Here is a 57671-nt window from a genome sequence, read left to right on the forward strand (position 1 = left end):
GTTCTATTTCACTCCCCTTCCGGGGTTCTTTTCACCTTTCCCTCGCGGTACTTGTTCACTATCGGTCACACAGTAGTATTTAGCCTTACGAGATGGTCCTCGCTGATTCACATGGGATTCCTCGTGCCCCATGCTACTCGGGATTCAGCTACTATCCTTCAACTTTCGACTACAGGACTTTCACCTCCTCTGGTGCAGTATTTAGCTGCTTCGTCTAGTCTCCAAGATTCGTTATCGCTGTCCCACTACCCCAATCGGTAAACCAATTGGTTTAGGCTCTTCCCCTTTCGCTCACCACTACTTAGGGAATCTCTTTTGATTTCTCTTCCTCCAGCTACTAAGATGTTTCAGTTCGCTGGGTTGGCTCTTTCCTGTCTATATATTCAACAGGTAGTATTTAGGGTTGCCCCATTCGGACATCTCCGGCTCTTCGTTTGCTTCCAACTCCCCGGAGTATTTCGTCGGTAACCACGTCCTTCTTCGCCTCTGTGTGCCTAGGTATCCACCATGAGCCCTTATTAGCTTGACCACAAACAATTGGTTTTCATCCGGCAAACACTTTGCTTCCGGCTCTGATTTCTGATTTCTTCACACTGATTTTACTCAGCACTCATCTCTCAGCACTCATCACTTTCTCTCTTCGGTGTTTGCTAATTTCTCGCTTTATCTATGCAGTTTTCAAGGTTCTGGCTGGTTTTCACCCAGCAGTCTAACTCTTTATCGATACATACTTTTATATATCTTTACTGTTAGTTGCTGAATTTTCCGGTTTCTTTTTTTTCAGGTGGAGGTTAGCGGACTCGAACCGCTGACATCCTGCTTGCAAAGCAGGCGCTCTACCAACTGAGCTAAACCCCCAAATCATAATTCGTAATTCGCAATTCTTTATTCGTATTTAATTACGAATTACGAATTAGCAATTACTAATTACTTTCAGGTGGGCCATCCTGGACTCGAACCAGGGACCTCACCCTTATCAGGGGTGCGCTCTAACCACCTGAGCTAATAGCCCAAAAGAACCTAATTATTAGTTTGAAAGCCTTTTCAACTTCTGCGACCGACCTAGGTTAGACCTTCTCAGTCTCTATTCACAACTTTCGCTGTTTTCGTTACTTGAGTGGTTTAGGTCTCCCTATAAAGGAGGTGATCCAGCCACACCTTCCGGTACGGCTACCTTGTTACGACTTCACCCCAGTCACCAGTCCTACCTTAGGCATCCCCCTCTCCTAAAAGTTGAGGTAATGACTTCGGGCGTGACCAGCTTCCATGGTGTGACGGGCGGTGTGTACAAGGCCCGGGAACGAATTCACTGCAGTATGCTGACCTGCAATTACTAGCGATTCCTCCTTCACGAAGGCGAGTTGCAGCCTTCGATCTGAACTGAGCTACGATTTCTGAGATTTGCATCACATCGCTGTGTAGCTGCCCTTTGTTCGTAGCATTGTAGTACGTGTGTAGCCCAAGACGTAAGGGGCATGCTGACTTGACGTCATCCCCACCTTCCTCCGGTTTGTCACCGGCAGTCTCTCTAGAGTGCCCAACTTAATGCTGGCAACTAAAAACGAGGGTTGCGCTCGTTGCGGGACTTAACCCAACATCTCACGACACGAGCTGACGACAGCCATGCACCACCTGTGTTCGCGCTCCCTAAGGCACTCTCCCCTTTCAAGGAAATTCGCGACATGTCAAGTCTTGGTAAGGTTCTTCGCGTTGCATCGAATTAAACCACATACTCCACCGCTTGTGCGGGCCCCCGTCAATTCCTTTGAGTTTCACACTTGCGTGCGTACTCCCCAGGCGGGATACTTAACGCGTTAGCTCCGGCACGGCTCGGGTCGATACAAGCCACGCCTAGTATCCATCGTTTACGGCTAGGACTACTGGGGTATCTAATCCCATTCGCTCCCCTAGCTTTCGTCCCTCAGTGTCAGTACAGGCCTAGCAGAACGCTTTCGCCACCGGTGTTCTTCCTGATCTCTACGCATTTCACCGCTACACCAGGAATTCCTTCTGCCCCGAACGTACTCTAGCTCTGTAGTTTCCACTGCCTTTACAAGGTTGAGCCTTGCTCTTTGACAGCAGACTTACAGTGCCACCTGCGGACCCTTTACGCCCAATCATTCCGGATAACGCTTGCATCCTCCGTATTACCGCGGCTGCTGGCACGGAGTTAGCCGATGCTTATTCCTCAGGTACCGTCATTTTTTTCTTCCCTGAGAAAAGAGGTTTACAACCCAAGAGCCTTCCTCCCTCACGCGGTATTGCTCCGTCAGGCTTTCGCCCATTGCGGAAAATTCCCCACTGCTGCCTCCCGTAGGAGTCTGGGCCGTGTCTCAGTCCCAGTGTGGCTGATCATCCTCTCAGACCAGCTACTGATCGTCGCCTTGGTGGTCTCTTACACCCCCAACTAGCTAATCAGACGCGAGCTCTTTCTCAGGCGGCAAGCCTTTCACCTTCCGGCACATCCGGTATTAGCCACCGTTTCCAGTGGTTGTCCCCGACCTGAATGCAGATTCTCACGCGTTACTCACCCGTCCGCCACTAGAATCCTAAGATTCCCGTTCGACTTGCATGTGTTAAGCATACCGCCAGCGTTCATCCTGAGCCAGGATCAAACTCTCCATTTTGTTGAGTCTTTCTTTTAGCTCTTTTGGCTGCTCTTTTACCACCTCAGCCTGGTGTCTTTATTTTCTTGACGCAGGGTAGTTGCTTTTTTTAGGCTTTCAAACTATAATTTTTTCAAGGTTCGGTTGCCCCCCGGACTGCGCTTCGTCGCGCTCTTCCCTTCAGGCACTTATCCAATATATCTAACTTCTCTTTCAGTGTCAACTCTTTTTTTCTAATTTTTTTTTGCGTTCTTGTATTTCTCTTCAGAATCCTTGTTAGATAAGCATTCCAGCCTAGAATATTTCTGCTATTTTCTATAATCAACATAGTTGAGCAAATCATCTACATGATTTTTTGTTTTTTTTGAGTGCAGCATCACGAACTGCTTGATTTAGCAGGTATCCAAAACCAGCAGATTCTAGACGAGCAATGAAGTCCTCGGTAGTTTGTGAGAGTGCTTTGGCGGTTGCTTCGAGATTCCAGTTTTGTTCGGCTAATTTGCTCAATAGGTAGGCTCGGCGAATTTGTGCTTCTGATAGGCGGTAAGTTTTGAGATATTCTAGTTCTCCTGATTCACGGATGATTGCTTCACCAATATAGTTTTCGTGTTTGGGTTGTAAGTCGGTGATGAACCTTTGCAGCAGAAAAGAGCCAGATGTGTACACTATCTGAGAATTTAACTGACGTTGTAGTAATCCCTCTGCCATGAAGCCTTGGAAGGATGCCCAGTCCTCTCGCATTTTAGCGATCGCTTCTCCCAAATCTGCCAAACTATTAATCTTGGAGTCATCTATATTGGTCTCCATAGGCCAGGTTGTATCGTAAAGTAAGCTGTACTGGTAAATTAATTCACCATAAAAGTCTTCTAAAAGGCTGGTATGCAAGGCGCGATAGTCTTCTGGGGTGGGAACTAAAAAAGCTGATGCTAATGATTCAGCAACGAAGACTAACACCCCAACTTGTCTTTCATGAATTTCAAATACGCGTAAAGCATCTTCCAAGCCAGCAATGTAACGTCCACTCACGGAAGTTTCGTAACGCGAACCCAATCCATGAGAAAGTGCATATTTAGAATATTCACTCCAAGCAATTGTCAGCCCTGAGAAAAACAGCGATAAAAAACCTTCCATTGCTAGGTGCAAGGGCAAAAATCTCAGTTGGTTAGCTGACTCTCGTTTGGCCATGCGGTGCATTAAACGCACGCTTGCACAACCATATTCTTGGCGTTTACCATCGGACTTAAGTATTTGTCCGCCACAGACTGCTACAGGACTACCATCATCAGTCCACGACATGACTAAGCTGTGGGGAACATAAGAAAAATATTTGATCCCGGGTTCTGTGAGTCTTCCTTCCAGTCCGACAACTGTTATATCCTCTTGGTAGGAACGACGCATTAAGCGCAAATCATTACGTATATTCTGCCGAATTAGTGGGACAATACGGACTGCGCCTCTGATTTGTGAGGGGGCAATTTCTAATCCTTTCAGCGAGATATCTGTTAATAATCTTTTCTTCTGTGCCATGTTTAAGCCCTGGCGGAATTGTTCAACATTTGTTGCACTCTTGCGGCTAAATAAGCCTCTAGTTCTGATAAAGGTGCAGAACCATCAGCAAAACTGGCAAATCCGAGCATTGTTGGTAAATCTTCTGCATCTCTAAGTCCAACCGTGGGGATGCTAGGGCTGAGGTTATGTAATGAAAAGTCCTCAGCATTAAACACCGGGTTGCAGTGAATGATGGAAGTTTTTTTCTGGGGATCTAATTTGGTGCGATAAATTCGTAATACTTCTGCTGCACCGTTGGGTGGATCGTTTTCGCAACCATCAGAGACAATCACTACTAATTCTGCGTCGGATGCTAAGGCTGCTAGTAATGGTGTTGCTAAGTCAGTCTGTCCAGCAGGACGGGCTAGGAGTGGATCTGCTGTGGGTACTGTCCAAAAAGGGCGATATTCTTGTGATGCGGCTTTGAGTAGGTAGTGTGCAGCAACGGCTACACCCAAGGGACGGCGACGCTTTTCACTAGAACCGGAACTGGAATAGCTACAATCTAAGACGGCTGCAACTTTTCCTAATTTTAAAGGTGCTTTTTTTAACGTGTTTTGTGCCGATCGCTCCAAAGCTTGGGTTAAAATTTCTTGTTGCTGTTGTCGTGTTTCTAGGGGTAAGGAAAGGATATATAACGCCAGTTTGGTGAGGGGAAGACGACCCAAATCTACATCTATATATATATCGGCTTTTTCAATACGTGCTGCCGCATTTTGCCAACGCAACTTTTCCCCCAAAGTCATTTGGTCTTGAATTCGAGATAAGAAAACTTCGCGGGGGATTTTATGTTTTTTGGACAAGCCTTCGGCGACTGTAAAAGGTAGCGTGTAAACGGCTTCAGCACTGTAATGTGCTTGGCGAAAGTTTTCAAATAATTCGGTGGTATAAACTTTTTGTTGCCAGTTGCGAAACAGAAAATTACTTAATTCACCTGGTAATTTTAGGTGTGCATGGGTGGCGATCGCTCTGACTTTAGCACGATACTTCACAGCATCGAAATTTAGATCACGCCGCATACTTAAATAATCCCGTGCGATCGCTCTACTGCGACGATTATTAATTTTTCTTTGGCGTAGTTGTTGCAATACTCCCCAAGCTCTTTGGGGCGGTAAGGTGTTGAGTGCATGGGCAATCAGCGCGCCTTCTTCTTCTCGATGTTCTGGAAGTGTATTTTTTCCTGTGGCTAGTAGTTTCAGGATGATTTGGGCTTGATTGAAATGGTTGATACCTGCTGCTAAGGAACGGACATACAGTAGGCGGTAATTACCTAGAATATAATCATGTAAAAAATCAATTGATAGTCTTTGTCCGTAAGCATCATCATAAAATTCACGCTGTCCTGTGCAAGCTAGGCAAGCATTGATAAACATTACCAAATCTTCTTGTGCAACTTGGTCGGAACGGTTGGTAGTCATAAGCATAGAAATTGAAGAGGGTGCTGTTCGGGGAAAGGCGGCACAACTGGCTAGGACAGTTTTACAGACTGGGTTCGGAAGTTGTACCATAGTCCCGCGAACAGCAAGACTTTTTAAGCGAGTGATTGAGGCTTATAATTTTTTTAACGCAGAGTAACGCTAAGTCTACGCAGAGGAGCGCAGTGTGTTTACTCCGTTAATTCACTAAGGCTGTAGTTAATCGTTGCTGGGTTTTGGAGAGATGCTGGAGAAGTAATTCGGTAGATTGGCTCAAGGTTGTCAAAAAAATTCCTGTTTCGCTTTCTATATCGGATGTTAACCAAATGCCTTTGAGAATAACTTCGGCTGAGGACGTGTCACAAGGGCAAATTTCTATGGGATGTTCTTGAGATAGTTGTTCTAAGTCGGGTATGAGAGATGATTCCGTTGCAATTAGAAATGTCGCTGTGGTGGGTTCAATGTAAAGTTTTGTAGCAGAACGCAGAGCTAACATAACTCTTTTGCTTACCCAATCCGGCAAAGATTCGTTGAGATATTCTAGGTAAACGCTGTTTTCTGTGTAAGTTAGTTTTAACATAATCGTTTTTAGTAATATTTTTTTGTTTGTTGATTTATAGATTGAGGTTTCTATTTATATGCTTGAGTTGCCCTGTCTATAAATTCAGAATATGCGGAGGAGTTTCCCCTAAGCTAATCAGGGTGTTTATCGGCTCAAAAGCTTGTAAAGTCTGGTTGTTCAAGCTGGGGGAGATTGGTAAACTTAGGGGAATCCCCCAACTTTATTAATTTCGGCGACAATTGGGATGGCAAGACCGAGTTATGGAGCAGAAGCAAAAAGGCGATCGCGGCATTTATTAGGGTTGCTGTTGACTTATGCTAATGATGCAATGGACTGCGATGAATCAGCTTTAGATGCTTTGCGTCCTCAGATTCAAACTCGTTGGCAAAGTGATTATCGTCTAGTTGTCAGAACCAAGGTGCGATTTCTCCAGTCACTAACAGCTTTAATTCCTGGTGATGTGGAATTAAATGCAGCACAAATTAAGGAATCCTTGAAGCGGTTTGCTGATTTTTTGGAGATTTTAGAGGATAATCGTCCATCTCGTGGAGGTTCGGAAACCTGGCACTTTACCCTCAATTTGTGGCATAAACGCCAAGATATCACAGCTAACTTACAACAATTTGATCGGGAGTGGGAACGTCGTCGTCCAGAAAAGTCTCAGCAAGTAGCAGCAAGAAAAGAGATATGTATTGAAAACACTTCTTCTTTACTTCTAGATTGGCAACAAATTTGTCGTGCTGATTTAGAAGTCAATAATATTAAACGCCTCACAACTAATCCTCTCACGATCGCTGATGGTGTCAGTTTTGAATTGGATCAAGTTTATGTGTCTTTGGGATTGGTGGAACAAAAACAGCGATCGCATTATCATCATGATGTCACTCCACAAGAAGGTTCTCGTTTATACGAACCAGAAGATACGGAAGTTACTCAAACTTTTGACCATGAGGAATTTTTGCAACAGGTCATACAAGCAAAACAAAGCAAACGGATTGCCATTATTGGCGAACCAGGAGCAGGAAAAACTACTTTACTGCAAAAAATCGCTACTTGGGTAGTAGAAAATACCACAGACTTGCCGATTTGGATTTCTTTAGCAGACTTACAGGGTAAAAGTTTAGAACAGTATTTAATTCAAAATTGGCTACCTTCAGCTACTCGAAAGTTACGTGTTTCCGCAGAGATAGAAGAGGAATTTTGCCAACAGTTTAATCAGGGAAAGGTATGGTTATTATTGGATGCGGTAGATGAAATGGCGATCGCATCTACCTTGGCTTTAGCAAAAATCGCTAGTTATCTCAAAGGTTGGATCACAGATGCTACAGTGATTTTGACTTGTCGCCGGAATGTTTGGGATGCAGGGAAGAATGTTTTAGAAAGTTTTGACACCTATTGCAACTTACATTTTACTTACGGTGATAGTCATACACCAGACCGGGTAAGTCAATTTATTCGGCAATGGTTTCGTGCAGATTCAACTATAGGCGAAAAACTACGATTTGAGTTAGAGCAACCCAAAAGGCGACGAATTAGAGACGCAGTTAAAAATCCTTTACGGTTAGCTTTGCTGTGTCGTATTTGGGGATTAGGAAAAGGAAAATTCCCTACTACTAAAGCTATGTTATATGAGCAATTTGTTGAGGCAATTTATGAGTGGAAACAAGACCGCTTTCCGACAACTTTAGGTCAGAGACAACAATTAAATCAAGCATTGGGACAATTAGCACTATTGGCTATTACTCAAGAGAAAACTAAATTTCGCTTAAAACATAGCTTTTTATGTCAAGTGTTAGGTAATCCTGATGATGGATTATTTCAATTAGCTTTGAAATTGGGTTGGCTAAATCAAGTTGGGATTTCAGAAAATTTAACAGAAAAAGTTTATGCGTTTTATCATCCAACTTTTCAGGAATATTTTGCTGCCCAATTTGTAACAAATTGGCGGTTTTTTTTGAATTTGCAAATAGAGAGTAGTGAAGATTTTTCACTAGATATAGAAAACAATTATCGTATTTTTGAACCACAATGGCGGGAAGTAATTTTACTATGGCTAGGTAGAAACGATATACCACAAGCTGATAAAGCAGCATTTATTGCAGCTTTAATTAACTTTGAGGATCAATGTGGTGGATTTTATAGTTATCAAGCCTACTTTTTAGCAGCGCAAGGTATAGCAGAGTTTGGAGATTATCACAATGCTGATAATATTATTCAGCAATTAATTAAGTGGCGTTTTGGCTATTTTGATACTCAGAAACAAAAGTGGTGGAGATATCCGCCGCCAATTGTGGAAGGTGCGCGGGTAGCATTACTCAAAACTGATCGTGTAAAGGCGATCGCAGCCCTAGAGCAATTTATTCAATCATGTCAAAATGAGTTTGATAGCTGGAATGCTGCTTACAGTCTGGGTAGAACTTTTGACCCTGGAAATAAAATTGCGATCGCAACACTGGAAAATTTAGTTAAAACAGTCCGTCATGAATCTATCCGTTGGCAGGCTGCATATAGCTTGGGTAGAATAGACCCTAATAACTCTATTGCGATCGCTGCCTTAGTACAAGTAATTGACTCCACTAAAAATGAAGCCACACGCCGCAAAGCGGCTTATTCTTTAGGAAAATTCGATAGGGGTAGTGTGTTTGCTATTTCTACTTTAGAAACAATAGCTGCATTAAGTAAAGATAAGTCACAACAAAAACAAGCTGTAGAAAATTTAATGGTCTTACGGCGTAGTGAACTTACACCTAAAAAAGACAGTCAGCATCTACCAAAATATCAAGCTATATCTTCTCATTATTCTGCCAAAACAACAGCATTAATTAAAGGTATTACATCCTGTGATGATGAAAATATTCAAAGACGCAGAGCTTATAAATTAGCACAATTTGATCCAGGTAATGATCTAGCACTGACAACTTTATTAACACTGCTAAAATCAAGTAAAAGTAAGTCTTTAAGCAAACGAGCAGGAGATAATATCAAGGAAACTATTCTTTATAAACAGCTTCCAAAGGTAATTGGAGCTTTAAATGAATATTTTGTTGATGGGTCACAAGAACAAAATTTACAATTATATTGTGATGCCTATAAACTAATTTGGTACTGTGCAGAAAATATGAGTTATCAAGAGTTCTATCAAGCTTGGCATAGGAGTTACTAAATTTTAGTTTTTTAAGGCGGAGATTCGCATTCGCGCCGCATCTCGCAGAGTAACGCAGATATTTTATGACGTAAATGCCTGGAATTTTCAAGAATTGGGGATGCACTTGTCTTTGCTGTATTCTTCGTATAGCGATCGCTCCAAGAAGCTGTACAGGTAAGTTCTGATACATTAAAGCTACGCAGGAAGACGAAAAAATAAAGGTTTTGGATATTTAACAGTCTAGGGGTCGAGGGTTTCAACAATTCGGCTTTACTTTCCCCTAAACCAAAGAGTTTTTTTTAAATCTTTAAATAAGATTGGCATGAATGAAGGGATCACTGAGCAAATTTTGCTATGCTGTACTCTGTAATCTGGTTTTTGCCTGCTTAACAATAGGGCAATACTATTGAAGTTTAGCAAGCTAAAATTGCCACACAGTGAATTCACATACAGTGTAATTTTTTTCCCAACCAAAAGTTAATAATTTACTGTAGGTATTTAGACGATTGCTCTCAAAAGTTGATATTTTTTTATATAGAGGGGCAACAAGCTCTGTAAGCAATTGTCTAGCTCTGTTGTACTCACTTAAGCTCATTTTGCATTTTTTTATGAGTCATCATCTACCCGACACCAAGATACCTGCTCCGTGCATTGTTAACACGGGCATTATTGTCAATAAACTCGACATTAAGCGATTATTGGCTGATTTAGGTCGAGTCCGCTACATCTACACCCAAGAAGACAAGCTACTGAGCGAGGGTGAAGGGGATGTGATGGAAGTGTTTGCTAACCCGCAACGGTCTACCTTAGTCGCTAATAGTGCGCTTTACCTGAATGTTGAGAGTTTTGATTATTTGGAACTTAAGCAGTCTCTGCAACAAGAAACTTACTTTGATTTAATGCAAGAAGGTATGTGTTTGCGACTGATTCCCTTATCCACGCCTTTGCAAGAACGTCAACAGAGACAATGGAATGTCAGTGCGATCGAGGCGATGATGGATGAGGTCCTGGCTGCTAGATGGGATGCAGAAATTGATGACGACTGTTCTGATGCGTTTTAAATAAAAATCTAAATAACATATACTCAAAAAGTCACAAATTGGTAATAGATAAACGGTACAAGATGAAGTAACATCAATTGCTGTTTGTTTATTACCAATTATGGTAAAAATTTACACTATTCCTAAGTTCTGATTAAGTTTGTCCATATAGTTAAATCAACTTATTTTTACCTTGAGTGCCATATTTGATTTTCAGTCTCTGGCTCGTTGTAGCCAGACCAAAGCCAGAGCAGGTGTATTTTTTACCCCTCATGGTGTTGTAGAAACTCCCCGTTTTATGCCTGTGGGAACGCTGGCTAATGTGAAAACTGTTACCCCAGCCCAATTAAAAGAAACTGGGGCGCAGATGGTTTTATCTAATACCTATCATCTCCACCTCCAACCAGGGGAAGCAATTGTTGCTGGTGGAGGCGGTTTGCATAAGTTTATGGGCTGGGATGGCCCAATGCTGACTGATTCTGGTGGGTTTCAAGTATTCAGCTTAAGTGAAATGCGGAAAATTACAGAAGAGGGGGTAACTTTTCGCTCTCCTCATGATGGGCGAATTATTAAGTTAACGCCAGAACGCTCGATAGAAATCCAGAATATTCTGGGGGCTGATGTCATCATGGCCTTTGATGAATGTCCACCCTACCCAGCTACTCGCCAGGAAGTAGAAGCTGCGACTGAGCGTACTTACCGTTGGCTAGAACGTTGCACTGTCGCTCATCAGCGTAGTGATCAGGCATTGTTTGGTATTGTGCAAGGAGGTGTATATTTAGATTTACGTGCCAAAGCTGCTCATGCTTTAACTCAGCTAGATTTACCTGGGTACGCTATTGGCGGTGTGAGTGTGGGAGAACCACCAGAAATGATGGCGCAAATTGTCCAAGCTACCGCGCCCTTGTTACCACCAGAAAAGCCGCGTTATTTGATGGGTGTGGGGACGTATAGGGAAATGGTAATTGCGATCGCCTCTGGTATAGACTTATTTGATTGCGTGATTCCTACCCGTTGGGCTAGACACGGCACAGCAATGGTCAAAGGTGAACGTTGGAATTTAAAAAATGCAAAATTTCGTGACGATTTTACGCCACTAGATGAAACTTGCCCTTGTTATGCGTGTCAAAATTTCAGCCGTGCTTATATTTCCCATTTAGTGCGATCGCAGGAAATTTTAGCTTATACCTTATTGAGCATTCATAATATTACTGAACTGATTCGTTTTACCCAAAAAATTCGTGAAGCTATATTAAGCGATCGCTTCATGGCAGAATTTGGTCATTGGCTCAATTCATCAGACAATGGGGAATCGGCAATAGAGAATGAGGAATAGGATTTTTAGATGTCAGATGGAAATCCAATCCAAAATCTAAAATCCAAAATCCACTCATTAAATTGCCCAATTCCCAATGCCCAAACCGTGTTAAGATACATCTCAATTATGAAAGCTGTGTTGGATTAGGTGGATTTAAACAAACATGGAAGCAGCACTATTATTAGCAAAATTGCCTGAAGCTTACCAAATTTTTGATCCTTTGGTAGACGTTCTCCCAATTATTCCCGTTTTCTTTTTATTGCTTGCTTTCGTATGGCAAGCCGCAGTGGGATTTAGGTAAGTCAAGAAACTAACAATTGATGGGACAGGTAAAATACCTGTCCTATTTTTTTGTGCTTATTTTCTCTTGATAATTCTTAATTTTTTGTAATAAATTAGGGTAGACTCAGTAATATAAATGTATAGCCCGGCCAGCGTGCAGTTAAAGAGGAATTATTCAGTTATGGGCAATATTAAATTTGTCAAAGAAAACAAAGAAATTATAGCGGCGGATGGTGCTAATCTGCGGCTAAAAGCAATAGAAAATGGGATTGACATCTATAAGTTTATTGGCAAGATGACAAATTGCGGCGGCGGCGGTCAGTGTGGTACTTGTGTAATTGAGATAGTTGAAGGCATAGAAAATCTTTCTACTCCTACAGATGTGGAAAATCGGATGCTGAAGAAAAAGCCTGCCAATTACCGTCTCGCTTGTCAAACCTTAGTCAATGGCGCAGTCAGCGTAGTAACTAAACCTTAATCTTTTTAATTCTTCCCTGCATTAACCTTTGCAGGTAAGTAAAAAAAAAGAGCTAACACTGGCGTTGATGATGCTATTCTAAAATTGTTGACTGGAAATTAGAGAGAGGCTTCCTTGCCATGCAAGTTAATGAGCTAGGGTTCGTAGCGAGCATTCTGTTCGTGCTAGTTCCCTCCGTATTTTTGATAATTCTTTACATTCAAACTGCCAGCCGCGAAGGTAAAAAAGATAGTTGATCATTGTTTGTATAAAATAAAAAACCCCTATGCCATATGGTATAGGGGTTTTTATTGATCAACTGCTAGACTGACAAGGAAATTAAGCCGTTGTTCGTGCTAATAAAACAGGACAAGTTGCATTGACTCGCACATAGTCTGATAAAGAAGCACCGATGAGTCGGTCGATATCGACAAAATTTTTCGCAACCGATGGACGGCGATCGGGAGAACCGAGTAATAATAAGTCTACGTTCAGCTGTTCTGTCAAGCGACAAATTTCTTCTCCAGGTTTGCCGCTACTAGAATAGCAGCGAGTTGACACACCGTATTTTTGCGCTTCGGCTACTGCTGCGGCTAACACTGGGTTTTTGTCTGGGCTAATTTCAGCCACTTCTGAGGTTTTACCACGTAAATCAGTAGTGACGTTAGCCAAAATTAATTGACTACCCTGAATACCTTGCAGTAAGAACAAAGCTAAATTTAAGCAATGTTTCGCTGCATCAGAGTTATCCATCGCTACCATGATGCGCTTAATTTTTTTGACATAAATGTCATCCTTAACCAGCAACATGGGACGAGAAGACAATTGAAACACATACTGACTTACTGAGTTCGATAAAATTGATTGCAGACGCTTGAGTCCACGAGAACCCATAATAATTAAGTCAGCATCCATTTCATCTGCTACTTGACAGACAACATCTTTAGGATCGCCTTGGCGCAAAATCGAAGATACTTGAGAAGGGTCTAAATTCAATGATTGCATGGCATTCGCCAGAATTTTTCCCCCCTCCTCCCATTTATCTGTCATTGCCGCCGAAGTGCTTTGAGCAGGAACAACGTGCAGAACGGTTACTTTTGCATTGTGGATTGATGGCACTTCCTTCAAAGTTTTGAGCATTTCTTCGGCGTGTCCTAACCCAGAAACCGCTAGCAAAATCTTTTCTATCATTGTTACGTCTTGTTGTTAAGGTTGCTTGGTGTTTAATCTTTAGTAGTTAATGCCGATGAGATTGTCACCACTTTGCTCAACAACCTAGTAATTAAGCTAGCACAATTGGACTTTTAATCATTAGCCATTAACACTAAAAGTAGTAATTGTCTTAAATACTAATGATTTTTTAAGTTTTTTTGTGGCTTATTTACTTAACTTTTCAACTAGGTTTCAATAATTAAGCTTACTCTTAATATTGCCTGATAAAGTTCACAATTTATGATGTTAGTTATTTTTTTTAATCTATATTAAATATTTTTAATTAGAAAATAATTAAGTATTGCAAAATTGGTGAATATCTAGGGCGGGTAAATCCGCCTTTTTTTGACAGTACATTCGCATTAACTCACTGAAACTGAAGACGGTAATTTTAATAGCCTGGTGACTGTAGCAATTAATTTATTGGGGTCAACAGGTTTAGAGATATGTTGCTGAAACCCAGCTTTGAGAGCTTGTAGACTGTCATCCTCACTAGAAAATGCCGTTAGAGCGATCGCTGGAATATGGCCTCCCTGTTGTGCTTCAAGATTACGTAATTTCCGAATCAGAGTGTAGCCATCTTGTTCTGACATTCCAATATCACTAATCAAAATATCTGGTTTTGATTGTTCAATCATTGCTAAGGCTGTATCAGTTGATGCGGCAATATCCGCGATCGCGCCATACTCTGCCAACAAGAAAACCAAGAAATTCCGAGTATCGGTTTCATCATCAACAATTAATACCTTGATGCCCTTGAGAGGAGTGGAATTAAGGGCAAGAATATTTTCTCTTGGTTTACCAAAAGTCTCTTTGCTTGAGTAAATCAGTGGTAACTGCACAGTAAAAGTTGCACCTTGCCCTTCTCCTGGACTGTCCGCAGCAATTGTGCCTCCGTGCAACTCTACCAAATTTCTGACGATCGCCAGTCCCAAACCTAGTCCACTGTGCGATCGCGTGGTAGTGCTGTCTGCTTGTCGGAAACGCTCAAATACGTTGGGGAGAAAGTCCTGATCAATCCCAATTCCTGTATCTATAACTTTGATTTGAGCGCAAACAGCAGATTTACGAATACTCAAAGCAAGAGAATTAGAAGACTGCTGATTCTCTTTTCCAGTTAAGAGTTCCCCTTGAATTGGGCTTTTCGATTCTATACCTTCTAGGTGGACTTCTACTTGACCACCTTGGGGTGTGAATTTAATAGCATTGGTGAGGAGATTCCAGACAATTTGCTGCAACCGCGCTGGATCACCACAGACTGAACCCAAGGTAGCATCAAGAGCAGTATATAATTTAATCCCTTTTGTATCCGCTAAGGGTCGCACTACCTCTAAAGCGGCTTCGATCACAGTAATAGGATTAACAGCACAGAAATTGAGCCTCAGCTGACCCCGAATAATTCTTGATATATCTAAAATATCTTCAATTAGTTGCACCTGAGTATTAGCATTACGTTCAATTGCTTCTAAGGCGCGGGCTGTGGCTTTTTCGTCTAATTTTTTGACACGCAGGATTTTTGACCAGCCCAGCATTGCTGTCAGGGGTGTGCGGAGTTCATGGGATAGTACCGCCAAAAACTCGTCCTTCATGCGATTTGTGGCTTCTGCTTCTTGTCTGGCGGTTTGTTCCCGAATCACTTGCGCGCGGATTTCTTCGGCTTGTTTACGGGTAGTAATATCTTCTAAAGTCCCAACATAACCCAATAATTCGCCTTGATTGGAAAGCATAGGTGAGGAACGTACCTGTACCCACCGCACACTACCATCAGTTGTTTGAAACTGGAATTCTTCTGAATAATTGCCACCTTGTTGAATATATCTAGACCAACTAGCGATCGCTCTTTCTCTATGTTCTGGATAAACTGATTCTAGCCATGTTATTTGTAAACTCTCTACAGCACTCAATTCACAAATTGCCTGATAACGGGGATTAGTATATTTACATAACCCTTCTGTGTCTATTTCAAAAATCCCTACAGGCGAACAGGTACTCAAAGAACAAAATCTTTCTTTACTTTGCCGTAGTTCGGCATTAATGGCGGCGAGTTGATCTGCTTGACGTTGGACTGCTTCAGTTTTCTTAAATAGTTCTACAAACACCGTCACTTTAGACAGCAAAATATTCGAGTCTAGGGGTTTGAGGAGATAATCCACAGCCCCTAAAGCATAACCCTTAAATAGCATTTGATCGCTGGTACTAAATGCTGTCAAAAAGATAATCGGAGTTTGACGCGATCGCCCCCGGCTACGAATGAGGGTAGCAGTTTCAAAACCATCCATCCCTGGCATTTGCACATCCAACAAAATTACGGCGAAATCTTGATGCAGCAGACACCTTAAAGCTTCCTCGCCAGTAGTCGCTCTGACTAAATTCGCACCCAAACGCTCCAAAATAGCCTCTAGTGCCAGCAAATTTTCCAACTTATCATCCACCAGGAGGATGTTTACTTTGGGTTCGGGCTGCATGAGTTCAGTTCCCTGTAGAGTGACAAAGATTGACTAGTAAATGAGAAATATCTGGTAGCGGCAAAATCCAATCTACTGCCAGATCAGAAATAGCTGCGGCAGGCATAATTGGACTTTGGGCTGTGCTTGGCTCTTGTACGATGGTAATACCTCCCCGTGCTTTTACTTTTTTGAGACCTTGTTTACCATCTTGATTAGCCCCTGTCAATATCAGACCAATAACTCGTTCTGCATAGATATCAGCTGCCGATTCAAACAGCACATCTATAGATGGTCTAGCATAAGAAACAGGTTGATCAATAGAAAGAGCAAAATAACCAGGTTCGACTAATAAATGATAATCTGCCGGTGCTAAGTATACTCTACCTGGTATGATTTCATATTTATCTTCTACCTCCTGGATAGGCAATAATGTGTATTCTTGGAGTAATACCTTGAAAGTTTCGTCAGATTCTTTGTGACGATGTTGCACAATTACTATCGCTGCGGGAAAATCGCTAGGTAAATCACCTAAAATATTTTGTAACGCCGACAATCCTCCTAAAGAAGTTCCAATTACTACAATTTTAAAGCACACTAATTTAGCCTCCGGTAAAGCTTTTCACCTTTAGCTATTTCTTCATAATATTGCTCATATGGCGTAAATCTGAGTGATTCTTGCCTGCCTAAACCCAAAATTCCAAAATTACACAAACTGTTATAGAACAATGTATGTACTTGTTTTTGCAGTATCTGATTGAAGTATATTAAAACGTTGCGGCAAAATATGACATTAAATTCATTAAAAGAACTGTCAGTGGCGAGATTATGTTGGGCAAAGATCACATTGTCTCTTAATGAGGCGCGAAAAATGGCATGGTCATAAGCTGCGGTGTAGTATTGTGAAAAAGACTCCTTGCCACCTGCTTTTAAATAAAGCTGAGTATACTCTTGCATGAGTTTGAGAGGAAAAATACCAGTTTTGGCCGTTTGCAATACCTTTTCATTAGTATCGGTAGCATATATGCGACAACGATGATACAGGTTTTCTTCTTGTAGTAAAATTGCCATTGAGTAGACCTCTTCCCCAGTGGAACAGCCAGCGTGCCAGATGCGAATAAAGGGATACGTTCTCAGTAGTGGTACTACGTTATGTCTAAAGGACAGATAAAAACTGGGGTCACGGAACATTGATGTTACATTGACTGTAAGATCCACTAAAAAGCGATCCACACAGGTGCGATCGTGTAGTAGCTTTTCTTGTAATGCAGAAATATTCTTTAAACCCTGAGAGTGCATAAAGCTGTGAATTCGTCGTTTAAGAGAAGCTAGGGCATAATTACGGAAGTCATAACCGTAGTATTGGTATAAACCTTCCAATAACAACTGAATTTCAATGTCCTCTAAACTGGGTTTAGGCAAAATCATATTTATGATTGCAAAATATATAGCAATCCTAAGTCATTAGGGGAGAGCCAATAAAACCAATTCGCAATTCGCAATTCGCAATTCGCAATGGACTAACGTCCCGCTCCGCTCTAAGCGTTGGCGCAGCCTCTCTGACAGGAGAAGCTATGCCGCAGGCTTTACGCAACGATGCTCCCACTCCATTTCGATCTAAGCGCAGCTATGCCGCAGGCTTTACGCAATTAAGTATCATCAGATCAAAGTGAAGTTATGCAATGGAAAAAAATACTACTTGTACAACCAAACCCTGAGTAGTGACAGCAACTGTTCTGTATCTACGGGTTTAGTGATGTAATCAGAAGCACCGGCTTCGATACATTTTTCGCGATCGCCTGGCATGGCTTTGGCTGTGAGGGCAATAATTGGTAGGGTGCGAAACTGTGGTTGTTGGCGAATGTAATGGGTAGTCTCATAGCCATCCATTTCTGGCATCATTACATCCATTAAGATGCCATCAACATTAGGGTTGGCTTGTAGTCTCTCAATCCCGTCTCGCCCATTTTCAGCAAACAGAACTTCCATTTGATAACTTTCTAACAGGCTAGTCAAGGCAAAGATATTTCTGAGGTCATCATCGACAATCAAAATTTTGCGATGAGCTAGCACAGGGTCAGTTTGTTGCAATTGTTCGAGGATTTGGCGTTTGGCTGGGGGTAAGTTGGCTTGGACTCGATGCAAGAATAAAGCCGTTTCATCTAACAATCGTTCAGGCGATCGCACATTTTTAATAATAATTGTCTCTGCTAATCTTCTTAGTTGCGTTTCTTCGTGGCGGGTGAGTTCTTTACCAGTGTAAACAATGATTGGGAGTTTCAAGAGGTTCGGTTCTTGCTTGATGTATTCAATCAGTTCTAAGCCGGTCATGTCAGGCAAACCTAGATCCAAGACAATACAATCAAACTGCCGCGTTTTTAAAATTTCTAATGCGGCTGTTCCCGTATTTACAGATGTACTCTGCACATCTGTGTTACCGATGAGTTCGATAATACTTTGAGCTTGCACCGGATCATCTTCTATCACTAAGAGATGTTTGACTTTCCGCGCAATAAAGCTTTTCATCTCAGTGAACACCTGATTGAGTGCTTCTGTTGATACAGGTTTTTGTAAATAAGTGATTGCTCCTAACTGTAAACCCCGTTGTTGTCTATCATCTACAGACATGATATGGACTGGAATATGTCTAGTTTGGGGATCGTGTTTTAATCGATCTAACAGTGTCCATCCGTCTATGTCTGGCAGATTGATGTCTAAGGTAATCGCTTCTGGCTGATACTCTTGTGCTAATGCTAAAGCCTGTTTGCTTTGGAGCGCAACTATAACCTTAAAACCTTTTTGTTGTGCCATTTCTAGGAGGATGCGAGCAAATTTTTCATCATCCTCAACGATGAGCAACACATGATCACCTGGCTGAATTTTTTGGCGATCGTCTGGGATTTGACTGGGGGATGGTTCGATCGGCTTTTGGATGGGAGTTTCTCGCAAAGTAGGAGATGGAGGCAATGAGGTAAGAGGCTGAGTTTCTCCACTGCTAGGATAGGTTTGGGGTAGATAAAGTGTAAAGGTGCTTCCCTGGCCTAGTTGGCTAACAAGTTCTAAGCTACCGCCTAACATCTGCGTTAGTTCGCGGCTAATGGACAAGCCTAAGCCTGTTCCTCCGTACTTACGACTGGTTGTACCATCTACCTGCTGAAATGCTTCAAATACAACCTGTTGCTTTTCGGGTGGAATACCAATACCTGTATCACTAACAGCAAAGGCAATCATCTGATTGTCAGTATTGAGTGCAGCCATACTAATTGTTAAAGTTATGCCTCCCTTTTCAGTAAATTTAAAGGCATTAGATAAAAGATTCTTGAGTATTTGTTGCAAACGTTTGGCATCACTCACAATTGTTGGAGGCAATTGATCATCTAGTTGAATATCAAAACTCAATCCTTGATTGTAAGCAACTTGAGAGAAACCACGTTCCAGATAATTATATAAATCTACAAATTTAATTGCCTCTAAATCTAATGATAAAGTCCCAGATTCAATCTTTGCTAGGTCTAAAATGTCATTAATTAACTCTAATAAATCAGTGCCAGCAGAGTATATAGTTTGACTGTATTCTATTTGTTTACTAGTTAAATTACCTGCGGTATTATCTGCTAAAAGCTTGGATAAAATCAATAAACTATTTAGTGGTGTGCGTAATTCATGAGACATATTAGCCAGAAATTGAGATTTGTATTTAGAAGATAAGAACAATTGCTTGGCTTTTTCTTCTAAAGACTGTCGAGCTTTTTCAATTTCTTGATTCTTGCGGGCTACTTCTTGATTTTGTACTTCTAGTAATTCAGCTTTTTCTTCAAGTTCTTCATTAAGCTGCTGTAATTCTTCATTTGACTGTTGTAATTCTTCTTGTTGCTGTTTGAGCAGTAATTCTGACGTTTCTAATTCTTGTGTCTGCTGTTCTAAAAGTTGGTTATTCTGTTTTAGCTCATTAGCTAAATCTACAGATTCCTCTAGTAACTTTTGAGTTTGTAAGTTAGCAGCAATATTATTTATAAATACTCCAATGATTTGACAAAATTGGTCTAAAAATATCAATTGTAATTCCTTGAATTTCCCTAAAGAAGCAAGTTCGATTACCGCCGTTACTTTGTTCTCAAATACGACAGGTAATACAATAATATTCAGAGGTAAAGACGAACCCAAACCCGAACTAATACAAATGTAATCCTGAGATACTTCTGTTAATAAAATTCTTTGTTTTTCTAAGGCACATTGTCCTACTAGTCCCTCACCCAAACGAAACTGGTTAGCTAGCTGTTTACGCTCGTTATAAGCATAGCTACCTAACATTTTTAGTATAGGCTCTTGCTGCATTTCATCCATTATGTAAAATACACTTTGTTGTGCGCCAACCAGTGGTGTAAGTTTAGATAAAATCAACCTTGATACGCTTTCTAGTTGGCGTTGTCCTTGGAGCATTTGAGTAAATTCAGCCAAATTAGACTTGAGCCAATTTTGCTCTTCATTTTTTGTGGTGCTGATTTGCAGATTTGCCACCATTTGGTTAAAGGTACGCGTCAATACACCAATTTCATCTAGGCGATCGTTATTTGGTAAACTGACTGATAAATCTCCACTAGCCATTCTTTCTGATGCCTCAGAAATTCGCTTTAGTGGGGTAGAAATATGGCGAGTCAGCAAGAACCCAACTAAAGCCAATAAAAAAGATACTAAAGGAATACTATAAGTGATGCTAGTGAGTGTCCGATTAGCAGCAATCTGCGCTTGATTTGTTCGTAACTCTAATAGTCTCAATTCCTCTGCTTTCATTATTTGACTCAGGTTACTGATTTCTACCATCAGTTCTCTTCCCTCATCTGTAAGCATGGCTTGACGAGCCGCATCTAATCCTTTTTCTTCCCGTAGATCAATCACTTTTTTCATAATAGTGATTCTTTGATTGATTAGTGGCTGTAACCTATCAAAACGATGCTGTTGCTGGGGATTATCTAGAGTCAGATTTTCAAGTTCGGCAATTTTTTTATCCAGCACTTTTGTAGCTGCTATATAAGGTGCTAAATAACTCTGTTCTCCAGTAAGAATATAACCTCTTTGTCCAGTTTCAGCTTTATTTAATTGAGTGCTTAGTTCTTCTATTTTACTAAGTACATTATATGTATGTTTTTCTTTAAGTGAAGCTGCTATTAGTTCTTTGGTACTTTTGTAAGATATCAAACCTATTGTACTCAATATTAATAAACTCAAGGCAAAACCTGCTCCAATTTTAGAGCCAATTTTAAGGCGGTTTAACATTATTACTGGGGACGTTTTACTTACGATAATTTTGCTCAGATGTGAAAAATTATGATTGAATATAGCAATTTTATTTAACTCATCAAACTGCATTGCTCCGATTTTTTTGAGAAACTAAGGTCATTAGCTCTTGTCTAGCAATGCTAGTGGAAAGCTAATATTTTACTTTGCCAAGTACCATAGAAAACAAATACTTATATTTACCCTTTACATTTTATTGTAATTAAAGCTACGAAGTTTATTGTAATCATTAGGGGTTGTTGAGAAACAACCTTATGTTAACTAAAATTTCGTGCTGAAGTATAAAAAATTGAGGTGTTTCATATGTCAGGTAATTTTTACGTGTTTATGTCAAGAGTTTTAGTAACTTTTATAGCTAGTATATTAACACTATCTCATACCTCAACAGCACAATCTACTGTAGATTTAGTGCCAACAACGAGTCCAATACTATTAGCTAAGACTCGTTTTATTTCACCTTTGGAACAACAGGTAGTTAAAGAAATGAACAAAGTCAGAACAAACCCCAAGGCATATATTCCCATCATAGAAAATTATAGAAAACGCTTTCAAGGCAATCGCGTGAAACTTTCCAGTAATACCTATCTTGTCACACAAGAAGGAGTCAAGGCTGTTGATGAAGCGATCGCTTTTCTCAAGTCAGTCCTTCCTGTGGGAACATTAAGGATATCTAAGGGAATGTCTTTAGGTGCTAGAGATCACATTAAAGATCAGAGTGCAAAAGGCACAACTGGTCATAATGGTAGTGATGGTAGCACCCCTTCCACTCGCATTAATCGTTATGGTAGGTGGCAAACTACAGCAGCCGAAAATATTAGTTACGGCCCTAACACTGCCCAAGATATTGTGATGCAATTAATTATTGATGATGGCGTACCATCACGGGGTCATCGCACCAATATTTTTAATGGTAATTTTAAAGTGACTGGTGTTGCCTATGGCACTCACAAGGTTTATAGAACAATGTGTGTAATTACTTATGCTGGAGGCTACATAGAAAAATAGCTGTGGCATTGAGGATTGCACACAGATGATATACTTTTCAAGATATTCGCCATCCGCGTAGCTTCTCGTAGAGCAGGTGAAATCCTTCCCTGGAATGGGTCTAGGGTGTAGGGAAGAATTAAGTATATAGGAAGATAAATCATGTCAGGACTTCGTATCCTTCATTTAGTTGGGTCTGCATATAATGATTTTTATTGTGATTTGTCACGCCTTTATGCTCAAGACTGTCTGACAGCAACAGCAGAGCGATCGCGCTATGACTTTCAGATTGCATATGTTACACCTGATCGCCAGTGGCGATTTCCTATTTCTCTCAGCCCAGAAGATATCTCTGTTGCTAAACCGATGAATCTGTTTGATGCGATAGAGTTGATCACAGCGCAAAACATTGACCTTGTGTTACCGCAAATGTTTTGTATTCCGGGAATGACTCACTACCGGGCTTTATTCGACCTGCTGAAGATCCCTTATATCGGCAATACTCCAGATATTATGGCGATCGCCGCCCACAAAGCTAGAGCTAAAGCAATTGTTAACGCAGCAGGCGTAAAAGTGCCTCATGGAGAACTACTCCGCCAAGGAGACATTCCGACAATTACACCTCCAGCGATCATTAAACCTGCAAGTTCCGACAACTCTTTAGGGGTAGTCTTAGTTAAAGATGTTACCGAGTATGATGCTGCTTTGAAAACAGCATTTGCATATGCTTCAGAGGTCGTCGTAGAAAAATTCATCGAACTCGGTCGAGAAGTCAGATGTGGCATCATCGTTAAAGATGGGGAGTTAGTAGGTTTACCTCTAGAAGAGTATTTGGTAGACCCCGACGAAAAACCCATTCGTAGTTATGCTGATAAACTCCAACAAACAGATGATGGTAACTTGCTTTTCGCCGCTAAAGATAATCACAAATCCTGGATTGTAGACCCTAACGACCCAATCACCCAAAAGGTTCAGCAAGTAGCTAAGGAGTGTCACAGGGCTTTAGGTTGTCGCCACTACAGTTTATTTGATTTCCGCATCGACCCACAGGGAGAACCTTGGTTTTTAGAAGCTGGTTTGTATTGTTCTTTTGCCCCTAAAAGTGTGATTCCCTCTATGGCGAAGGCCGTAGGAATTTCTTTACATGAGTTATTAATGACGGCTATTAATGAAACTTTGGACAAGAATAAATTTAATTTGCAATGATGCTCCCACCCTGCTACGCTCTAAGCGCAGCTATGCCGCAGGCTTTACGCAATTAAACTTTGCCTTTTTTTAACCCTATCGGTGTACAGATATAGAGACGTACATTTTGTCCACCCTACGTCCGCAAACTGCTGTCCACACCGTGAAGCTAAGTATATCTTAATAATTAGCTCCCAGTTATGAAATTTCTGAAGCAGAAACTGCAATTGCGGCAACTTATACCCGGAATAGCACCAAAAATTTCGGAAACCTTGACACAAACATACAATATCTCCCCATTAGAACAACTAGTTGTAGAGGAAACGAACAAAGTACGCACCAATCCCCAAGGATATTTACTTGTATTGGAAAATTATCGTCGGCGGTTTCAGGGAAGTAAAGTTAAACTTGGCGATCATGTTTATTTACAAACTCAAGAAGGAGTGAAAGCAGTAGATGAGGCGATCGCTTTTCTTAAGTCTGCTCATCCAGTAAAATCATTGACTATATCTGAAGGTATGTCTTTGGCTGCTAGAGATCACGTCCAAGACCAAGGAGCAAAAGGTGCTGTAGGTCATGATGGTAGCGATGGTAGTAACCCCTTCACTCGCATGAGTCGCTACGGTAATTGGCAAGTGACAGCCGGGGAAAATATTAGTTATGGTTCTCACACTGCCCAAGATATTGTCATGCAATTAATTATTGATGATGGAGTGCGATCGCGCGGTCATCGCACCAATATTTTTAACCCCGCTTTTCAGGTGACAGGGGTAGCCTTTGGTATTCACTCCACATATAGGCAAATGTGTGTGATTACCTACGCCGGGGGATATACATCAAACTTACTTTGATGGAAAATTCGTATAATCGTTGTGTCTGTAGTCTGCTATCTATGAGAAATTCTCTATAGCAGCACCAATATTGCTCAAAATCTAACCACAATGCCTGATAGTTCTAAAAAAGCTGTAAACCTCAAAGTTGATATTCAAGGTGAAGGATTTCCGATTTTGTGTTTACACGGTCATCCTGGCTGTGGTCGTAGTCTTTCTGTATTTACCAATCATTTATCAAAACGCTACCAAACTTTTGCTCCAGATTTACGTGGATATGGCAAAAGTCGTTTTCAGGGCAATTTTGCTATGCAGGATCATTTAAGTGACTTAGAAGCCCTGATAGACAGTTTCCAGATGGAAAAATGTCTAGTGTTGGGATGGTCATTAGGTGGAATTTTGGCAATGGAGTTGGCTTTGCGCTTACCACAACGTGTTACAGGGTTAATTTTGATAGCCACAGCCGCCAGACCTCGTGGTAATCATCCGCCCATTACTTGGCAAGATAACCTTTACACAGGTGTTGCTGCCCTTTTGAACGCTGTTAAACCTGGCTGGCAATGGAATATTGAGACTTTTGGTAAGCGATCGCTGTTTCGTTATCTCATCCAACAACATACGCATACAGCATATAATTACATTGCCCAAGAGGCCGTACCAGCTTATTTGCAAACTTCAAAATCTGCCACTCACGCCCTTTATAGTGCCTTACGTTTGGGATATAACCGACTAGAAGACTTGGAGCAAATTGGTTGTCCTAGTCTGGTACTTGCTGCCTCTCAAGACCGTCACATTACAGCCGATTCCAGCTTAGAAACGGCTCAACACCTCAAAAATAGCCAGTGGCAATGCTACCCTAACACGGCTCATCTTTTTCCCTGGGAAATACCCCAGCAGTTACTCGGCGATATTGACAGATGGTTAGCAAATTATCCCCAAGTAATGAGTAATGAGTAATGAGTGCTGAGTTACGCAACTGGCATATTTTTTATGTAGGGGAGGCAAAAAGCGGTGTGGATTTTCCTCCCGCTTTATTGCCGTTGTGTGACGCTGCGAAAGTATTGGAACGTAGTTATCAGACTTATAGCGTCACGCACCAGCCATCGATTGTGACACTTGCGTAAGTCCTGTGAGTAGTGAGTAATGTTAGCGGTAGCGCGGCGTTGAACAGCGTGCTGAGTGTTGAAAGGTGACACTCACCAAACACCTCGCGCCGTGGAAGCCCCTGGCTTTAGACATGGGGGTAAGGCGCAGGCGAATTTATTCGCCGTTACATTATCGCCTTGGGGTTGCTTATTCGGTGTACCTTTGTTTTGTACTTTCAACGGGACAGTTACCGTTTCAAATTTGACAACCCTGTACGCATAATGTTTTGCTCCAAAGAGCCTCCCTTACGGGGTAATGTTAGCTTCGCCAAAGTTATCGGTCGGTAACTATCCAAATTGCACTTCCTTAACCCCTATTAAAGATGTTTAACAATTTGGTTTTAGAGCAGGGAACTAGCTACGCATCCCCTGGTAAGTTCTTGAACACTTGCCGATAACGGAGTTAGTTAAAACTTAGGCTGGTCAGATTAGGGCTTTTTCAAGCCCCCGCTTTTAGGCGTGGGGTTTCTGACTCATTAGTCAGCAATCTCTTATATATAAGTAAAACATATAAAATATATTGCACTTTATATGTCAACTCTTGTTGGACAATTAGTTACAAAATCGTTACAATAATTCATATAAAGCAATAACTTGATCTGACAAACTAAACACTCACTCAACTGGTGATCATTACCTAAAAGAGTGCGGTGGAGTCAACTGAGTAGAAAGGGTTATCAACTCAGTTGTCACCAAAATCAGAAATGTTTCTTGTGCAGTTAGTTCATAAAGGCTTAATTCGGTATTGGTTTCTTCCATTGACATTTGGACTTCTCCTAATCACCTCGGTTTAATTACCGAGGTTTTTTGTTGATTTAGCAGAAGATATATCTTAATAAGTTTTTACTTTTTTGGCAATATAAGTTAAATTATCTGCCTGCTATATAAAAATCAGAAGGATTTTACAAAATAAATCGAATATTTGTGATTAGTGTTTTTTAAACTCTAGATAAAGGAAATATTTCAAGACTTATATTTAATATTTTACAAAAGCGATCGCACCTCAATATGGAAATGATATTTCTTTCCTATGTAGTATTTTATTGATTCAATGTGAAGTAACAGGATCAATCAAATAATCATACTCTTTTAAAATTGGTAAATTTACCAGTTTTTGTCAGTATTTTTCACATATCCTTAGTTTATCCTGATCAGTTCCCAATATCAGTGAACCCATTATTTATAACTCTGTTGATGTGTAAATCTTAGAAATTTTAAATAAAAACCAGGAGTTTTACATATAAATATATGGAAACAGAGACAGTCGCACTGATTTTAATTGTGGATGATAATCTGGATAATTTGATAGTTTTGTCCACCTTATTAACAGACTCAGATTTTAGAGTTTTGACAGCCACCAGTGGACAAGATGCCTTTCAGAAACTAGATCATATTACTCCTGACTTAATTCTACTAGACGGAACTATGTCTGAAATCGATGGGTTTGAACTTTGTTATCGGATTAAAAATAGTCCGATATTGCAAGAAATTCCCATAATTTTAATGATCGCTAGTAATGAGATACAAGGTAGATTTACGGAATTGAATTTGGAATCACTTGATTATATAAATAAACCATTTCTGCCAACAGAGCTTTTAATACGTATACGGTTGAATTTGCAGCTACTAACCTTAACTCGCTCTCTTTATGAAAAAAATAATCAACTTAATCAAGAAATCGTAGCTCGTCAAATAGCAGAAGCCCAAACATACCAACTCAGCCAAAACTTAGAAGAAAGAGTAATTGAGGAGACTCAAGAACTGACCTTAAGAATAAATGAGCTACAAGCACGAGAGAAGAAACTAACCTATGCAGCTTTTCATGATTCGTTAACGGGATTATTTAATCGTGCTTGGTTAATGCAATATTTATCAGAAATCTTTGATCAGCAGCAACCACAACATGGATATGCAATTCTATTTTTGGATCTAGATCGTTTTAAGAGTGTTAATGATTATCTGGGACATCTTGTTGGTGACAAGTTACTGCAACAAGTTGCTCATCGTTTAAAAAATTGCATATCTCAGAGCGATAAAATCGTTCGTTTGAGCGGAGATGAATTTTTAATTTTCCTTGTCAATCAAGATGGGGTTCAATCAGTTGAGATAGTTGCAAACTTTATTCTGCAACAATTGCATATACCCTTTAATATTGACACATATCAAATTTCTATCGGCGTTAGTATTGGTATTTTGCCCTCTACTCTCAGCTATCAACAACCAACTGATATTCTCAGAGATGCTGATGCAGCAATGTACCAGGCTAAACGAGCCGGAAAAGGTTGCCATATAGTCTTTACCTCAGAAATGCAGCAGCAAACATTGCAGCGTATCCAGCTAGAAAGTGAACTACGTCAAAGCATAGAGAAAAATGAGTTTTGCCTTTACTATCAACCCATATTTTGTTTGACTTCTCAAAAGCTAGTAGGCTTAGAAGCTCTAATTCAGTGGCAACACCCACAAAAGGGAATAATTTCACCAGATAAATTTATCACAATTGCTGAAGAGATGGGTATAATTTCAACTTTAGACTTGCTATCATTACAGCTAGCTTGTCAGCAACTATATCGGTGGAAACAAGAATTTTCAATTGCTGATTCACTTGTAATACATATTAATATATCTACTGTACAACTGCAACAGTTAGATTTAGTAGAACAAATTAAACAAATTCTCAGTGAGAATCAGATATCACCCTCAGCGATGAGGTTAGAAGTTACAGAGAATGCTTTCATTAAAGCATCTAGCATTGTAAATCAAGTCTTAGAAAAAATTCATACTCTTGGTATAAAACTATGTATAGATGATTTTGGTACTGGATACTCTTGTTTTAGCCAATTGCATACATTTCCTGTTGACACACTCAAAATAGATCGTTCATTTACTAAGAATTTAGATGATGGGATTAAAAGCACAGCTATTGTGCAGAATATGATTTCCTTTGCTAATTCTCTAGGAATTTCTGTTGTAGCAGAAGGTATTGAAACTCAAAAGCAGTTAGAAAATTTAAAAAAATTGGGCTGTCAATTTGGACAAGGTTATTTATTCTCTCGGTCTTTACCTAGTGAACAAGTTACTAGTTTGTTAAAATCACAAAAATTTTGAATCCCCAAATAAATACCCCTGTCACCGTTCTCTTTCCCTACTGGACGCTCCGCGAACAGAGATGCTATCGCGTAGCTTGCTTCCCCGGAGGGGTAAGACTGACGCTCACGGAGTGTTCCGAAATCAACCCATAGCGTCCCGCAGGGAAGCCTGTCACCTATCCCCCGTGTTTCTTCAGACTTATAAAAATGTGATTATATCAAAAACTCATCTAATGGTAGATACGTAGAAAAATTTTATATGACATAATTGCAGCTAGATAATCAAAACAAGCAATCATAAATACGTAATATTATGGCTCGGTTAACTCAAGTTATTCAAAACACATTTATTCGTTTAATAGCTTTCTTCTCGGTTATTTTTAAAAAAATTTGGAATTTAATTAGCCGTTTATTTAATGCTTTTGCTAATTTATTTGGCTTGAATAAGACGAGTTATTTTTTAGAATCTGAAGCAGTACAAAGTACAAATAAATATTCAGATACACAGTCGATAAAAACGCAGGTAGATACTAAGTCAGAAATCTCTAATACTGGTCGTCGCCGTCCTAATGCCAAGATGGACTATTACATAAAAATGGCACGTGAAATTCAAAACAAATAGTTGAAGTTAAATATACCAATTAGACATTTCTAGAAATGAAATATGCGTTATCCAGAAATCTTGTAGAGACGTAGAAATGCTATGTCTCTACATTTTTTTCAGTAATTTTTATCGGAATTGGGGAGTAGTCAATGCTGATTAAAGCTATCTTTCCACACCCCTCCTCAACTGGCTCTAATTCCACGACATGGGAGATAAATGTAACTCGCTTGATTCCAATGTGGTGAGGTAGTATTTAAACCATTGACCTGCTAATCGCCCTACCTCTTCAATTGCACCAGGTTCTCCAAACTGGTGAGTTGCGCCAGGAATAAGGTGTAGTTGTTTGTGTTGTGCAGAAATTTGCGCGATCGCATCTTCATTCATGGCTATGATAGGGTAATCATTTTCACCCACAATTAACAAAGTCGGTGCTTGTACGCAGGGTAGGGCTGCACTTACTAAGTCAGTTTGTCCACTACGAGAAACAATTGCTTTTACAAGCATTGGACGTGCTGTAGCTGCTAATAATGCTGCTCCACTACCTCTATTTACGCCAAAGTAGCCGACTTTGAGATTCTGGGTAGCGGGGTTTTCAGATAGCCAATCTGTTACGTCTACTACCCGTGCTGCTAAAAAATCAATATCACAGCGAAAATGCTGGGTACGCTGGTCTATTGCTTCCTCTTCTTTAGTTAGTAGGTCAATCAAAAAAGTTGCTAGTCTTCCTTGTTGACGCAAGAGATGAGCAAGATAGTGGTTGAACGTGCTGTATCTACTGCTACCACTGCCTTGAGTAAATAGTATAATTCCCTCTGCATCTGTTGGTATAACTAGCTCTCCCTTAAGACGGATTGATCCTAGTTCCAGAATGACTATTTGTTCTTCAACGTTCAATAGTTGGATTTTATTCATTGCTATATCTTAAAAATGGGTTGAGTCAGGGTTTAGAGATAATTTCTGAGGAACTCCCACACCAGTTACAATAGTGATTAGATGAAATCTCTCTCATTTCATTAATTGATGAGTCAAAATGACTCAAGCAAAGTTCAATTCACACAATTATCAAGGTGCTACAGAATTGTGATTTTATTTTCAACTTATAACTAAAGTTTGAAGAGCTTGTGATTCCAGACTAAAGACTCTTGCTGACTTAACAAAAATCAAGAAAATACGTGTTAAATTTTTCAGTCTTTTATTTGCTCTAGACTTAATCTTTGTCTATATTAGCCTTGTATGATAAATTAATTCAACTATCAAATTTAAGAATAATCATTAGCAAATATCTAAAAATTCTTCGTTTATATCTCAATGAATGCAAAATGATACTAAAATATCATTTTTATTAGATAAATCTGGTGACACTTATCTACTCAAAAGCTTTTTAAGTAAAATAGGAGACTATTAACTATGTATCACCGAATTTTAGTTGCTATCGACCAATCGGAAATGGCTGAATACATTTTTGACCAAGCTGTATTTTTAGCTAAATCGACTGATGCAGAAATGATGTTGCTTCATGTTCTCTCTCCATTGGAAGACCCTTATCTCAGCCCTATATTTATGCAGCCTGATACTATATATCCAACTGTGCCACCCGAACGGATGGACAGCTATATTCAACAGTGGGAAAAACTCAAACAAGAAAGACTAGAATGGTTGCGATCGCTAACTAATAAAGCTATCAATGCAGGGGTAAAAACTGGGTTTACTCAAAATATGGGTGATGCCGGTCGGATTATTTGTGAAGTTGCTCGTAGTTGGCCGGCTGACTTAATTCTGCTTGGTCGTCGTGGTCGCGCTGGACTGAGTGAGTTTTTCTTAGGTAGTGTGAGTAATTATGTGATTCATCATGCTTCTTGCTCAGTTATGGTCATCCAAGGCAAAATGCCTAGTACAACTGAACTTCTTCAGTAAGAAGACATAATTAACGCTTAATTGAATCAAAGGGCAAGTTCTCCATATCAGAATTTGTCCTTTATTTATTTTAAGAGCCAATAAAAAAAATCTTCATAATACTTTACAAGAGGGTTACTTTATCAGTACAACTGGTAAAATGAGTTTTAAATTTTACAATAATCAAGCCACCTCTTAGTTACTTTATTACTATGGAAACACTAGCTTATTTGCATCTAGCCGAGAGTTATGAAGGATTCGCCAATTCAGAACAGCAAAGTCTCACTGATGCTGATTTGTGCTTTCTGGAACTAGCATGGATCAAGAACCACAGTGGAGTTTTAATACTAGCTCTTTCCTTGGCAATGGGTTCTTTAAGTGTATCGAACCCAGCGATGGCTCTCAAAAGAGGTCATAGAAGCCCTCAAGTGATATCTCTTCAGCAAAAACTGCAAGAGGCTGGGTACTTTCAATCCAAACCGACAGGATATTTTGGCTCTGTCACAGAAACCGCAGTAATCAAATTTCAGCAAGCTAATGGCTTAAAGGGTGATGGAATTGTTGGGTCTAAGACACTGGCGGCTTTAGAATCTAGTTCTGGTTTAGGTGTATCAGCCTCATCAAACACCGAACCTAGCACCCCTTCTTCTATTGTTAATGATCCTCAATCACAGGTAACATCAAAGCGATCGCTAAAAAGAGGCGACAACAGTTATCGTGTGATGTCCCTACAACGGAAATTGCAAGATGCTGGATACTTTAATGCACCCATCACAGGTTATTTTGATGAAGCTACCCAAGCAGCAGTTATCAAATTTCAACAAACTAAGAGACTAACTATTGACGGTATTGCCGGGAAACAAACATTATCAGCACTAGAATCTAATTCTGGAGAGTTCAACGCTGCGCCTTTTTTGGCAACTTCTCCCGAACCTAAAATAACAGATAACTCTCCACAGTTAAAGAATCAAGTCGAAATCGAACAGCCACCAGCGAAAGTTTCCCGTAGTCCGCAAAAAATGAAGCTGGTAAAAACCATCTCTTCTAGTAAAATTTCGCCAAAATCGGTGGTTTACTCAGGTAATGGCCTATTTTTTGCCCAGAACATGATGTATAACCACTCCATCACTGTCTATGACCGGAACTATAAATTAGTTAAAGTGATTCCCGATGAAGTAGATTTATCAAAATATGGTTATGCTAAAAAACCAGGTAAATTTAGAGGCGCACCCGTTGAGGCGAGTTTTTCCCACAATGGTAAATATGCTTGGGTGTCTAACTATCAAATGTATGGCCCTGGTTTTAACAACCCTGGTAGTGATAAATGTCATCCATCTCAAAAAACTGACAAGAGTTTTTTATATAGAATTAATACAGATACTCTAGATATTGATAGAGTTATTCAAGTTGGTTCAGTCCCTAAATATGTAGCCACTTCAGCTGATGAGCAACTGATATTAGTCAGCAATTGGTGTTCTTGGGATTTAAGTATTGTCGATGCCAATCAAAATCGGGAAATCAAACGAATTAAACTAGGCGCATACCCTCGCGGAATTGCCGTTGATGCCAAATCTGAAAAAGCCTATGTTGCTGTGATGGGTTCTCAGAATATTGCTGAAGTTGATCTAAAAGACTTTTCCGTCGGCTGGCTGAAAAATATAGGCAGTTCACCACGCCATTTAAACATAGATCCTACTGATAAATATCTCTATGCTTCTTTAAATGGTGAGGGAAAAATTGCCAAAATTAGTTTATCCCAAAGAAAAGTAATAGATAAAGTGATCACAGGGAAAACGCCGCGTAGTATGGTGTTATCTGATGATGGACAGCTACTTTATGTTGTTAACTACAAAGAACACACAGTTAGCAAAGTTCGGACTAGTGACATGAAAGTGTTACAAAAAGTAAATGTCGATGCTCATCCCATTGGAATTACTTACGATCCGCAAACTAGGGAAGTTTGGGTGGCTTGCTATTCTGGCAATATTATGATTTTTCAAGATTAGAGAATAGTCAATTTATTGGGCGACGAGAGGAAACCGATTTGATTTTTAAAATACACGTAGCCCACCCTACTTGACGAAAGAAAGGTAATACCGCAATACCTAATGCTCAATTCTTTACTGTCCCCTCCCTACGCGAGTAATTATCGCTATGACACGCTGCGCGAATAGAAGTCAAATCGGATTCCTAAATATTTTCGGATAAATCTCTTATTTTTCGTTTAAATCGAAGAATTAGCTCAATATATTCATAAAGCTAGAGACGGTAAACCTGAAGCTATAAACTTTATAAAAAGATGTAAATTTTGTAACTAAATTTTATTTTTTTAAATTCTTCTATAAAACTCATAAATATTTCTGCCCCATAGGGTTTTTATTGCCAATAAAAATCAGAATTTTCACGGATATAAATTAAATTAACAATCTCTAAAATAGTTACATTCAATAAAAGCTTCTTAATGTTGGAGTATATACTGAAGTGTAGCAATTGAAGTTGAGTCATGAAAAAATCATCCGTAATTTACACTAGCTTGAGAAAAATTTTATTTTACATACTCAGTTAGTGTAGTTTTACAGTGTTTTCAATTAACTTATTTTTTCATTCTCAAAGTATTTTTGTTACATTACAAAACATAAAAATTTAAAAACCTACTATTAAAAACAGTAGCCTCAATAAATTTATCAACATTAAGAAGATTTATCAGGGTATCTGAGTAGATTAGCTATTTAAAAAGCTGGCTTGTGAATTAAAAACACAAAGTGTGAACACCTGAAACTGATGATATCAAATAACATTTTAGATGAATTTAAAAGCTGCACTCAACTGCAATATAATGGGCAGTTGATTCTAAGTAGTCCAAAAAAACATCAATGGACTTTCTACTATCGATTAGGACGGATAGTTTGGGCAACAGGAGGAACGAATCCTTTTCGGCGATGGCGTAGACTTATGGCTCAACATTGCCCGCAAATTGATGTAGATAAAATTCAGTTACGTAAGCAAGACGTAGCAACTAATTATTGGGACTATCGTCTTTTGGAAATTTTGTATAAAAAACAAAAAATTCAAAGAGAACAAATTCACGCTATTGTGGAAAACACTTTAGCAGAACTTTTATTTGACCTAGCACAGCAGACAAAGTTTGTTGCGGTTGAGTGCGATCGCAATCAAGAAGCAATTTTAGAAACGCCCATGAGTTTCACCAGTGCAGATGTGTCGATGAAACAAATGCAAGACTCATGGAATCTTTGGACACAAGCTGGTCTAGCAAATCTTTTTCCTGACTTAGCACCAGTCATTAGAAGACCAGAACAACTACAAGAGTTAGTCAGTCCGCCAGTATACAAAAACTTTGTAACTTTGATTAATGGCAAACTGACACTGCGAGAATTAGCAGCCAGAATGAAACAAAATGTTTTACCTGTCTCTCGTTCCTTGCTTCCCTATGTCCTCAAAGGCATCATCGAATTAGTTGAAGTACCTGATTTACCTTTAGTTTTAACAGAACCTCCAAATAACTCTATCTCTGCACAGCCAAAAAAAGCTCATGCTCCATTGGTAGCTTGTGTAGATGATAGCCCTCAAGTCTGTAAAATGATGGAGGAGATTATTACCTCACATGGACTGAGGTTTATCAAAATTCAAGATGCTATACAGGCTTTGCCAATTCTAATTCAGGAAAAACCAGACCTGATTTTTCTAGATTTGATTATGCCTGTCGCTAGTGGCTACGAAATCTGCACACAGTTACGCCGTATTTCTACTTTTGCCAATACTCCTGTGATTATTTTAACGGGTAATGATGGACTATTAGATAGAGTGCGTGCTAAAGTAGTCGGCTCTACGGATTTTCTCACTAAACCTGTGGCTACAGATAAAGTTATGAGCATTGTACGTAAGTATTTGCCTGTAAACTCTTCATCTACAACCAAAAGTAACTCAAATTTAGAGGTTTTTCATCAAGGTATAGCTTGAGTTGTGACCAAAGTAGTATTTGAATTAGCTTGAGCATATTTTCAGGCTTAATTGTGCTTGGCATTTTAAAGATTTTTATTGTTATAAATAACAATAAAAACTGTAACATTAGGTAGTTTCTCTGAGCCAAATTTAGCAGTAAACAACCACAATAACAACAAACTAAAATCCTGGTGGCATCTGGCTTAAATGCCCTTTGAATTTATGTTGGGTAATTTATCAAAATTTATTTAAGGAATTGCTATGGCTACTGTTTTAGTTATTGAAGATGGCTTGACTGATATGGAAATCCTCACTCGTTATTTACAACAAGCAGGTTGTTCTGTCATTAGTGCAACAAGCAGTGAAGAAGCTCAAATCAAAATGGATAATAATAGACCAGATTTAATATTTCTGGATGTAATTTTGCCCGGTAAAAGTGGATTTGAAATTTGTCGAGAACTCAAAAATAACCCTGATACTAGCAAAATACCTGTAGTATTCTGTTCTACCAAAAATAGTGATGTAGATAAAATTTGGGGAAATATGCTAGGTGCAGAAGCTTATCTTTCTAAACCAATTAATCAGGAAGAGTTAGCATTAACACTAAAGAAATTTTTTAATTAAGCATTGTAATCAAAGGATTAACTACTTTGGAGAAGCAGGATAAATTTTTAAGTTTTAATTTGGGAGTTCGAGATACAGCAGTAATTTCCTTGAAGCAAATCACAGAAGTTTTGCAAATATCTTTGGGGGATATATGTGTTGTACCTCAGATGCCTAGTTATATTTTGGGTCTTTATAACTGGCGTGATGAAATGCTGTGGTTAGTAGATTTAGATGAAATGCTTGGTTATCCACCATTGTCACAAACAGCAAATATGCTGGTAAAAATGATGGCAATTGTACTAGAGGAGAATGGTAAATATTTGGGTTTATTAGTAAGGCAGTTGATGGATATTGAGTGGCTAGATACGGATCAAATGAAAGCACCATCTGGGGAATTATTCTCTCCATCACTATCGCCTTTCTTACAAGGATATTTTATTAATGATGATGAGAAAATGATGTTAAATCTTGATGCTGAGGCTATTCTTCATTCTCCTGTATATACTCATCATAGTTAGGTGACAGGGATTGAAGATTTCTCATAAATTGCAGCATAGCGTGCATAATTTAGGTCGGACTAATTTATTAAATTCCTAATTATTTGAGGTTGAGCGAATGGCAATCACATATCATAAAAATAATGGGAATGAGAATTCCCTCGCTAAAGTAGCACCAATAGAAAACACAAAAGATAATGTTAATTTAAACGATACTCCTCATCAAGAAACATCTGAGGCGATCGCACAGGAATTTAGAGCTTGGCGACAGCAGTTACAAGATATCATCACTCATATGCGTCAAGCATCTGATTTAGATATGGTCTTGAAGGTAACTGTCGCGAAAGTTAGAGAAAAAATTAGTTGCGATCGCGCCTTAATTTATCAATTTAACTCTGCTGATTCCGGCACAGTTTTAGCAGAATCTAGAAACTTGGGTTGGACTCCTGCTTTGGGTGAAATTATCCCCAGCATTATGTTTGGATTACATACAAATTATGACTATGTAGAACCCATCTCAATTGATGATGTTAACCAAATACAACTAACTCCCTATCAAAAACAGCTGCTAGATAAATTTCAAATTAAGGATAGTTTAAGTTTACCTATTATCTTGGCTGGTAAAGTTTGGGGACTGTTGGCTATTAATAGTTGTGCTGGTGCTAGACAATGGCAAGAAGTAGAAATTACCTTACTATCTCAAGTTACAACAGAATTAACTCATAGGTTACAGACATTTGAATTTCATCGAGAATTGCAACTACACACCCAGTCTAAACAATCATTAGGCAAGGTCATTGATAAGATTTTGAGGACATCAAACATTGATAAAATATTTCAAACCACCACTCAAGAAGTCCGCCAATTATTTAAATGCGATCGCGTAGGTCTTTATCGCTTCAATCCTGATTGGGGTGGGGAATTTGTGGCGGAATCTGTAGGTAATGGTTGGGTGAAACTAGTAGGGCCAGGACTCAAAACAACTTGGGAAGATAGTTACCTCCAAGACACCCAAGGGGGACGGTATCGCCATCAAGAAAACTTTATAGTTAACGATATCTATAAAACCAATCATTCTCCTTGTCACCTAGAGATTTTAGAACAATTTGAAGTCAAAGCTTATATTATCGTTCCCGTATTTACCGGGGAGAAATTATGGGGTTTATTGGCAGCATATCAAAACTCTGGCTCTCGTGAATGGCAATCATGGGAAGTTGACTTTTTGACTCAGATTGGCTTGCAATTTGGTGTTGCTATTGCTCATGCAGAATACCTAGAACAAATGCGGATGCAATCTGAACAACTGATTCAAATTGCGGAAAAAGAAAAAGCCTTCACCAAAATAGTTAACCGTATTCACCAAGCGCAAGATGTAGATAGTATATTTAGAGCCACCACCCAAGAAGTGCGCCAATCCCTAAAATGCGATCGCGTGGTTGTTTATCAGTTCACGCCAGACTGGGGTGGTGTGTTTGTGGCTGAGTCAGTTGGTCAAGGTTGGACAAAATTAGCAAGTCCCGATCTCAAAACTGTTTTAAACGATACCTACCTCCAAGATACGAAGGGGGGTAAGTATGTTAGAGGAGAAAATTGTGTCGTCAATGATATCTATACAATCGGTTTAACTGGTTGTCATATTGACATATTGGAAGCATTTGAAGCTAAAGCTTACATCATAGTTCCCATCTTTTTTGATGATAAATTATGGGGCTTACTAGCCGCTTATCAAAATTCTAGTTCTCGTGAATGGCAATCCTGGGAAGTTAACTTTTTAACCCAAATTGCCGCTCAATTTAGCCTGGCTAAATCACAACTAGATTATCTAGAAGAAGTGCGAATCAAAACTGAAAAGTTAACTCAAATAGCAGACCAAGAAAAAGCCTTTACCAAGATAGTTAACCGTATCCGCCAAGCTTTAGATTTAGAAGAAATCTTTAAAATTAGTACCCAAGAAGTACGGCAATTATTGAAATGCGATCGTGTTGCTATTTTTCGCTTCAACCCAAATTGGGGCGGGGTATTTGTGGCTGAGTCAGTCGGTCATAATTGGGTGAAATTAGTAGGTCCTAATCTTCAAACAGCTTGGGAAGATACTTATATCCAAGAAACGCAAGGGGGTCGATATGCCAAAGGTGAAAGCTATGTTGTTAATGATGTCTATCAAGCTGGTCATGCAGCCTGTCACCTAGAGATTTTAGAGCAGTTTGAAGTTAGAGGTTATATCATCGTTCCCATTTTCTTTGGAGAACAATTATGGGGACTATTAGCAGCCTATCAAAATTCCGGCCCTCGTGATTGGGAAGAGTCACAAGTCGCCTTGTTAGCCAGAATTGGCGACCAACTAGGACTCGCACTACAACAAACCGAATACTTGCAAAAACTCCAGACGCAATCAACCCAACTTGCAGAAGCAGCCGCACGGGATAAAGCAGCTAAGGAATTACTACAACAGCGTTCTATTCAACTACTGATGGCTGTCAGACCTGCTCTCAACGGTGATTTAACAGTACGTGCGCCGATTACAGAAGATGAATTAGGTACAATTGCGGATGCTTATAACAACACCCTGCAAGCACTGCGGCAAATTGTACTGCAAGTACAAACATCTGCTGGTAAAGTTGCCCAAACTTCCAGCACAAGTAATACTTCCCTCGCAGGGTTGAATAATTTAGCCCAACAACAGTCTGACGAAATTAATCTGGCTTTGGGTGAGATTCAACAGATGCTCAATGCGACCCAAGCCGTGGTAGCTAGTGCAGAGTTAGTACAAGTAGCCGTCAAACAAGCCAACCAAACCGTTGAGTCTGGTGATGCAGCTATGAACCAGACAGTGCAAGCCATCCAAGCGATTCGTGAAACTGTAGCCCAAACCAGCAAAAAGATTAAACGCCTGGGTGAGTCTTCACAGAAAATTTCCAAAGTAGTGAATTTGATTAGTAACTTTGCGACTCAGACAAACGTACTAGCTTTGAACGCCGCCATTGAAGCCACACGCGCCGGGGAATACGGTAAAGGCTTTGCAGTGGTCGCCGATGAAGTCCGTTCCTTGTCTCGCCAATCAGCCGCCGCCACCATTGAAATTGAAAAATTAGTCCAGGAGATTCAAGAGGAAACTGGAGAAGTGGCGGTAGCAATGGAAGCTGGGATTCAGCAGGTAGTAGAAGGTACAAACTTTGTTAGTCAAACTAGACAAAACTTAAATGCGATCGTTTCTGCAACTGCGGAAATTAGTCAATTAATTCACCAGATTACTGATGCGACACAAAAGCAAATGGGGCAATCAGTATCTGTCACTAATTCCATGAAAGATGTTGCAGAAATTGCTAACAAAACTTTTGGCGAATCCCAAGAAATTGCTGCTGTATTTCAGGACTTATCAAATATGGCACAAGATTTATTAACAACCGCTAGTAAGTTTAAAGTTAGTTAAATAATAGGGAGTGGGTTTCCTATTCCCTACTCCCCATTTCCTATTCCCCATTCCCCACTTCCTATTATTATGATTACCGACACAGAAATTCGTGAACAGGGCTATATTTATTTTCTAGCAGAAGCTCCTGACTTACTACAAACTATTGAACAAGAACTATTAAGTTTATCAGAAAGTCATAGCACAGCTAAGGTGCATAACTTAATGCGGGCAACTCATACAATTAAAGGGGGGGCTGCTACCGTTGGGCTAGAATTAATTAAGAAAATAGCGCACTCTTTAGAGGATATATTTAAATCTCTATATAGCCCAGAAATCTTAATAGATTTTGAATTGCATACACTCTTGTATCAAGCTTACGAATGCTTAAAGTTAGCACTAAATTCAGAGCTAACTGATAGTGTAATCAATGACAAAGAACTGTTGCAAAGGGCAAGTTTAATATTTATACAAATTCAAGAAAAGTTAGGTGATAATTTCGGAAAAGATACTTATGTACCTACTTCTCAAGAATTAGGGTTTGATATTGTCCAGTCTATTTTTGAATCTGGGGTAAAACAACGGTTAGAAAATATCCATGAAGCTATTAAAAGCCTAGTGGATAATATTGAATTTGTAGATTTTTTGACTTCTCAAGCTGAAGTATTTATTGGTTTGTCTGAATCTTTAAATCTACCTGGCTTTGAAGCAATTTCTCAAGCAATTTTAGCGGCATTAAAAAGTAATCCAACTCAAGTACGCCAGATTGCAGAAATTGCCCTAGTTGATTTACAGCAAGCCCAAACAGATGTATTAGCAGGCGATCGCACTCGTGGGGGTAGTCCTTCTACTGCTTTACTACAACTAGGAGTTACAACAATAGATCAGTTGTCTCCAGTCACAAAAACACTTATTGATCAATCATCATATACTGATTTTTCAGATAAACAAAATGAGTTTTACCAATTCTTAATAACATCAGAAAATAACACCCATCAGGGAGTTAAGCCAGAAACGGCTAAATTTTATCTAAAGGCAATTCATTACATATTTTGCTGGTTTAGTCATGAAAGTGAAATTCCAGTATCAGAAATGGATCTAGATATATTAATTTCTAATCACGAAGATGAAAACTATTTGAGTTATGTTGACAATTGGCTGAAGAAATTTTTAGAATTTATCCGCAATGACGGTGATAGCGAAAGTCTTTGTCTCTATCGCCAAGGAATGATTTTAATTATTCTCTTTGCAATTGCTAAATTTCAGTATGCCCGTAAAAAAAATGATAATCGAATTTCTTTTATTAAAGCATTACAAAATAAAATTAGCTTATTAGCGACAGAATATAAAAAACATCCTCCTGTGACTGCTCAAGAAAAAAATTGGTGTGACAGTCCCAAGTTACAGGAATTACTAGTTGTTCAACATATATCAAAAACAATTGATGCTGTAGATTCTCACCTTTTAGAATCAATTTGGGGAGAAGAAACAAGTCAGGATTTAGCAGATGAATTGGTAAATACTCAAATTCAACATAACAATGAACTTAATGATAATCCCAACTCTGAAAAATCTTTATCTGTCATTGACCAAGTAAGTACAGATATTACAGAAAGAGTAATTGACGTTGTTAATGACCAAATAGAAGAAAAATCTCAGACTTCTCTCAGTAAGAGAAATCAATCTAGTTCATTCATACGTGTAGATGTAGATAAACTCCAACGCATTAATTACTTAGCTGGTGAATTATTAGTTTACCAAAAAAGACGAGCGTTAAACGATGAACAAATTCAAGAGATACTTGAGAGATTATCTGAGCAACTAAGCAGACATCAAGAAACGTTAAATCAATTACGTGATTTGCCATTACAAATGCAGAGTGTCAAATCACATCAGACACAAAATTTTGCATCAGTGAAATTTGACTCATTGGAAATGGATGTTTATACAGAATTCCATTTGACATTACACGAATCTATAGAAGAGACACTGCAATTACAAGAAACTACCGAATCAATTGATTTACTCTTAAAACAAGCTAGCCAAATTAGTGATAAAAAACAAAATTTAGCTTTAAATCTGCTAGATAACTTAGTGGAAGCGAGAATGTTACCTTTCGGTAATATATTGAATCGCTTTCCCCAGATGGTTCAACAACTGGGTAATGTTTATCATAAACAGGTGGAATTGCGACTTACTGGTACAGGATTACTAATAGATAAAGCGATCGCCGAAAAACTCTACGATCCCCTACTACAATTAGTGCGTAATGCTTTTGACCACGGTATTGAATCGCCGCAAGTTCGCCGGGAACGAGGTAAACCAGAAACAGGTGTCATTGAAATTTGCGCCTACCATCAAGGTAGTCAAACAGTGATTGAAGTCCGAGATGATGGACAGGGATTGAGTTTAGATAAGATTCGCAAAAAAGCTGTTGAATTGAATTTGCACCCAGGAAATGCTCATTGGGATGAATCTGATTTGTTAGATGTGATGTTTGCACCTGGATTTTCTACTGTTGATCAGGTGAGTGAAATTTCTGGACGGGGAATGGGATTAGATATTGTGCGTTCTCAACTGCAAATACTTAACGCCTCGATTTTAGTGCAATCTCAGCCCAATCAAGGTACAACTTTTATATTTAAAATTCCTTTTTCTATGACTACCGACCAATTAATGTTAGTGCAATCTGGTGGTGTTGTTTATGCTTTATTATTGGATAGTATCGAAAAAATTGTTATTCCTACACCGCAACAAATTAAAGAAATTGACGGTAAAAAAGTTTTACATTGCCATATAGATAATGATGAAACTATGGTCAGCCTTTATCAACTTTCAGATTTGATGTCTTATAATGGTTCGTTAGCTCCCAATGTGATTAATAGCAATTTACTAGCTGAACATAACACAGAAGTCATGAATAATCCTGTGTTATTATTGAGGCACGATCACGGTGTATTTGCTTTGGAAGTTGACCAAATTATTGGTGAGCAAGAACTAGTAATTAGACCTTTAGGAACTGCGATCGCTCCACCAAAATATATTTATGGTTGTAGTAGTTTGGCTAATGGTACTCTCATCTTAGTCATTGATGGAGCTTTGTTTCTCCAGTCTGTTGAGATGCAAGCTACATTGGATGTAGGCGCATTACCAGAAGCTAATTCTGCTAATAATAAATCCTTGCCAGTCTCAGATTCTACCCTGGAATCAATACCATTATTGGCTGCTTCCAAACCTACAAATTCTATAGAAGAATCACACCGCAAATCTCCAGGAGTAGTTTTAGTTGTAGATGATGCGATCAGTCTGCGGCAAACTGTCTCTCTAACATTGCAAAAATCTGGTTATCAAGTAATACAAGCGCAACATGGCATAGAAGCTTTAGAACAGTTACAAAGGTATCCTCAAATTCAGGCTGTCATTTCGGATTTAGAAATGCCCCGCATGAATGGCTTTGAATTATTAAGTCACATCCGAAATAACCCAACTTTGGCGAAATTACCTGTAGTCATTCTGACTTCCCGTAGTGCCGAAAAACATCGTCAACTTGCCCAAGAATTAGGCGCACAAGGTTACTTAACTAAGCCTTATTTAGAGCATGATTTGCTAGCCACAGTTGAGCGATTAATCAATACAGAAAAGGAGAATTTAAACCCAGGGCTATTTCATTCTAAAAAGTTGTTTAACTGTGTCTAAAACAAAAGAGCATATTTTTTGGGCTTGTGCGATGTTTTTAAACATATTGTTCTATAATATTAATGTTTGAGGACTTTGCCATCTAACCCAATAGTTTCGCCAGTATTTGTTTGTACATTAAAAAATTTGCTCAGACACACGGAATAATCTTCGTAGTCTACGTTTAATAAGGCACGATGCACAGTGCTATAAGAAGGTAGTCTATGTTTTTGGTGTTGAAAAAGGTCAATCAACGCTGAGATTAAGAGAAAGATATACAACCAAAGTTTTGCATATGATTTCCAGGTGTCTTTTACCGTTTTTGATGATAGCGATCGCAGCAAGCATCAGTAGCTGTGCTTCCAACCTACCAGAAACTAGCACAACACCAACCCCAACCCAGAGTATGGCTCAACTCAGAGTCAAACACAACAATATCAAGTCCCCCTCTGATACCTCTAAAGCTGCTTCTGGTAAGATGGTAAACGTTACTTTATATATAAGCGATATTCAGTGCCAGGAATTTGTTCCGCAAAAAGTAACCGTACCAGCAGTAGAGTCTTTAACTAATACAGTTGGCAAAATCATACAAGAACAAGACACAGCCGACTTTAGTTTGTCTGGTTATCGTGTCACAGTCAATAATGGCGTTGCAACAGTTGACTTGCGACTCTCACCCCAATCAAAACGTAACTTCATTTCTCTTTCTAACTGTGAACAGTTTGCTTTATTTGGCAGTGTCCGCAAAACCCTTACCAATAATTCCCAGTGGAAAATTAAAGAAGTACGCTTCACTGAAAAAGGCGAACCAATTGTGATGTAGTCAATATTCACGCGTATCAGGTTATCTAAATGTATATCCACGCCTACGCGATCGCAAATTCAGACCAACGCCCCATTCCCAAAAATGCTTTGTAAAGGCGTATTACGTTAATAGACAGGTGATCTGAAAAGTTTTACAATCAGACTGAAGGTAGTAAATTTACTTATTGCTCAATCAAACCAAGCATAGTAAAGATTTTCTAGCGATTCAGCTAGATTATTAAATCGCACTATTAATATAAGAAAGTCTTGATGAAAGGGTAATAAACCAATGGATGTAAAGCTGATTATCGTTGGGTTAACTGTTATATTTACCATTTCGTGCCTATTTTTTGGGACGAAAAATGGATTTTATGATTCAGATAACTATCACGGCAATGGCTCTGCCCATTGATAGATTAAAGCAAAAGACAAGTTCCCTGAGCTTCCAGCTTGAGGGCTTCTCGTTATCAGCTTTTCCCAAACACTGAGGGTTTGCAAGAGGTGTCCTCCCCCATCAAAAATCCATATTCTTAGGGATGAGAGGCACATTGTCAAACTTACCCCTAGTTTACAAAACCAAAATCCTTAGAAAAGTGGGCTTTTGGGATATGTCAAAGATTATGAGATGGGAGGGGAGGAAAGCATGAGGGATAATGTGCCAGCATACTCCCGCGTTGACACAGAGGAAACAGCAACAGAATTAGAATGCTTTCCTTATAGTGTTCAGCATCATGACGAGGGTGTATGTTTGTTGGTGCGGATGGGGCCACACCGCATCCTGCTAGACTGTGGTTTGGCAGACATTTCATCCTTACAAAAAAGTGTCACTAAATCGTCAAAGTTACCAGTAGATTTAGTGTTAGTCACTCATGCTCACCCAGACCACGCTAGAGGGTTATTATCGCTGCATCAAGCTTTCCCGCATTTACCCATCTACGCCAGTGAAGTAACTAGCAAATTACTGCCACTGAGTTGGCCAGAGGCAGAAAACGTCCCACAGTTTTGTCACGCCTTGCCATTGCGATCGCCTATTGAGTTACAAAAAGGACTAGTTGCAGAAATCTTTCCCGCCGGACACTTGCCAGGCGCAGTAGCAATTCTCCTCACATACACCACAGCCCAACGCGCTTACAAGCTCCTCTATACAGGGGATTTTTTCTTATCTAACTCTCGATTAGTAGAAGGGTTGCGGTTAGAAGAGTTGCGGGGTTCAGATGTGAACGTGCTGATCATTGAAGGTACTTACGGCACATCACGTCACCCCCACCGCCGCAACCAAGAAAACCAACTAGCCGAACGCATCAACCACGCGATCGCTGAAGGTCGTTCTGTGCTACTACCCACACCCGCATTAGGTCTGGGACAAGAACTGTTAATGCTGTTGCGCTCTCACCACCACTTCACCGGGAGGGATTTAGATATTTGGGTTGATGGTGCTGTGGCTAAAGGGTGCGACGCTTACTTAGAACTATTACCCCATCTACCGCCATCAGTACAAAACTTTGCCCGCCATCAACCCTTATTTTGGGATGAACGAATACGTCCCCGCGTGCGGCGGTTGCAGTCAGAACATCGTCATCTGGTGGGCAAATCTCCTTGTATTGTGCTTACAGATGTCACAGCAGATTTCAGCCAATACTGCCAACCCAACACCGGGTCTTGGCTCGTCTTACTACCAGAAAAAATTGATGTCAAAATTAAACAGCAATATCCCACACCCACAACCATTGACACCTATCTACTAGCACAGCATAGCGATGGCCCTGGAACTACTCAGTTAATTCATAATTTGCGCCCCCAACACGTTGTCTTCGTGCATGGTTCTGCGGCTTATTTAGCCGACCTAACCAGTTTAGAAGAACTACAAAACCGCTATCACATCCATTCTCCCTTGGCTGGTACACGGGTAGAACTGCCTATTGGCGATACATTTTTACAACCCGCCCCCCCAGAGACTAATTATCAAGGGGAAGTAACAGAATTAGACACAATCATCACCATTACCCTACCCGATGCCATTACAGGCGATCCTCGTTGGCGACAATTTGCAGATACAGGTTTAATTGAAGCCCGTTGGCAGGGAGAAGAATTAGTATTTAGGGGCTTAACCCAACGAGAACTACTGAATCAAAATAGCGATCGCTTTATGATGTCGGATGTCGATTGCTGCGGTACTTGCCGACACCAAAGAGGACAACGCTGTTGGAATCCAGCTTCTCCTTTATATAACTTTAGAGTCACCCTAGAAGGTTACTGTCCCGCTTTCGAGAGTTATGAGTCATGAGTCATGAAATGATTAATCCTGAGTACGAGAGTTTACTCAGGATTAGGGTGTACTTAGAACTAAGTAAGTAGTCAGGGACAGATAAACAGAAGTTTTTGCAGAAAAATGAAGCTATTAAAACTATCTTTCCTTCTGCCTCCTGCCTCGTGCCTCCTGCCTCGTCTATTCAGGATTAGACTCAGGATAATGGTTGCGGATACGCTCGGCTTCTGGACAATCTTCAGTCATGAGTGGTTCTACATTACCGCGTGGGACTGAAGCTAACTTTTGAGTTACAGCACCGATGCTTTCAAGGCGAACCATTTCTTCCCAAGAACAAACTTCGTCTTCTTCTTCTGTTTCATAGCGCAGGGTCACTAAATCGCCTTCTATGTCGAGGATGCGGGCGCGTTCTATCCAGCGTTGCTGGTCCCGCAAGAAAACACATACCTCCCGCCCATCGCAACACAGTTGATAAATCTTGCGGTGTAGCATGTAATGCTTCTGCCTTTTTAAACAACGTAGTTAAACCTTTCAAAATCTGGGTTTTACCCCAAGCAAATGAAACCCTTAAGAGGTGAGTTTCACGGTTAAGAATCAGTGTGTCAGTTAAACCCACCCAAGGGATTGCTATTAGTTGTGAGCATTTAGGGAAATGTTGGGTCATAAACTGGTAGTGACTGCACCAAGATTCTATCTCTTTCAGGGTCATTTAGCGAATGTCTACTTCTTCATGAAAGTAAGAAAATTCGGTACTTGTCCTCACCTGCTGAATATTGGCTGGTAAGTCCTTCCTACCATTATGTAATAAGAAATACTCCAAAACAAGCGATGATTGCGGTTGTTCAATTTGCCTACTTGTAATCATTGGCATTGCTGAGAAGCCTGGGGCTTCGGCTTGACTTTTACCCCTACGTATTTGATCTTAACTCATTCTTTTGCTAACCTTCACGGTTTTCAACAACAAAAGTTCACTAGTTTTGAGTTTAATAATTTTTCCGTGGCACAGATTGGGGATTGGGGACTGGGGATTGGGGATTGGGGACTGGGTAGACATTTTTCTACTCACTACTTCCTACTCACTACTTCCTACTCACCACTCCTTACTCACTACTCCTTACTCACTACTCAGCACTCAGCACTCCTTACTCACCACTATTCGCAAGACTTGTATTGGGTGATAGACTCTATCAGCAGTTGAGAAGATCCTTCTCGTTTAATTTTTCCTGTATGCACTGCATCACATAAATCTGCCAGAACTGCCAAATCTTCTGGCGGATAGCATTTAGTCGCCAGTACCTGATGCAGTAAGCCCTCAGATTCAACGCTCAGATATCCAGTTTGAAAAGCAGATTCAACAAGTGCGCGAATCATCGTGTTTTGGTAGAGTACGCAATTTATCACCTTTAGTTTGGACTACTTTACGTTATTGATCATTGATATAGAACAGCACACCGTTGTGATTCTAATTACAAAAAAGTGTGATCCGTATCACAATGAGTAATACAAAAATTAATGTTAGTTAATGGGGCATTGGATTTTACCCTTGCCCCTGCTTTCTAGTTAAGCTTGAAAAAACTGGCGGAAATCCTCATCCTTGGTACTTAGTTGCACCCAGTCGAGATTTAAGGACTGAAATTTTTGCGCCAAGCGATCGCAGGCGGGGCGTTCGGTGGCATAATGTCCGGCATCGATCAAAATGAGATGGAGATCGCGGCTTTCTTGAAATTGGTGAAATTTACAGTCAGATGTCAGATAAGCTTGTGCGCCTGTTTTCACCACCGCCGAAATATAACTAGCCCCTGAACCACCCAACACCGCCACCCTAGAAATTACTTGCTGTAAATCAGCATTGGGGGAAAATATTAAATCTGGAGGAGTCAGGCTATTTTGAATAACTGTGAGTAATTCCTGTAACGTCAAAAATGGTTCTAATAATCCCACCCGCCCATAACCTAACCCTGCTTGGGTAGGTACAATCGGGGAGACATCTTTTAATTTTAAAATTTGCGCCAAAACGTCAGCCGTACCATCGGCGACGTGATCAAAATTGGTGTGGGCGGTGTAGATACCGATATTGTGGGTGAAGGCTAACCGCGCCATCTCCGCAATTGGTTCACCAGTGCGGAAAGATTTAGGGGGACTGAAAATTAAAGGATGATGGGCAAAGATGAGATTAGCATTTAAGGCGATCGCTTCTTCCATTACCGCCAAAGTTGGTGTTAAACATACCAAAACCCTAGCCGACTCTTGTAATACACCCGGCTCAATCTGCCAGCCACAATTATCCCAGCTTTCGCACCAACTAGGATTAGCCCATGCTTCAAACCAAGTAATTAAATCAGCAATTTTCATCAATGTTTTTGGGGTTGAATATTCAACTCTAATGCTAATTCTTCACGTCTTTCCTGAAAAGGTTGATTCCAAATAGGGGAAGCATTCCAATCCCAAGCAGCCACAGGGATAAGTTCGGCTTTAGCTAGATGAGTTAACAACCGATATTCATCTTCTGGTTCACGGGAGAATGTGAAAGGATTCCGAAAACCGTTATCACACAATTTATAAGATTGAGACTTACCACGATGAATGCGTTGTATAATTTCATTAGCTTTTGTTAACAAATAATCTAGAAATATTAAACTAAAAGGCTCTATGAAAGTGCGTTGTTGTGGATCTTTTTGTACCCACTTTGCCCAATCAAAACCATAGATAAAATCATGAACATAGCGGAAACGGATTTCATTATTAATTCCGAATAACTCTGTTAACAAGACCATCTTGTTAGTAAAAGTTTCTAGAAAATTAGCCGCATCTTCTTCTGTATTTAACGCTTGATATAACATACTACTAACCATAAAATCAAAATCCCAGAAGATATTTTCTGGGAAATTTTGTAATTGGGATTGAACTATCCGTTCTAAAGTATTTTGCAGAGTGTTAATTAATTGATTGTCTATAATATTTTCTCTAATTAATGCTTCTATTTCTACAAAGCTAGTGATTATCTTTTTATGGGGATTAAGACTCAATAGCTTAACATTATGTTGACTCAGGATTTCATCAATAAATTGGAAACTATTGTTTGGTGCAATGTGTTGCGGCATCTTTATTGAGATAGGCTAAAGGCTGCAAATAGTTATTATATATTGTTACAACAGATAAATATATTTAACATAAATAAACTTAACCATCAATCAAGATATCTTCTGGTAAAGGGTTATTGAAATATCGTGATATCAACACTTTACCCGGATTTTTCACCAATTCTTGCAACCTCAGTCCAGAGTCCGTAGGAGCGGGTTAAGCGAAATATCCGTGAATAATTCAAGTATATCTGTGAACCCGCCCCTACTGTTTGTAAGAAATGCGGATTTACCTTTATCTAAGTCGGGAATGAGAGGATAACTATTATTGCTAAGGGTGACTAGACGAGCAACCGGAATACCTTGTTCAGCAATCAAGACTTCTTCACAGAGCAATACTTGATTCAGCAATTCAGTAAATTTGGGATTCGCTTCAGCAACGTTGACAGTGATAGTCATTTGCTTCAATATTGATTAATTCCAAATATTTCTTACAATAACACTGGATGGATAGGCAAAGGGGATCATCCCACTTTTGCCTTTCCTTGCTTTAGCCTAAACCTACATCTGAATGTAATAGAAGAAAAATGAACATCGCCAAACTCAGCACTGATGGCACTCACCAATTTGTGATTTTGCCGGAAGATTTTCAACTCACTGGCACAGAAGTTTATATTAAAAAAATTGGTAATGCAATTGTTCTCATTGCCAAAGATAATCCTTGGGAATCACTCATCGAGAGTTTAGACAATTTCTCCGATGATTTCATGACTACTAGAGATCAGCCACCAATCGATACCAGAGAGAGTTTGTAAATGCGATATCTGCTTGATACCAATATCTGTATTTACCTCATCAAGCATAAACCTCAAAAAGTGTTAGATAAATTCCAAACCTTAAGCCTTTCTGATGTGGGTATTTCTTCCATTACTGTTGCTGAACTCGAATATGGAGTTGCCAAAAGTCAACAACAAAATAAAAATCGCACCGCCTTGCTACAATTTTTGCTACCTCTAGAAATTGTTGAATTCAATCAAGCATCTGCGACGATTTACGGCAGCATTAGAAGTGATCTCGAAAGTAGAGGACTTATCATTGGTGCAATGGATCTACTCATCGCTGCTCATACTCTCAGTTTAGGAGTTACTCTCGTCACCAATAATACGCGAGAATTTGCTCGCATTCCCACACTGTTATTAGAGAATTGGGTTGAGTAGCTTTAAGTAAGCTGATAGGAATAAAACTAACTACATTAGCAGGACTTACGCAAGAGTCACAATTGGTGGTTGGTGCGTGACGCTATAAGTCTCATGACTACGTTCAAATATTCTCGCTGCGTCACGCACCCTACAGAAAAAATATGCCAGTTGCGTAAGTCCTAATTAGGTCATGTAAAGTTATTGTGTTTGAGTTCGTAATAAGGACTAAAGTCCTTACTACAAACCGTCACTATTGGGAAATATGGATAACTAATTCTCTGGTATGACTGCGTTGGCGATGTTCCCAAATATAGATTCCTTGCCAAGTTCCTAAAACTAAATGACCGCGATTAATGGGGATATGTTCAGAAGTGTGAGTCAAGGCTGTGCGGATATGTGCCGGCATATCATCAGCACCTTCAGCATTATGAATATACTGTCCTGATTCTGGTACAAGTTTCGCCATGAAGTTGGCTAAATCAACTAATACATCTGGGTCGGCGTTTTCTTGAATAACTAAACTGGCGGAAGTGTGGCGTAAAAATAATGTACAAAGTCCAGTTTCTACCCCTGATTCGGCAACTGTTGTCTCGATTTTTGAGGTGATGTTCAGGAAGGATTTGCCGTTAGTAGTAATCCTGAGAAGTTTTTGGTAGTGAGTCATAGTTGATGTTTAAAACGCAAAGGTACTCAAAGGTAAGCGCGGAGCTACGCGGAGTTTTTACATTTTTATCGACTGTAAATAATTAATAATAGCTTGTGCGATCGCCTGATTTCCATCTTTAGCTAGTGGCTGTGATTGCTTTGGTGCTTGCAGTGGTTGATTGAGGAAGTCCCAGTCACCTTGAAAAAAGTCCTCTGGTGTGACAATTTGATGCAAGTTGTAATTTACCAGTTCTTCTAAAAGAAAAGCCGCTTCCGCAAAATTATCACGGGGAATGGTGACAATAGGGACATCGAATAGGGTAGCCTCAGAAAATGTACCGTAGCCAGGCTTAGAAACAACCCGTCCGCAAAGGGGCATAAAATCGACGGGACGGAATTTTCGGTCATTAATTTTGATTAAATTGGGTAAATCTGGCGCAGACTGATCAAAGACAATAAATTGCCAGTCGGGGAAATGACGGAGGTTGTCGTAGGGAATTTCTTGTAAACCCAAACCACCGAAAGTTAACAAGATAGTTTTGTCTTGAGGTGCGGTGATACCCCAAATAGAACGTATTTTCTCAGCCGAGTAACGGGGAGTACCACCAGTTAAGCCGACATCGGTAATATTAGGGAAAGCTGGTAAAGGTTCATGAAAGGGTAAACGAAACAAGCGATCGCACTCTCGATAACACTCACTAATCCAATCAGCTATAGCCAAAAATTCCCCACCCCAGTCACGGTAGATGAAATCCCAGCCGAAATTACTCATCATCCAACAAGGTATACCTGCTTTTTGAGCAAATAAAGGCGCGAGGAAAGGAATATCCGCCAATATCAACTGCACACGATTTTGGCGAATGAAATTTACTTCGGAAGCAATTAACGAATTTTGCTGCTTTTTAATCTCCAGTAACTTCGCCAAAGTTGCGTCTTTATCCATATTTAAGCTATCCGCTTGCACCACCCCCAAATCAAAAGCGCGGGGACGATGGATAAAATCACCTTCTATGTAACATTCTAGCAACCACCTAGGCGCAGTAGTCACCATAATTAACAAGACTTCTGGACATAACTTTTGAATTGTCGCAGCTACAGATGCGGTACGGGTAGCATGACCAAAGCCGTGGTTTGTGATAGCTACATATAAAATTGGGCGTTTCATGTTGGGGTGTGAGGAGTCTGTACGGAACTTCAGCTAAAGAGAACTAGTACCGCAAAGCGGAAGTCAAAAGTCAAAAGTCAAAAATCAAAATGAAGGCAGCGTAAGGGTTTTGTTGATTTGGAATGGGTGGTTTATTTACGCCGTACTGTACTAGTGGTAATGACTGGAATCTTGGAGACTGCCGCAATGTTTACAGTGTGGTAAATGTTTGTAAGTCAGATTATGGCAGTTTTGACATTCAACATATTGATAATAACCACAGTGGGGACAATAGGCATCATTCTGTTGAATTTTTTTCGCACATTTGACGCAGCGTGATTTTTGAACTCTGCTAACAGCCTGAAGTTTAGGGTTAAGGATAATTTTTTGAAAAAACTTGATGATGCCAAAACCAATTAAGGGAATTAGCAAGATATAAACATAGCTGATGAGGAAAAGTAATCTACCCAGAATGGTACTAATAAAATCAAATATAACTTGAGAGATTACGCCAAATTGCAGAAATTCAAAGGTTTTGAGGATTAATGGAATAAAAAATATTACCAACAAATGCCAGCTAATCAGGGAAATGAGTCCGTATCTTCTACGCTGGGAAAATTGATGCACTAATAAGGCGACGAAAATCAGTGGTAATAGAAACAAAGACTGAAAAGCCAATTGGATACTTGGATACCAAAACGATGCTTGCTTATAGCCTTGTTCAATTTTTGTAAATTCATTCTCTTTCTGAAGAAAGCCTAAAAAACTAACACTTTCTGGTTGATTGAGTAGTTCATTCTTTAGCAGGGAAATTTCTTGTTTTCGTTGGGAAATCTTGAGATTATTTTGATCTAATTCTTGTTTAGCTTTTTCGGCACTGACTTGATTAATTGATTGTCCACGAGGTTGTCCGGCAATCTTTTCTAAGAGTGTAGAGTCATACTGAGCGCGAATCTGATTATTAGATTGTTGAAAATTACTGATTTGTACTTGTTTCTGGTCAATGGTTTTGATGGTTTGCTGATTTTTGGAGTTATTAATCTTATCTTGGTACTCTGCATACTGTAAACAAGTGGGCGAAACTTTTCCTAGATGACCTGCTTCAGCTTGTTGATATATTTCTGAGCGGCTAGGTGTATTATTACTAGCAAATTGCAATGATAGCCTGACAATTTCATAGTTTTTATCTTTAGTAGTTTGTTTGCTGTAACTTTGCCATTCGGAATAACAAGGGTAAGCTTGTGTGGGACTGAGATGCCATCTACTAATATCATCTAGTCCTGTAAAAACGTTGATTAATATAAAAATATCAATCAAGATAATCACAATCAAACTTACTCTATTTAGAGGTTCATTGTTGATGTTTTTTGATTTATTAAAGAATTGCTTTAATATCCGACGAATTTTGGTAAACATATTTTTTCAACTGATATGGTATTAATTAATCAATGTAGTTTTGTAAGTTTGTAGTAAGCACTTTAGTGCTTAGAAAAATCAGGACTAAAGTCCTTACTACGAACTTGCAACTTGCTGGAATATTATTGCCACTCCTCGAATTCATTATTCCTATTACGTAGTAATGAGGTAATTTTAGTGCGGTGGGTTTCAAAGTTAGCGGCGATGGAAATTAGGGCAACACCAACTAGTAACCCAACTACCCATTTGAGGAAGGGGTAGCGCAAACTAAATATCACTAATTGGTAAATACTAGTAATGAAAAAGGCGGTTGTGCCAACGTAAAGAAATGCCCGCACACGTAAAGCTAACCCGGCAAAAATAGCAATCAGGGCAAATCCTCCCGGTATTAAGGGCGTATGTTGATAAAATACAATTGCCCAGCCGCAAATTATACCACTGCTGATTAATCTTAAAGTGTGACGGGGGAGTTTATTTTCTGACTGTTGCAGTGGCGGGTCTACTTGGGCAAGATACAGCAGTGATAAACCAATCACTGTCACATACCATAAGGAATCATTCAGGCGTAACCTATCAAACCACAAAAACAACGCCCAATCTATCAAGACCACACTAATATATGTGAAGCGAATGTTTTCACCCAGCTTGGCTAGAAAAACATAGTACCCAGCCGCAATTACCAAGGTAATCGGGTAAACTTCTAGTCTAGTTTCCCCCAGAATCACTAGGGGGACAATGTAAGCGGCTAGTCGCCAAGGTTGTTTAGACCAGCCCCAACGCTCCCAAGGTAGACTGTATAAAAAGTAAGCAAATACGCAGGCGATCGCACCATTCCAAGGTACTAACGCCCCTGTGATAAACTGTCCTACGGCGGTTTCTCGCCAATAAACCCTCATCCCAGCTATTAATAAGAAGCCGAGGTACACCCAAAAGTCTGCTGTGGGGATGCGTCCAAAAACTAGGGTGTCATTTTCGTTAGCAGGTTGTTTACCTTGCAAGATGGCATAGGAAATCAAAAATGCCCCTGTTCCTAATCCCACCATACGGTTAACTTGAATAGGTAGGACAATTGCCGCCATGAGTAAGCCGCTACTCCAAACCCAATGCAGATGGGCAATACCTTTGAGTTCTTGGGGGGTGAGGCGTAACCATGTTGTCAGCCACGGGGTAAGGACGCGGTAGACTGACATGATAGTCGTACCCAAGGCAGCCATTGCAATTAAGCCGTCACCTAAGCCGCCGCCGGAGGCTTGCAACATTTGGTAGAAGAGGAGTTCATAGGCAGAGATAGAAATGCCGATAATCCCCAAATACAGCAAGGGTTTTAAGTCGCGGTTGCGTCGTCCTACCCCAACAAAGATTAATGCTACACCCAAAGAAGCCAACCCCGACCAATTGGTAAAGACATTTACCCGCAGCAATACACTAAATGCACCATAAATCAAGGGTAAAACGTGGAAGCTGCTGGGAAGTCGAGTTAATTGGAATCTGCGCCGCCACCATTCGCCCAAAATCTGCGAGAATAAACCCAAGGCAATGTTAGCGATCGCAATACGAATAATTGAATGTTCCCCAAAGCCCAAAACTTCGGCAACTAATAACTCTACACCCCAACCGATGCCATAAAATGCCCAGTTTGTTGGTTGTTGCCAACTGCGATAAATAATGGCTGCTAAGGTGATGGTTGTGGCGATTAAGTACCAAAATCCGGGCGTGACAAAACCCTGATAAACTAAGGAAGAATGTAGGGTCATTAAGAATAACTCTACAGTGCATAGTGCGATCGCCCATTTATCACTAGCGGCTGCATACATCCCCGCTAATTCATCATCCCGCCGTAATAGTATTGTTCTTACTAACCATAAGCCGAAAGTAGCGATCGCACCAACAACAAACCACCCCGGTATGGCTAGGCGTGCTAAACCAGGGATACCTTCCCACAGCACCGCCGTGATAAAGCTTAAACCAAAGCCAATGGTGACACCTGCACATTGTTGGCTGAATAAATAGCGGGTGTTGGTATACATCACACCAGTACCCACCGCCAAGCCAATTAATCGCATTCCTGGTAAGGGTAAGGTGAGTAACTGCACTGCACACACCGTCAGAACACCCAAGAAACTATTTGCAGTCAGGCGTTGAGTTGTCCGACTAGCTAAAACGGTGAGTGCAATAGGTGTAGTTAACCAAATTACTCCCCAATAGTCTTGGCTGTTAATTACTCCTGTCCAAGCTGATTCGGCATTTGTCCACAGCAACAAGAAACTCACGGCTGCTAGGACAAATCCCATGTGCCATGCACTACGCCGCCATAGTTCGTTTTGACCGAACCCTCTAACCCCCAAAGGGGGAATATGTAGAGACGTTGCGTGCAACGTCTCTACAGTTGTAGGGGAGGGGTTTTCTCTATCACTAAGACTAAATCCCCACTCTGCTAGCATCAGCACTAATAAAATACTTGCCCACAGATGGAAAGCTAGATTTGGTAATAGCCAATTAATCACCGAACAAAATGTCAGCACTCCCATTGTGTGCGTCAGATACACCAAGGGAATAGGGAGAGGAGAACGCCGCTTGCTGACAACTGCCAGAGTGATGGTAGAACAGAGAAAATTGAGCGATCGCAAGGTAGGATTAACGGTAGCGATCGCAGTTAAACAAGTCCCAAATAACAGGGTGATAAATTCGCCAAATTTTGCTGTTTCTCGCTTGTTGGCTGCGCGTAAACTCTCCGTTACCACCACCATGAACACTAGGTAGGGAAATAACACCACACTCAATAAAGCCCAAGGTTCATTTTGAGATTGGGTGATTTGCGTTCCCACTGTGATAGCTAATTGCTGCAAACCAGAGGGAACTAACCGCCAACCCAACCAAATTGCCTGCAAGCCAATAACAAACAATAATAATAAATCAATCTGTAAGCTATATCTGTACAACCGGACTGTCACCGCCCACAAAGCCAAGCCACTCACAGCTATAGCTTGGGCTGGATGATTAAATACTGCTACCAACCACCCCAAAAACAGCAAAATCCCGCCCAGTCTTTCCCAAAGCACATCCGCTTGCAATACAGGGGCATTATTTTCACTCTCTCCCCCGCTCCCCTGCTCCCCTGCTCCCCATCTTCCCTGCTGTGCTAACCAAGTTCCTAACCAACCGCAGATACCAATAGCTAAACCTAATTGAGTAACATCAACCCCAGCAACAAATATTCCTCGTCCTAGTAGGAGTAATAAAGCATAAATAATTACAGACGCATATAAATTAATCCCTAATCCCGGCGGTTGTGCCTCTAGTGGTGTAGGTGGCTGGCGGCGATGTTGATACAGCGTCAGGATAGTCGTACCTACCATTGCCACATAAATCGCCGTCAGGGGAAATAAAGGTAATTGCCAACCCCAATGCAAATAAATCAATCCCAAAATATTGAATAGAGGTAACTTCCCTCTAGGTGCATTGGTGATGAGTGTGCGATTTTTACATAATACAATCGTAATTATAGTGAGGATTGGAGCTGCGATCGCCACTATCAACCAATCTAAGAGATTACGCCACAACCCGAAGCTATCCATTGCCCAAAAGTTAATCGGCACTAACAACAGAGTGACAATCAGCAGTGTCTGAGCTGTTAATCTCAAGTTATTTTGTTTACCAGCCCAAAAACTTAAACCCCAAAAACTCAAAGTATAGGCAAATAACACCCCATACTGTCCCGAAGCGGGGAATCTCTCCCACTGGCTAGCCGCCAAGACTCCAGAAGATAAGACTACTAAAAATACACCCAAAAACAGCAGCCAACGGACGCTTAATTCTGCCCCTAAAGACTGCAACATTTGGTTAGCAAAATTGGGTTTTGCTGGTTTTTTTAGTTTTTTTGGTTCTTCAGGTAGATAGGCAATTAATGGTTGTTCTAATC

43 protein-coding genes, 2 tRNA genes and 2 rRNA genes (2 of these 47 only partly in view) are annotated in these 57671 nt (G+C 40.0%); 23 read left to right on the top strand and 24 right to left on the bottom strand.

Features of this window, described 5'->3' with window-relative positions:
• The 7 genes from L6494_RS08870 to L6494_RS08900 all read right to left on the bottom strand — a co-directional run.
• Positions 1-529: ribosomal RNA gene (locus L6494_RS08870) — 23S ribosomal RNA — on the bottom strand; it reaches 2303 nt to the left of the window's first position.
• Between the two features lie 256 nt (positions 530-785).
• A tRNA-Ala gene (locus tag L6494_RS08875) sits at positions 786-858 on the bottom strand.
• A gap of 80 nt (positions 859-938) precedes the next feature.
• A tRNA-Ile gene (locus tag L6494_RS08880) sits at positions 939-1012 on the bottom strand.
• Positions 1013-1136: 124 nt separating this feature from the next.
• Positions 1137-2627 (bottom strand): 16S ribosomal RNA (locus L6494_RS08885).
• Together the 16S and 23S rRNA genes with 2 tRNA genes alongside form the textbook arrangement of a ribosomal RNA operon.
• Before the next feature lie 318 nt (positions 2628-2945).
• The gene (locus tag L6494_RS08890) at positions 2946-4133 is read right to left on the bottom strand and encodes an ARPP-2 domain-containing protein (RefSeq protein ID WP_237993914.1); all 1188 of its coding nucleotides are present in this window, start codon (positions 4131-4133) and stop codon (positions 2946-2948) included.
• Between the two features lie 2 nt (positions 4134-4135).
• Complete coding sequence (locus L6494_RS08895) at positions 4136-5578, bottom strand: hypothetical protein (RefSeq protein ID WP_442947008.1); 1443 nt, start codon at positions 5576-5578, stop codon at positions 4136-4138.
• Positions 5579-5768: 190 nt separating this feature from the next.
• Positions 5769-6149: an alr0857 family protein gene (locus L6494_RS08900; protein WP_237993916.1), complete on the bottom strand. Its 381-nt coding sequence runs from the start codon at positions 6147-6149 to the stop codon at positions 5769-5771.
• Between the two features lie 226 nt (positions 6150-6375).
• On the opposite strand from L6494_RS08900, the gene L6494_RS08905 reads away from it, so the two are divergent.
• From L6494_RS08905 to psbM, 6 genes are all read left to right on the top strand, one after another.
• Positions 6376-9294 carry a HEAT repeat domain-containing protein gene (locus tag L6494_RS08905; protein WP_237993918.1) on the top strand — a complete coding sequence of 973 codons (2919 nt, stop codon included), beginning with the start codon at positions 6376-6378 and terminating at the stop codon, positions 9292-9294.
• 590 nt (positions 9295-9884) lie between these two features.
• On the top strand, positions 9885-10337 hold the full coding sequence (locus L6494_RS08910; protein WP_237993920.1) for a hypothetical protein: 453 nt from the start codon (positions 9885-9887) through the stop codon (positions 10335-10337).
• A gap of 172 nt (positions 10338-10509) precedes the next feature.
• Positions 10510-11652, top strand: coding sequence for a tRNA guanosine(34) transglycosylase Tgt (gene tgt / locus L6494_RS08915; protein ID WP_237993923.1), 1143 nt, complete (start codon positions 10510-10512; stop codon positions 11650-11652).
• Between the two features lie 145 nt (positions 11653-11797).
• A complete protein-coding gene (locus tag L6494_RS08920) occupies positions 11798-11935 on the top strand; it encodes a photosystem II reaction center protein K (protein WP_010995059.1) in 138 nt (45 codons plus the stop codon).
• Positions 11936-12097: 162 nt separating this feature from the next.
• A complete protein-coding gene (locus L6494_RS08925; RefSeq protein ID WP_237993925.1) occupies positions 12098-12394 on the top strand; it encodes a 2Fe-2S iron-sulfur cluster-binding protein in 297 nt (98 codons plus the stop codon).
• A 119-nt stretch (positions 12395-12513) separates the two neighbouring features.
• On the top strand, positions 12514-12630 hold the full coding sequence (gene psbM, locus L6494_RS08930) for a photosystem II reaction center protein PsbM (RefSeq protein WP_237993927.1): 117 nt from the start codon (positions 12514-12516) through the stop codon (positions 12628-12630).
• An 82-nt stretch (positions 12631-12712) separates the two neighbouring features.
• Here psbM and L6494_RS08935 read toward each other — a convergent pair whose 3' ends face one another.
• The 5 genes from L6494_RS08935 to L6494_RS08955 form a co-directional block, all read right to left on the bottom strand.
• On the bottom strand, positions 12713-13564 hold the full coding sequence (locus L6494_RS08935; RefSeq protein WP_237993929.1) for a universal stress protein: 852 nt from the start codon (positions 13562-13564) through the stop codon (positions 12713-12715).
• Positions 13565-13947: 383 nt separating this feature from the next.
• Positions 13948-16050: a response regulator gene (locus L6494_RS08940; protein ID WP_237993931.1), complete on the bottom strand. Its 2103-nt coding sequence runs from the start codon at positions 16048-16050 to the stop codon at positions 13948-13950.
• Positions 16051-16054: 4 nt separating this feature from the next.
• Positions 16055-16627, bottom strand: coding sequence for a chemotaxis protein CheB (locus L6494_RS08945; RefSeq protein WP_237993934.1), 573 nt, complete (start codon positions 16625-16627; stop codon positions 16055-16057).
• Entirely contained in the window at positions 16627-17457 is an 831-nt protein-coding gene (locus L6494_RS08950) for a CheR family methyltransferase (RefSeq protein ID WP_237993936.1), read from the bottom strand. Before L6494_RS08950 ends, L6494_RS08945 begins: the two co-directional genes overlap by 1 nt.
• A gap of 267 nt (positions 17458-17724) precedes the next feature.
• A complete protein-coding gene (locus tag L6494_RS08955) occupies positions 17725-21303 on the bottom strand; it encodes a response regulator (protein ID WP_237993938.1) in 3579 nt (1192 codons plus the stop codon).
• Between the two features lie 324 nt (positions 21304-21627).
• Here L6494_RS08955 and L6494_RS08960 point away from each other — a divergent pair, with 324 nt between their 5' ends.
• The 4 genes from L6494_RS08960 to L6494_RS08975 all read left to right on the top strand — a co-directional run bounded on the left by L6494_RS08960 (position 21628) and on the right by L6494_RS08975 (position 25280).
• The gene (locus L6494_RS08960) at positions 21628-22329 is read left to right on the top strand and encodes a CAP domain-containing protein (protein ID WP_237993940.1); all 702 of its coding nucleotides are present in this window, start codon (positions 21628-21630) and stop codon (positions 22327-22329) included.
• A gap of 141 nt (positions 22330-22470) precedes the next feature.
• Positions 22471-23514 (top strand): D-alanine--D-alanine ligase family protein, encoded by a 1044-nt coding sequence (locus L6494_RS08965; protein WP_237993943.1) that lies wholly within the window; start codon positions 22471-22473, stop codon positions 23512-23514.
• A gap of 179 nt (positions 23515-23693) precedes the next feature.
• Positions 23694-24344, top strand: a complete 651-nt coding sequence (locus tag L6494_RS08970; RefSeq protein WP_237993945.1) for a CAP domain-containing protein — start codon at positions 23694-23696, stop codon at positions 24342-24344.
• Between the two features lie 90 nt (positions 24345-24434).
• On the top strand, positions 24435-25280 hold the full coding sequence (locus L6494_RS08975; protein WP_237993947.1) for an alpha/beta fold hydrolase: 846 nt from the start codon (positions 24435-24437) through the stop codon (positions 25278-25280).
• An 821-nt stretch (positions 25281-26101) separates the two neighbouring features.
• Here L6494_RS08975 and L6494_RS30860 read toward each other — a convergent pair.
• On the bottom strand, positions 26102-26233 hold the full coding sequence (locus L6494_RS30860; protein ID WP_269139286.1) for a hypothetical protein: 132 nt from the start codon (positions 26231-26233) through the stop codon (positions 26102-26104).
• 483 nt (positions 26234-26716) lie between these two features.
• Between L6494_RS30860 and L6494_RS08980 the strand changes: the two genes are divergently transcribed.
• Both L6494_RS08980 and L6494_RS08985 read left to right on the top strand, forming a co-directional pair.
• Entirely contained in the window at positions 26717-28573 is a 1857-nt protein-coding gene (locus L6494_RS08980) for a GGDEF/EAL domain-containing response regulator (RefSeq protein WP_237993949.1), read from the top strand.
• A gap of 294 nt (positions 28574-28867) precedes the next feature.
• On the top strand, positions 28868-29176 hold the full coding sequence (locus L6494_RS08985; RefSeq protein ID WP_237993951.1) for a threonine dehydratase: 309 nt from the start codon (positions 28868-28870) through the stop codon (positions 29174-29176).
• A 174-nt stretch (positions 29177-29350) separates the two neighbouring features.
• On the opposite strand, the gene L6494_RS08990 is transcribed toward L6494_RS08985, so the two are convergent.
• Complete coding sequence (locus L6494_RS08990) at positions 29351-30070, bottom strand: dienelactone hydrolase family protein (RefSeq protein WP_237993954.1); 720 nt, start codon at positions 30068-30070, stop codon at positions 29351-29353.
• 495 nt (positions 30071-30565) lie between these two features.
• On the opposite strand from L6494_RS08990, the gene L6494_RS08995 reads away from it, so the two are divergent.
• The 9 genes from L6494_RS08995 to L6494_RS09035 all read left to right on the top strand — a co-directional run bounded on the left by L6494_RS08995 (position 30566) and on the right by L6494_RS09035 (position 46286).
• Positions 30566-31072, top strand: coding sequence for a universal stress protein (locus tag L6494_RS08995; protein ID WP_237993955.1), 507 nt, complete (start codon positions 30566-30568; stop codon positions 31070-31072).
• 191 nt (positions 31073-31263) lie between these two features.
• Complete coding sequence (locus L6494_RS09000; protein WP_237993957.1) at positions 31264-33057, top strand: peptidoglycan-binding protein; 1794 nt, start codon at positions 31264-31266, stop codon at positions 33055-33057.
• Between the two features lie 775 nt (positions 33058-33832).
• Positions 33833-35029, top strand: coding sequence for a response regulator (locus tag L6494_RS09005; RefSeq protein WP_237993959.1), 1197 nt, complete (start codon positions 33833-33835; stop codon positions 35027-35029).
• A gap of 243 nt (positions 35030-35272) precedes the next feature.
• On the top strand, positions 35273-35635 hold the full coding sequence (locus tag L6494_RS09010; RefSeq protein WP_190702649.1) for a response regulator transcription factor: 363 nt from the start codon (positions 35273-35275) through the stop codon (positions 35633-35635).
• Between the two features lie 26 nt (positions 35636-35661).
• Positions 35662-36135, top strand: coding sequence for a chemotaxis protein CheW (locus tag L6494_RS09015; RefSeq protein WP_237993962.1), 474 nt, complete (start codon positions 35662-35664; stop codon positions 36133-36135).
• 97 nt (positions 36136-36232) lie between these two features.
• Positions 36233-39544, top strand: a complete 3312-nt coding sequence (locus L6494_RS09020) for a GAF domain-containing protein (protein ID WP_237993963.1) — start codon at positions 36233-36235, stop codon at positions 39542-39544.
• Between the two features lie 69 nt (positions 39545-39613).
• On the top strand, positions 39614-43219 hold the full coding sequence (locus L6494_RS09025; RefSeq protein WP_237993966.1) for a hybrid sensor histidine kinase/response regulator: 3606 nt from the start codon (positions 39614-39616) through the stop codon (positions 43217-43219).
• Between the two features lie 274 nt (positions 43220-43493).
• Positions 43494-44021 (top strand): GerMN domain-containing protein, encoded by a 528-nt coding sequence (locus L6494_RS09030; protein ID WP_237993968.1) that lies wholly within the window; start codon positions 43494-43496, stop codon positions 44019-44021.
• Between the two features lie 624 nt (positions 44022-44645).
• Positions 44646-46286 carry an MBL fold metallo-hydrolase gene (locus tag L6494_RS09035; RefSeq protein WP_237993970.1) on the top strand — a complete coding sequence of 547 codons (1641 nt, stop codon included), beginning with the start codon at positions 44646-44648 and terminating at the stop codon, positions 46284-46286.
• A gap of 162 nt (positions 46287-46448) precedes the next feature.
• Here L6494_RS09035 and L6494_RS09040 read toward each other — a convergent pair whose 3' ends face one another.
• The 6 genes from L6494_RS09040 to L6494_RS09065 all read right to left on the bottom strand — a co-directional run bounded on the left by L6494_RS09040 (position 46449) and on the right by L6494_RS09065 (position 49807).
• Entirely contained in the window at positions 46449-46760 is a 312-nt protein-coding gene (locus tag L6494_RS09040) for a DUF6679 family protein (RefSeq protein ID WP_190699577.1), read from the bottom strand.
• 217 nt (positions 46761-46977) lie between these two features.
• Positions 46978-47133: a hypothetical protein gene (locus tag L6494_RS09045; RefSeq protein ID WP_237996324.1), complete on the bottom strand. Its 156-nt coding sequence runs from the start codon at positions 47131-47133 to the stop codon at positions 46978-46980.
• A 287-nt stretch (positions 47134-47420) separates the two neighbouring features.
• Positions 47421-47639 carry a hypothetical protein gene (locus L6494_RS09050; RefSeq protein ID WP_237993972.1) on the bottom strand — a complete coding sequence of 73 codons (219 nt, stop codon included), beginning with the start codon at positions 47637-47639 and terminating at the stop codon, positions 47421-47423.
• Between the two features lie 189 nt (positions 47640-47828).
• Positions 47829-48620, bottom strand: coding sequence for a Nif3-like dinuclear metal center hexameric protein (locus L6494_RS09055; RefSeq protein WP_237993980.1), 792 nt, complete (start codon positions 48618-48620; stop codon positions 47829-47831).
• Positions 48620-49369, bottom strand: a complete 750-nt coding sequence (locus tag L6494_RS09060; protein ID WP_237993983.1) for a hypothetical protein — start codon at positions 49367-49369, stop codon at positions 48620-48622. Before L6494_RS09060 ends, L6494_RS09055 begins: the two co-directional genes overlap by 1 nt.
• A gap of 171 nt (positions 49370-49540) precedes the next feature.
• Positions 49541-49807 (bottom strand): type II toxin-antitoxin system Phd/YefM family antitoxin, encoded by a 267-nt coding sequence (locus L6494_RS09065; protein WP_237993985.1) that lies wholly within the window; start codon positions 49805-49807, stop codon positions 49541-49543.
• A 128-nt stretch (positions 49808-49935) separates the two neighbouring features.
• Here L6494_RS09065 and L6494_RS09070 point away from each other — a divergent pair, with 128 nt between their 5' ends.
• Both L6494_RS09070 and vapC read left to right on the top strand, forming a co-directional pair.
• Positions 49936-50163 carry an antitoxin gene (locus L6494_RS09070; protein ID WP_237993987.1) on the top strand — a complete coding sequence of 76 codons (228 nt, stop codon included), beginning with the start codon at positions 49936-49938 and terminating at the stop codon, positions 50161-50163.
• Positions 50164-50565, top strand: coding sequence for a type II toxin-antitoxin system tRNA(fMet)-specific endonuclease VapC (gene vapC, locus L6494_RS09075; protein WP_237993989.1), 402 nt, complete (start codon positions 50164-50166; stop codon positions 50563-50565).
• A 232-nt stretch (positions 50566-50797) separates the two neighbouring features.
• On the opposite strand, the gene L6494_RS09080 is transcribed toward vapC, so the two are convergent.
• From L6494_RS09080 to L6494_RS09095, 4 genes are all read right to left on the bottom strand, one after another.
• A complete protein-coding gene (locus L6494_RS09080) occupies positions 50798-51211 on the bottom strand; it encodes a secondary thiamine-phosphate synthase enzyme YjbQ (protein WP_237993992.1) in 414 nt (137 codons plus the stop codon).
• A gap of 57 nt (positions 51212-51268) precedes the next feature.
• A complete protein-coding gene (locus tag L6494_RS09085) occupies positions 51269-52357 on the bottom strand; it encodes a glycosyl transferase (protein WP_237993994.1) in 1089 nt (362 codons plus the stop codon).
• 150 nt (positions 52358-52507) lie between these two features.
• Positions 52508-53752 carry a hypothetical protein gene (locus tag L6494_RS09090; RefSeq protein WP_237993996.1) on the bottom strand — a complete coding sequence of 415 codons (1245 nt, stop codon included), beginning with the start codon at positions 53750-53752 and terminating at the stop codon, positions 52508-52510.
• Between the two features lie 122 nt (positions 53753-53874).
• Positions 53875-57671, bottom strand: the 3' portion of a protein-coding gene (locus tag L6494_RS09095) for a DUF2157 domain-containing protein (RefSeq protein ID WP_237993998.1). It continues 211 nt past the right edge of the window; only the last 3797 of its 4008 coding nucleotides appear in the window; the start codon falls outside the window, past its right edge; its stop codon occupies positions 53875-53877.

The sequence above is a fragment of the Nostoc sp. UHCC 0870 genome, from assembly GCF_022063185.1.
GTDB lineage: Bacteria > Cyanobacteriota > Cyanobacteriia > Cyanobacteriales > Nostocaceae > Trichormus.

Bases quoted from the DNA above. Each gene is read 5' to 3' on its own strand.
- L6494_RS08940 (WP_237993931.1), bottom strand. From the start codon at position 16,050: ATGCAGCCCGAACCCAAAGTAAACATCCTCCTGGTGGATGATAAGTTG.
- L6494_RS08895 (WP_442947008.1), bottom strand. From the start codon at position 5,578: ATGCTTATGACTACCAACCGTTCCGACCAAGTTGCACAAGAAGATTTG.
- psbM (WP_237993927.1), top strand. From the start codon at position 12,514: ATGCAAGTTAATGAGCTAGGGTTCGTAGCGAGCATTCTGTTCGTGCTA.
- L6494_RS08995 (WP_237993955.1), top strand. From the start codon at position 30,566: ATGTATCACCGAATTTTAGTTGCTATCGACCAATCGGAAATGGCTGAA.
- L6494_RS09070 (WP_237993987.1), top strand. From the start codon at position 49,936: ATGAACATCGCCAAACTCAGCACTGATGGCACTCACCAATTTGTGATT.
- L6494_RS09030 (WP_237993968.1), top strand. From the start codon at position 43,494: ATGATTTCCAGGTGTCTTTTACCGTTTTTGATGATAGCGATCGCAGCA.
- L6494_RS09040 (WP_190699577.1), bottom strand. From the start codon at position 46,760: ATGCTACACCGCAAGATTTATCAACTGTGTTGCGATGGGCGGGAGGTA.
- L6494_RS08970 (WP_237993945.1), top strand. From the start codon at position 23,694: ATGAAATTTCTGAAGCAGAAACTGCAATTGCGGCAACTTATACCCGGA.
- L6494_RS30860 (WP_269139286.1), bottom strand. From the start codon at position 26,233: ATGTCAATGGAAGAAACCAATACCGAATTAAGCCTTTATGAACTAACT.
- L6494_RS08920 (WP_010995059.1), top strand. From the start codon at position 11,798: ATGGAAGCAGCACTATTATTAGCAAAATTGCCTGAAGCTTACCAAATT.
- L6494_RS08960 (WP_237993940.1), top strand. From the start codon at position 21,628: ATGTCAGGTAATTTTTACGTGTTTATGTCAAGAGTTTTAGTAACTTTT.
- L6494_RS09020 (WP_237993963.1), top strand. From the start codon at position 36,233: ATGGCAATCACATATCATAAAAATAATGGGAATGAGAATTCCCTCGCT.
- L6494_RS08890 (WP_237993914.1), bottom strand. From the start codon at position 4,133: ATGGCACAGAAGAAAAGATTATTAACAGATATCTCGCTGAAAGGATTA.
- L6494_RS09055 (WP_237993980.1), bottom strand. From the start codon at position 48,620: ATGAAAATTGCTGATTTAATTACTTGGTTTGAAGCATGGGCTAATCCT.
- L6494_RS08985 (WP_237993951.1), top strand. From the start codon at position 28,868: ATGGCTCGGTTAACTCAAGTTATTCAAAACACATTTATTCGTTTAATA.
- L6494_RS09010 (WP_190702649.1), top strand. From the start codon at position 35,273: ATGGCTACTGTTTTAGTTATTGAAGATGGCTTGACTGATATGGAAATC.
- L6494_RS08925 (WP_237993925.1), top strand. From the start codon at position 12,098: ATGGGCAATATTAAATTTGTCAAAGAAAACAAAGAAATTATAGCGGCG.
- L6494_RS08990 (WP_237993954.1), bottom strand. From the start codon at position 30,070: ATGAATAAAATCCAACTATTGAACGTTGAAGAACAAATAGTCATTCTG.
- L6494_RS08900 (WP_237993916.1), bottom strand. From the start codon at position 6,149: ATGTTAAAACTAACTTACACAGAAAACAGCGTTTACCTAGAATATCTC.
- L6494_RS09060 (WP_237993983.1), bottom strand. From the start codon at position 49,369: ATGCCGCAACACATTGCACCAAACAATAGTTTCCAATTTATTGATGAA.
- L6494_RS08980 (WP_237993949.1), top strand. From the start codon at position 26,717: ATGGAAACAGAGACAGTCGCACTGATTTTAATTGTGGATGATAATCTG.
- L6494_RS08975 (WP_237993947.1), top strand. From the start codon at position 24,435: ATGCCTGATAGTTCTAAAAAAGCTGTAAACCTCAAAGTTGATATTCAA.
- L6494_RS09025 (WP_237993966.1), top strand. From the start codon at position 39,614: ATGATTACCGACACAGAAATTCGTGAACAGGGCTATATTTATTTTCTA.
- L6494_RS09090 (WP_237993996.1), bottom strand. From the start codon at position 53,752: ATGTTTACCAAAATTCGTCGGATATTAAAGCAATTCTTTAATAAATCA.
- L6494_RS08935 (WP_237993929.1), bottom strand. From the start codon at position 13,564: ATGATAGAAAAGATTTTGCTAGCGGTTTCTGGGTTAGGACACGCCGAA.
- L6494_RS09000 (WP_237993957.1), top strand. From the start codon at position 31,264: ATGGAAACACTAGCTTATTTGCATCTAGCCGAGAGTTATGAAGGATTC.
- L6494_RS09085 (WP_237993994.1), bottom strand. From the start codon at position 52,357: ATGAAACGCCCAATTTTATATGTAGCTATCACAAACCACGGCTTTGGT.
- L6494_RS09065 (WP_237993985.1), bottom strand. From the start codon at position 49,807: ATGACTATCACTGTCAACGTTGCTGAAGCGAATCCCAAATTTACTGAA.
- L6494_RS09080 (WP_237993992.1), bottom strand. From the start codon at position 51,211: ATGACTCACTACCAAAAACTTCTCAGGATTACTACTAACGGCAAATCC.
- vapC (WP_237993989.1), top strand. From the start codon at position 50,164: ATGCGATATCTGCTTGATACCAATATCTGTATTTACCTCATCAAGCAT.
- L6494_RS08910 (WP_237993920.1), top strand. From the start codon at position 9,885: ATGAGTCATCATCTACCCGACACCAAGATACCTGCTCCGTGCATTGTT.
- L6494_RS08905 (WP_237993918.1), top strand. From the start codon at position 6,376: ATGGCAAGACCGAGTTATGGAGCAGAAGCAAAAAGGCGATCGCGGCAT.
- L6494_RS09045 (WP_237996324.1), bottom strand. From the start codon at position 47,133: ATGATTACAAGTAGGCAAATTGAACAACCGCAATCATCGCTTGTTTTG.
- L6494_RS09035 (WP_237993970.1), top strand. From the start codon at position 44,646: ATGAGGGATAATGTGCCAGCATACTCCCGCGTTGACACAGAGGAAACA.
- L6494_RS08955 (WP_237993938.1), bottom strand. From the start codon at position 21,303: ATGTTAAACCGCCTTAAAATTGGCTCTAAAATTGGAGCAGGTTTTGCC.
- L6494_RS08950 (WP_237993936.1), bottom strand. From the start codon at position 17,457: ATGATTTTGCCTAAACCCAGTTTAGAGGACATTGAAATTCAGTTGTTA.
- L6494_RS09050 (WP_237993972.1), bottom strand. From the start codon at position 47,639: ATGATTCGCGCACTTGTTGAATCTGCTTTTCAAACTGGATATCTGAGC.
- L6494_RS08965 (WP_237993943.1), top strand. From the start codon at position 22,471: ATGTCAGGACTTCGTATCCTTCATTTAGTTGGGTCTGCATATAATGAT.
- L6494_RS09005 (WP_237993959.1), top strand. From the start codon at position 33,833: ATGATATCAAATAACATTTTAGATGAATTTAAAAGCTGCACTCAACTG.